The following is a 56841-nucleotide window of genomic DNA, read 5'->3' as shown; positions in this document are numbered from 1 at the left end:
CTGCGGGTTGTCCGCGTTGACGGCGACCCCCAGCGCCAGCGCCTCGCGCAGCTCGCCCGGAGTCTTGGCGGGGGAGTCGAGCACGGTCCGGGTGGCGGGCACCCCGGCGACGCGGGCGAGGGCCAGTTCGCCGGGGCTCGCCGCCTCGGCGCCCAGTCCGGCCGCGTGCAGCAGGCTCAGCACGGGCACCAGCGGGGCCGCCTTCACCGCGAACGCGTGCAGCACCGGCGTGCCCGGCGCCACCACCGCGTCGAACGCGGCGCGCAGGGCCGCCGCCGACTCCCGGATACCGGCGACGTCCAGCAGCGCGACCAGCGGCGCGTCCGGGCCGAGCAGCCCCTGCGTCACCGCGCCCCGCACGGCGGCGTCCCGCAGGGTGACGCGCGCGGCGGCCTCCCGCTCCCGCTCGGCGGTGTCGTCGTGCTCCACGGTCTCCTGTGCCACGGTGTGCCCTCGTCCCTGTCGCTCGCCCCCGTTCACTGGTTCCAGCCAAACATTCCCGCCGCGCGGGCGATGGCACCCGGAACCTATTGACTAGCTCTATTCACGACTGGACTATGTGAATAGCCATAGCAACAGGAGGAGCACACGATGTCGGGACCCCGCCCCGTACGAGCACCGCGCGGCACGGAACTGAGCACCCTGGGCTGGCAGCAGGAAGCCGCCCTCCGGATGCTCCAGAACAACCTGGACCCCGAGGTCGCCGAGCACCCCGACAAGCTCGTCGTCTACGGCGGCACCGGCAAGGCCGCCCGCGACTGGCGCTCCTTCGACGCCATGGTGCGCACGCTCAGGACGCTGAAGCAGGACGAGACCATGCTCGTCCAGTCCGGCCGCCCGGTCGGCGTCATGCAGACCCACGAGTGGGCCCCGCGCGTCCTCATCGCCAACTCCAACCTGGTCGGCGACTGGGCCAACTGGGAGGAGTTCCGCCGCCTGGAGGCCCTCGGCCTCACCATGTACGGCCAGATGACCGCCGGTTCCTGGATCTACATCGGCACCCAGGGCATCCTCCAGGGCACCTACGAGACCTTCGCCGCCGTCGCCGCGAAGAAGTTCGGCGGCACCCTGGCCGGCACGATCACCCTGACCGCCGGACTCGGCGGCATGGGCGGCGCCCAGCCGCTCGCCGTCACGATGAACGACGGCGTGGCGATCTGTATCGACGTCGACCCGCGTGCCATCGAGCGCCGCATCGAGCACAAGTACCTCGATGTGAAGGCCGACAGCCTCGAACACGCCCTCCAGCTCGCCACCGAGGCCCGCGACGCCCGCCGCCCGCTCTCCATCGGCGTCCTCGGCAACGCGGCGGAGCTGGTCCCGCAGCTGCTCGCCATGAGCGCCCCCATCGACATCGTCACCGACCAGACCTCCGCGCACGACCCGCTGGCCTACCTCCCGGTCGGCGTCGACCTCGAGGACATGGCCGACGCCGCCGAGAAGGACCCGGCCGGGTTCACCACCCGCGCCCGCGAGTCCATGGCCCGGCACGTCGAGGCGATGGTCGGCTTCATGGACGCGGGCGCCGAGGTCTTCGACTACGGCAACTCCATCCGCGGCGAGGCCCAGCTCGCGGGCTACGAGCGGGCGTTCGCCTTCCCCGGCTTCGTCCCCGCCTACATCCGGCCCCTGTTCTGCGAGGGCAAGGGGCCCTTCCGCTGGGCCGCGCTCTCCGGCGACCCGGCCGACATCGCCAAGACCGACAAGGCGCTGCTGGAACTGTTCCCGGAGAACGAGTCCCTCGCCCGCTGGATCAAGATGGCCGGCGAGCGGGTGCACTTCCAGGGGCTGCCGGCCCGGATCTGCTGGCTCGGATACGGCGAGCGGGACAAGGCGGGGGAGCGGTTCAACGACATGGTGGCGAGCGGTGAGCTTGCCGCTCCGCTCGCCATCGGGCGGGACCACCTCGACTGCGGGTCCGTCGCCTCGCCCTACCGGGAGACCGAGGCGATGCTGGACGGGTCCGACGCGATCGCCGACTGGCCGCTGCTGAACGCCATGGTCAACGTGGCTTCCGGGGCGTCCTGGGTCTCCATCCACCATGGGGGCGGCGTGGGGATGGGACGGTCCATCCACGCGGGGCAGGTGAGTGTCGCCGACGGTACGAAGCTGGCGGGGGAGAAGATCCGGCGGGTGCTGACCAACGACCCCGGCATGGGTGTCATCCGGCACGTGGACGCGGGGTACGACATCGCGGAGTCGGTCGCCGAGGAGCGGGACGTGCGGGTGCCCATGCGTGAGGGTGAGGGGGAGTGACCTCCTCCTTCCAGGAGATGTGGGCCGAACTGCTGCCCATCGGGCGCAGCTCCGCCTCCGGCGGTTACCGGCGATACGCCTGGACCGCCGCCGACGCCGAGTGCCGGGCCTGGTTCCGGGGACAGGCCGAGGCTCGCGGGCTGAGCTACGAGGTGGACCGGAACGGGAACCAGTGGGCCTGGCTCGGGGACCCCGCCGACGGGGACGCCGTCGTCACCGGGTCGCACCTCGACTCCGTGCCGGACGGTGGGGCTTTCGACGGGCCCCTCGGGGTGGTGTCCGCTTTTGCGGCGCTGGACGAACTTAAAGCTCGAGAAGTTCGGCCGAACCGCCCCCTCGGCATCGTCAACTTCGGGGACGAGGAAGGTGCCCGCTTCGGGCTCGCCTGCGTCGGCTCCCGGCTCGCCGCCGGGCAGCTCACCGTCGAGCAGGCCCACCTCCTCACCGACGGCGACGGGATCACCCTGCCCAAGGCCATGGCGGCCGCCGGCCACGACCCCGACACCATCGGAGCCGACCCCGAACGCCTCGCCCGCATCGGCGCGTTCGTGGAACTGCATGTCGAACAGGGCCGCGCGCTGGACCTCTCCGGGGACCAGGTCGGCATCGCCAGCTCCATCTGGCCGCACGGCCGCTGGCGGTTCGACTTCCGGGGCGAGGCCAACCACGCCGGCACCACCCGGCTCGCGGACCGGCGGGACCCGATGCCGACGTACGCCGAGACCGTGCTTGCCGCCCGCCGGGAGGCCGAACTCGCCGGAGCCGTCGCCACGTTCGGCAAGATCTCCGTGGAACCCAACGGGGTCAACGCCATCCCCTCCCTGGTGCGCGGCTGGCTGGACTCCCGCGCCCCCGGCCAGGAGGCGCTGGACACGGTCCTCGACGGCATCACGCGTGCCGCGCGGGAGTACGCCGACGCCCACGGCATCGACCTGGACGTGGTCCGCGAGTCCTTCACCCCGGTCGTGGAGTTCGACCACGCCCTGCGCGACGAACTCGGCCGCCTCCTGGGCCGGGACGCCGGGCTGAAGGTGCCCGTGCTGGGCACCGGGGCCGGGCACGACGCCGGGATTCTGTCCGGGAGCGTCCCGACCGCCATGCTGTTCGTGCGCAACCCCACCGGTGTCTCGCACTCCCCGGCCGAGTCCGCGACCGAGGACGACTGCGTGGCCGGGGTGCGCGCCCTCGCCGACGTACTGGAAGGACTGACCCGCAGGTGACCCAGGGAACCTACTGGTTGGAGCACGCCTGGCTCGGCGCGAACGTCGAGCCGGGGGTGCTCGTCGAGGTCGCGGACGGCCGCATCACCGCCGTCCGCACCGGCACGCCCACCCCGCCGCCCGGCGCCGAGATCCTGCGCGGTCTCACCCTGCCCGGCCTCGCCAACGCGCACAGCCACGCCTTCCACCGGGCCCTGCGCGGCACGGTCCAGGTCGGCTCCGGGACCTTCTGGACCTGGCGTGAGGTGATGTACTCCGTCGCCGACCGGCTGACCCCGGAGACCTACCATGCCCTCGCCCGCGCGGTGTACGCCGAGATGGCCCTCGCCGGGATCACCTGCGTGGGGGAGTTCCACTACCTCCACCACGCCCCCGGCGGCACGCCCTACGCCGACCCCAATGCCATGGGCGAGGCTCTGATCGCGGCCGCCGCCGAGGCCGGCATCCGCATCACCCTCCTGGACACCGCGTACCTCTCGGCCGGCTTCGGCGAGCCCCCCAACCACCATCAGCTCCGCTTCTCCGACGGCACCGCGGACGCCTGGGCCGAACGCTGTTCAGTTCTCAAGGAACAGGATCACGCGCGGATCGGCGCGGCCGTCCACTCCGTACGGGCCGTCCCCGCCGCCCAGTTGGCGACCGTCGCGGGCTGGGCCGGGGAGCGGCGGGCCCCGCTGCACGTCCACCTCTCCGAGCAGACCGCCGAGAACGACGCCTGCCTGGCCGCGCACGGCGTCACCCCGGCCCGGCTGCTCGCCGACCACGGCGTGCTCGGACCGCGCACCACCGGTGTGCACAACACCCATCTCACCGGCGAGGACATCGCCCTGCTCGGCGGCTCGGGCACCGGCACCTGCATGTGCCCCACCACCGAACGCGACCTGGCCGACGGCATCGGGCCCGCCGTCAACCTCCAGAGCGCGGGCTCCCCGCTCTCCCTCGGCTCCGACAGCCACGCCGTCATCGACCTGCTCGAAGAGGCGCGCGCGATGGAGCTGGACGAGCGGCTGCGCACCCGCACACGGGGTCACTGGACCGCCGCCGCGCTGTTGCGCGCCGCCACCGAGGACGGCCACGCCGCGCTCGGCTGGCAGGAGGCGGGCGCCATCGAGCCCGGACGGCTGGCCGACCTCACGACCATCGCCCTCGACTCGGTCAGGACGGCCGGACCGCCGCCCCGGCTCGGCGCCGAGACGGCCGTATTCGCGGCGAGCGCGGCGGACGTCCGGCACACGGTCGTGGGCGGCCGCCAGGTCGTACGGGACGGGGCGCACACGCTCGTGCCCGACGTGCCCTCCGCCCTCGCCGACGCGATCGGCGCCCTGCGCGACTGACCCCCACCGGCACCCCTACCGGCACCCCCGAGGACACCGAGAACACCATGAGCAGCAGCACCGCCATCACCAACATCGCCACGCTGGTCACCAACGACCCCTCCCTCGGTGACAGTTCCCCTCTCGGACTCATCCAGGACGCGGCCCTGGTCATCGACGGCGAACGCGTCGTGTGGGCCGGTGAGTCAAGGAAAGCACCCGCCACTGACAACCGCCTCGACGCCGGTGGGAAGGCCGTCCTGCCGGGCTTCGTGGACTCCCACTCCCATCTGGTCTTCGCCGGGGACCGCACGGCCGAGTTCAACGCCCGCATGTCCGGCCGCGCCTACAGCGCCGGCGGCATCCGCACCACGGTCGCCGCCACCCGCGCCGCCTCCGACGCCGAGCTGGAGGCCAACCTCGCGCGCCACCTGGCCGAGGCGCTGCGCCAGGGCACCACCACGATGGAGACCAAGTCGGGCTACGGGCTCACCGTCGAGGACGAGTCCCGCGCCCTGCGCATCGCGGCCGCCCACACCGACGAGGTGACCTACCTCGGCGCTCACATCGTCGCCCCCGAACTGGCCGGGGACCCGGCCGCGTACGTCGCCCTGGTGACCGGGGAGATGCTGGACGCCTGCGCCCCGCACGCCCGTTGGATCGACGTGTTCTGCGAGAAGGGCGCCTTCGACGGCGACCAGGCCCGCGCGATCCTCACCGCCGGCCGCGCCAGGGGACTGCACCCCCGCGTCCACGCCAACCAGCTCTCGTACGGCCCCGGCGTCCAGCTGGCCGTGGAGCTGGACGCGGCCAGCGCCGACCACTGCACCCACCTCACGGACGCCGACGTGGACGCCCTGGCGAACAGCGGTACGGTCGCCACGCTGTTGCCCGGCGCCGAGTTCTCCACCCGCGCCGAGTGGCCCGACGCGCGCCGCCTGCTGGACGCGGGGGCCACGGTGGCCCTGTCCACGGACTGCAACCCCGGCTCGTCGTACACCTCGTCCGTGCCGTTCTGTATCGCGCTGGCGGTGCGGGACATGGGGATGACCCCGGACGAGGCCGTGTGGGCCGCCACGGCGGGCGGGGCGGCCGCGCTGCGCCGTACCGACATCGGCCGCCTCAGCCCAGGTGCCCGCGCCGACCTGACCCTCCTGGACGCCCCCAGCCACGTCCACCTGGCCTACCGCCCCGGCGTCCCGCTGGTCGGCGAGGTGTGGCGGAGCGGCGTCCGGGTGGCCTGACCGGCCCCGGTGCCCTCCGCGCGGACCCCGTCCTCGTCAGCGGGCCCCCGCCCGCCACCGCTGCTCCCGGCCGCCGTTCAGTGGCCGCAGCTCCACCCCGCCACCGCCGTCGGGCACCACGGCCGTCTCGATGGCGATCTCCGGCCGGATGGTGCCGTCGGGGTCGACCGTGAAGCGGAGGTTCTGGCCGTTGCCGCCGTGGACCGAGTCGCACGGCCAGATGCCCACGCCCCGGTCGGCGTCGCCCCGGCTGTCCAGACAGAAGTCGGAGTCGGCGGCCGAGCGGACGACCCCCAGGTCGCTGTCGACGCTCCAGCGCTGGGCGGGCGAGGAGGTGCAGGGGACGGTGACGACGTCGGTTCCCTTGTCGAAGTCGCCGTCGCGTACGTCCAGGCACGTGCCGGTGGCCAGATTCACCACCTGGGTGCGGGCGGCGCCCGGCGGTGTGGGCGGGGGCGTCGGGGAGGGGCTGGGCTCACGGCGGGTCGGCAGGGGCGTCGGGTGCTGCGAAGTCCTGCTCGGCGCAGGGGACTTGGCCGTGCGGGACGGGGTGGGGGAGACGACGGGCGAGGGGGAGAACGTCGCCGTGACCGTCACCTGAGGGGGTGCGGGGGCCGCCACCGGCTGTCCGGGAGAGTCGTCCGGACGTACGAGCAGGAACACCACGAGCGAGACGAGGGCCACACCCAGGGCCAGTAAGGCCAACGGATAGCGACGTCGCGGCGGCCGGTTCCGGCGCGGGGCAGGCCCGTCGGGCGCCGGTGCCGGGGCAGGACCGTCTCGGTGGGCGTATGCCGTGCCGCGCCAGGGGAGCAGCCCCTCCGCGAGGGCCTGCCGCGGGGTGTCCCGCAGTGCGCTCAGGTCCTCGAACGCGGCCGCGCAGCAGGGGCATCGGGCCTTGTGCGCGTCCAGGTCGACGCTGCGGCGGGGCCCCTCCGGCCGTACCGCCTCCTCGATCAGCCGGCGGAAGTCGGCGCAGCGCGGATCGTCGGACGCGGCCAGCCGCTGTCGCAGGCACGCCTGGGCCAGCGCCGTCACGGCTCGCGGGGTGCCGTAGGTGACATCCGCGGGCCCGAGGCCGAGGTAGGCGGCGGTCCGCTCCTGGGGCTCCTCCTCCAGGACGCCGTACCAGACCAGGCCCTGGTCGCGGGACGGGAGCGACTGGAACGCCGGGAGCAGGGGCGGGGTCGGACCGCCGGGCACGGCACCGGAGTTGAGCACCAGCAGCAGGCCGGGGTCCAGGCCCGCCGCCCGCTCGTCACGGGCCCAGGACGCCGCGGCGCGACCCGTCAGGAGCAGCAGGTGGTGGCGCAGGGGCACGTTCGGCTCGATGCCGCGCGCCGTGTCACGGGCAGCCGCGGTGAGCGCCTCCGCCGCCAGCCGTCGGGCGGCGGACTCGCCGGTGGTGCACAGGCGGGCGTAGGCGAGGACCGCCGGCTGGTGGCGGCGGCGCAACTCCTGCAGCGCCGGGTACGCCGTCGGGGTCGGGGTGCGCAGCAGTTCGATGAGCCGCGCGTCCGGCGCCTTCTGAACGTCCTCGTCCGGCTCGGCCCGGTCGCCCTGAGCCATGCGCGCCCTCCGTCCCCCTGGGGTTCTGACATACCAGCCAGTTCGGGTGGCCCATGGTGCTGGAGGGGCGCGGTCCGGGAAAGGGGTTACTTTGGGTAACCCATAACGGTTCGCGCATCGGTGACACGGCGAGGCGGCCCGGCACCGCCTGCCGAGCCGCCTCATGCGTGCGGGGGAGGACCGCCCTCGGGCGGCGCCCACCGTCACTCGTCCAGCGTCAGTCCCTTGCGCAGCCGCGTCAACGTCCGCGACAGCAGCCGCGAGACATGCATCTGGGAGATGCCCAGCTCCTCGCCGATCTCCGACTGGGTCAGGCCCGCCACGAAGCGCAGGGAGAGGATCTTCCGGTCGCGGGGCGCCAGTTCGGCGATCAGCGGCTTCAACGACTCGATGTACTCGATGCCTTCGAGCCCGTGGTCCTCGTAGCCGATGCGGTCCGAGAGCGCGCCCTCGGTGTCGTCCTCGGCGGGCTGGGCGTCCAGCGAGGAGGCGGTGTAGGCGTTCGAGGCCGCCATGCCCTCGACGACCTCCTCGTGGGAGAGTCCGAGCCGCTCGGCCAGCTCCGCGACGGTGGGGGTGCGGTCCAGCCGCTGGGCCAGCTCGTCCCCGGCCTTCGCCAGGTCGAGCCGCAGCTCCTGGAGGCGGCGCGGGACGCGTACGGACCACGAGGTGTCACGGAAGAAGCGCTTGATCTCGCCGATGATGGTCGGCATGGCGAAGGTCGGGAACTCGACGCCGCGCGACATCTCGAAGCGGTCGATCGCCTTGATCAGGCCGACCGTGCCGACCTGGACGATGTCCTCCATCGGCTCGCTGCGGGAGCGGAAGCGCGAGGCGGCGAACTTGACGAGCGCCAGATTCAGTTCGACGAGGGTGTTACGGACGTACGAGTATTCGTGCGTGCCCTCCTCCAGCGACTCCAGGCGCTCGAAGAGCGTCTTGGACAGGGCTCGCGCGTCCACCGGGCCGACCTCGTCGAACGGCGGGATCTCGGGGAGCCCCGCCAGGGGGTCGAGGGGGTCGAGAGGGTCGATGGTGTGGTCCAGCTGGTCCGGTGGGGGTGTCGACGTCGCTTTGTGGGTAGGCGATGCGTCGAGCCGGGGTGACATGGGTGTCCTCCATCGTTCTCGGCATATGGCTGCCGAAGCCGATACGTGCACTGCGGTGTGCGGCGCCTCCGAAGCCGGCGTGTAGGGATGTGTGTCGTACTAGCCCTACCTGCTTCGGTGAGCTGGTCGCAAGTGTCGTTTGCGGCGATATGCCCGTTTCTGTGGGGTTGTTCGGGTGTCGAAGTGTGGCTGGAAGGCGTAATGTTCGAGGGCATCAGCAGCCAAGACCTCGGGAGAGAGACGGCATGGACCACGGGACGGTCGGCAGCGCACAGTCGGGCCGGCTTCTGGTGGAGGTGCGGGAAGAGGGCTCCAGCGCCGTAGTGACACCGGCTGGTGAACTCGATCACCACACCGCCGATCTACTGCGCGAGCCGCTCGACGACCTCCTCGAGAAGGGCTTCGCACGACTTGTCGTGGACTGCTCACGACTGGAGTTCTGCGACTCGACAGGACTGAACGTCCTGCTCGGGGCGCGGCTCAAGGCAGACGCCGCCGGCGGCGGAGTGCACCTCGCGGGCATGCTGCCCGTAGTCGCACGCGTATTCGAGATCACGGGAGCCGAGGCGGTCTTCACCGTCCACGACTCCGTGGCGGCAGCCCTGTCGGGCGAGACCGGCTGACCCCTCCCGTACGCCCCCTCCACCGGTGCTCCTTCGAGCGCCGGGTGAACGCGGGGGTGTTCCGGGGGATCAGTCGGGCAGGAGACACTCTGAAACCCTTCGGCAGCCCCGCCGCCGGACCGTTCCGGGAACCGGGGATGGGGTCCGGCGCGACGTATGAGGCGAGGGCGGACCGCCGAAGGGTGACGGAGGCAGCACGCGGACACCGGACGGACGGTGAACCGGCCGTCCGGGACCGAACGGAGTCGGACTTTTGAATCGTGTACTGGTGGATCGGTGAGGTGAAGCGCTGATGAGCACCACCCGGCCCTACTCGCCGGGCGACGGTGGCCCGGAGCCGAGCGGCGCTTCCGGCATGCCCGAAGGAGACGAGGCGTCGGACGACGCGACGGCCGTGAGTGCCGTCGCGCCTGCCACGCCCTCCGACGGCGAGGCGGAGGCGTGGGGGCGGCAGGTCCGCAGACTGAGCCTGGACGGCGAGAGCGGGGTGGTCCCGCTCGCCCGGGACTTCACCCGGCAGGCGCTGTACGCGTGGGGCTGGCTCCCCGCCGCCGGCGCCGAGCAGCGGGCCGCCGCCGAGGACGTGCTCCTCGTCGTCTCGGAGCTGGTCACCAACGCCTGCCTGCACGCCGGTGGACCGGACCAGCTGTTCCTGTCCTGCGACAAGAAGGCGATCCGGCTGGAGGTCACCGACCGGGGCACCGGCCAGCCCGCACCCCGTACCCCGCACCAGGCGGGCCGCCCCGGCGGCCACGGCATGTTCATCGTCCAGCGCCTCTGCCTGGACTGGGGCGTCGTACGCACCCCCGACCAGCCAGGCAAGACGGTCTGGGCGGAACTGGGCGCCCCGGCCTGAGACCGGCGCCCCGGACAACGGCGAAGGGCCCCCGCATCATCGATGCGGGGGCCCTTCGTGCGTCCAGCGGAGCGAGTCAGGTCAGTTGACGCTGCCCATCAGGGCCTTGACCTTCTTGCGGTACATCCAGACCGCGACGCCCGCCACCACGGCCAGGGCCGCCTCCAGGCCGACGAAGCCCATCCTGTCGAGGTTGACCCCGCCGACGGCCGGGTTCGACAGCAGGGCGGTGATCGAGTCGCCCGCGGTGACCGCGAGGAACCAGACGCCCATCATCTGCGAGGCGTACTTCTTCGGCGCCATCTTCGTGGTCACCGACAGGCCCACCGGCGACAGCGCCAGCTCACCGACGGTCTGCACGAAGTAGATCGCCACCAGCCACATCGCCGCGGCCTTGTGACCGCCCTCGGCGATCGACAGCGGAGCGAGGAAGAGGAAGAAGGACGCGCCGACCAGCACCAGACCGGAGCCGAACTTCACGATCGTGCTCGGCTCCTGGCCGCGCCGGTTCAGCCACAGCCACAGCCAGGCGAAGACCGGGGCCAGCGCCATGATCATGATCGGGTTGACCGACTGGTACCAGGAGACCGGGAAGCCCCAGCCGGCGATCGTGTTCTTGGCCGAGCTGTCGGCGAACAGCGACAGGGTGGAACCACCCTGGTCGTAGATCATCCAGAAGACGGCGGCGGCGACGAAGAACCAGATGTACGCGGAGACCTTCGAGCGCTCGGACGGCTCCAGGTCCTTGTCGCGGTAGATCCGGGCGATCACCAGGATCGGCACGATCAGGCCGATGATCGTCAGCGGGATCAGGGCCCAGTTCAGCGTGAAGTGGCCCGTGCCGCCCACGAGGGCGTAGAAGACCACGGCGATGGCGAGCCAGATCAGGCCCTTGCGCAGCGTGGACTTCTTCTCCTCGGCGGACATCGGGGTCGGGACCTCGTTGCTCTGCGCGGCGAGGTGACGGCCGCCCAGCATGTACTGGATGAGGCCCAGCGCCATACCGAGCGCGGCCAGCGCGAAGCCGAGGTGCCAGTTGACGTTCTCGCCGACGGTGCCGATGGCCAGCGGTGCGACGAAGGCGCCCAGGTTGATGCCGATGTAGAAGAGGGTGAAGCCACCGTCGCGGCGCGGGTCGTCCACGCCCTTGTACAGGTGGCCGACCATCGTCGAGATGTTGGCCTTCAGCAGACCCGAACCGATGGCGACCAGGACCAGACCGACGAAGAAGCTCGCGGACATGGGCAGCGCCAGGCACAGGTGGCCGAGCATGATGATGAGACCGGAGACGGCCACCGTCTTGCGGGGACCGAGCAGGCGGTCGGCGACCCAGCCACCGGGCAGGGCGAGCAGGTACACGAGCGACAGGTACACCGAGTAGATCGCGGTCGCGGTGCCCGCGCTCATGTGCAGGCCGCCCGGAGCGACCAGGTACAGCGGGAGCAGGGCCCTCATGCCGTAGTAGGAGAACCGCTCCCACATCTCGGTCATGAAGAGAGTGGCCAAGCCTCGGGGGTGGCCGAAGAAGGTCTTCTCGGTACCCGGGGTCTCCGGGCGGACCGAGTCCTTCGTCAGGCTGGACGCCATGGTCGTTCCTTGCTGGTCGGGACGCGCGATGGAGCGCTGCGCGCCCGGTGGGGGTGCGGCCGGCACCGGCGAGGTCGTCCATCCACCCCCACGCCCTGGGGGCCCCGCATCCTGGCGGAGCGGCGGACGGCGACCACCGGGATCCACGCCCCGAACGCGTCACTGCGTGCGGAGCCCGGCCAGAGGTCATTCCTTTCAAGGCTGATCTTCGTCAGCCCGCACAGAAAAAGGACCCAAGGCGTCATGTGCCCGCCAAAAGGCCCCCGGTGTGCTACAGGCGTTCAGGTCACCATACGGCAGGACACTGCCGGAAATGGAAGGACTTGAGACACGGATCACAGGGATCAGGGGAACCGCGCGACCTGTTTCGAAGGTCTCTTCCACGATCGCATCCCACGGGCACTGGTTTGTACCAGCAGGGTACAAAGGTAAGAGCCCTGCTGCCGACCACGCCCCGCCCCCACGCGCGGGCGGTCTACCATCAGCTCATGACCCGTGTACTGCTCGCCGAGGACGACGCGTCCATCTCGGAGCCGCTGGCCCGCGCTCTGCGCCGGGAAGGTTACGAGGTCGAGGTGCGCGAGGACGGCCCCAGCGCGCTCGACGCCGGACTCCAGGGCGGTGTCGATCTCGTCGTGCTGGACCTGGGCCTGCCCGGCATGGACGGCCTGGAGGTCGCCCGCCGGCTGCGTGCCGACGGCCACACCGTGCCGATCCTCATCCTGACCGCGCGGGCCGACGAGGTGGACACCGTCGTGGGCCTCGACGCGGGCGCCGACGACTACGTCACCAAGCCCTTCCGCCTCGCCGAGCTGCTGGCCCGGGTCCGGGCCCTGCTGCGGCGCGGCTCGGCGGAGCCGCAGCAGCCGACGGCCACGCACGGTGTGCGCATCGACGTCGAGTCGCACCGCGCCTGGATGGGCGAGGAGGAGCTCCAGCTCACGGCCAAGGAGTTCGACCTGCTCCGGGTGCTGGTGCGGGACGCGGGGCGGGTCGTCACCCGGGACCAGCTCATGCGCGAGGTCTGGGACACGACGTGGTGGTCCTCCACCAAGACCCTGGACATGCACATCTCCTGGCTCCGCAAGAAGCTCGGCGACGACGCGGCCAACCCCCGGTACATCGCCACGGTGCGCGGCGTGGGCTTCCGCTTCGAGAAGAGCTGACGCCCACCTCGTCGAAGGCGGGGGAGACTGGTGGTTCTCAGTCTTCCCGGAGGGACCCGTGCGTCGTCGTCTTATTCAGTCCACGCTTGCCGTCGTGCTGGTGGTGATCGCCGTGTTCGGGGTCTCGCTGGTGATCGTGGAGACACGGACGATCAGCAACAGCGCCCAGGAGCGGGTCGAGTCCGAGGCGGTCCGGCTGGCCAGCATCGTGGACAGCCGCATCCTCGCCGCCGAGAACGTCAACGCCGACGTGCTGCGCAACCCGGTCAGCAAGACCCAGTACGCGGTGATCCGGATGCCCGGCCGGGCCCCGATCGAGATCGGCAGCAAGCCCGAGGGCGACGTCATCCACTCCACGCAGCACGGCGAGGAGGGCGAGACGGTCACCGTGCAGGAGCCCCGCTCCGCCGTGACCCGCGAGGTCGGCCGCACCCTGCTGATCATCGGCCTGGTCGCCCTGCTCGCCGTGATCGCCGCCGTCCTGCTCGCCGTACGCCAGGCCAACCGGCTCGCCTCCCCGCTCACCGACCTCGCCGAGACCGCCGAACGCCTCGGCTCCGGCGACCCCCGCCCCCGCCACAAGCGCTACGGCGTCCCCGAGCTGGACCGGGTCGCCGACGTACTGGATTCCTCCGCCGAGCGCATCGGGCGCATGCTGACCGCCGAACGGCGCCTCGCGGCCGACGCCTCCCACCAGCTGCGTACGCCCCTCACGGCGCTCTCCATGCGGCTGGAGGAGATCACCCTCACCGATGAGCCGGAGACGGTGAAGGAGGAGGCCACCATCGCGCTGGCGCAGGTGGAGCGGCTGACCGACGTGGTGGAGCGGCTGCTGACCAACTCACGCGACCCGCGTACCGGCTCCGCCGTCACCTTCCACCTGGACGACGTCATCCAGCAGCAGCTCGCCGAGTGGCGCCCCGCCTACCGCAGCGCGGGCCGGGCCATCGTCAGCTCCGGCAAGCGGCACCTGACGGCGGTCGGCACGCCCGGCGCCGTCGCGCAGGTACTGGCCGCGCTGATCGAGAACTCGCTGATGCACGGCGGCGGCACCGTCGCCCTGCGCACCCGTGTCACCGGCAACCAGTCCGTGATCGAGGTCACCGACGAGGGCCCCGGCGTCCCCGCCGACCTCGGCGCGCGGATCTTCGAGCGGACCATCAGCGGCCGCAACTCCACCGGCATCGGCCTCGCCGTCGCCCGCGACCTCGCCGAGGCGGACGGCGGCCGTCTGGAGCTGCTCCAGACGCACCCGCCGGTCTTCGGCCTGTTCCTCTCCCGCACCGCCCCCGCCCAGAACAAGGGAGACGGCCAGGAGCCCACGGTCCGCTGAGCTAGCGCACCCGCTCCGGGTTCTCCGGCTCGTGCCGGGCCACCGGCTCCGTGCCCGTGTCCTTGTCGGGCAGCGCGCGGAACACCCAGGTGCGGTACGACCAGAAGCGGAACAGCGTGGCGACGCCGATGCCGACGAACTTGAAGATGTTGCTCTGGAGCGGGGTGTCCCAGCCGAACCCGTAGGTGGCGAGGTACAGCACCCCGTTCTCGATCACCAGGCCGATCGCGCTGAACACCAGGAACAGCATCAGCTCGCGCGGGCGCCCGCCCTTTTCGCGGTCCCGGTACGTCCAGTAGCGGAAGCCCAGGTAGTTGAAGACGATGGCCACGATCGTGGCGATGATGCTGGCCCGCACCACGGGCAGGTCGGAGACGTGCCGGACCAGGTTGAACACACCGAGGTTGACCAGGACCCCGGCCCCTCCGACCGCGCCGAACTTGGCCACCTCACGGGCGAGCCGTTGCAGCCCCGAGGAACGACGTTCCATGGCTGTGCAGCTCCCGTCCATAGGTTCTTCTCGGCCCGGCCATGCTATCCACGCGATCCCTCCCATGCCCGCGCACCTGGCCACAGCCGGGGAAACGGGTCGGCAAGAGGCCGGCAAGGGGCGGGTAAGAGATCCGCGCCGGGGGGCCAGGACATCGGTCGTCCGGGCCGGTCCCGGCGGCCGATACGCTAGGGGGGTGACGTTCCCGGTAGTCGGCATGGTCGGCGGGGGGCAGCTCGCGCGTATGACGCACGAGGCGGGCATCCCGTTGGGCATCAGGTTCAAGCTCCTCAGTGACACTCCCCAGGATTCCGCGGCGCAGGTCGTGAGCGAAGTCGTCATCGGCGACTATCGCGACCTCGACACGCTGCGTGAGTTCGCGCGCGGCTGTGACGTGATCACCTTCGATCACGAGCACGTGCCGACCGAGCACCTCAAGGCCCTGGAGGCGGACGGCATCCCCGTCCGGCCGGGGCCCGACGCGCTCGTGCACGCCCAGGACAAGGGCGTGATGCGCGCGAAGCTCACGGAGATCGGCGTGCCCTGCCCGCGCCACCGCATCGTGCGCGACCCGGCCGACGTGGCCGCGTTCGCCGCCGAGGGCGAGGGCTTCCCCGTCGTCCTGAAGACGGTGCGCGGCGGCTACGACGGCAAGGGCGTGTGGGTCGTCGACTCCGAGGCGGAGGCCGCCGAGCCCTTCCGGGCGGGCGTGCCGGTGCTGGCCGAGGAGAAGGTCGACTACGTCCGCGAGCTGGCCGCCAACGTCGTACGCTCCCCGCACGGCCAGGCCGTCGCCTACCCGGTGGTGGAGTCCCGGCAGGTCGCAGGCGTGTGCGACACCGTGATCGCGCCCGCGCCCGGCCTGGACGAGACCCTCGCGCTCCGGGCCGAGGAGATGGCCCTGAACATCGCCAAGGAACTCGGTGTCGTCGGGCACCTCGCGGTCGAGCTGTTCGAGACCCGCGACGGCCGTGTCCTCGTCAACGAGCTGGCCATGCGCCCGCACAACTCCGGCCACTGGTCGATGGACGGCGCGATCACCTCGCAGTTCGCCAACCACGTCCGCGCGGTCCTCGACCTCCCCCTCGGCGACCCGCGCCCCCGCGCGCCCTGGACGGTCATGGTCAACGTGCTCGGCGGTGACTACCCGGACATGTACTCCGCGTACCTCCACTGCATGGCCCGCGACCCCCAGCTCAAGATCCACATGTATGGCAAGGACGTAAAACCCGGCCGCAAGGTGGGTCACGTCAACACCTACGGCGACGACCTGGACGATGTACTGGAACGCGCCCGTCACGCAGCCGGCTACCTGAGAGGCACGATCACCGAATGAGTCCCGTTGTTGGCATCGTCATGGGGTCGGACTCCGACTGGCCCGTCATGGAGGCCGCCGCCAAGGCCCTCGACGAGTTCGAGATTCCCTACGAGGTGGATGTCGTCTCCGCGCACCGGATGCCGCGCGAGATGGTCGCGTACGGGGAGCGGGCCGCCGAGCGCGGGCTGAAGGCGATCATCGCGGGCGCGGGCGGCGCCGCCCACCTGCCCGGCATGCTCGCCTCGGTGACGCCGCTGCCGGTCATCGGTGTGCCGGTGCCGCTGAAGTACCTGGACGGCATGGACTCGCTGCTGTCGATCGTCCAGATGCCGGCCGGTGTCCCGGTCGCCACCGTCTCCGTCGGCGGCGCCCGCAACGCCGGTCTGCTGGCCGCCCGGATGCTCGCCGCGCACGACGAGGACCTCCTCCAGCGCATGCGCGACTTCCAGCAGGAGCTGAACGACCAGGCCACGGAGAAGGGCAAGCGCCTCCGCTCCAAGGTCGAGGGCTCGGCCGGCTTCGGATTCGGGAAATGACGCCGATGACCTCCTCCCTGGACGAAGCCCGCTCGCTGCTGCGGGAGTTCCCCGTCGTCGACGGGCACAACGACCTGCCGTGGGCGCTGCGGGAGCAGGTCGCCTACGACCTGGCCGCGCGGGACATCGCCGGTCACCAGAACGCCCATCTGCACACCGACCTGCCCCGCCTGCGCGAGGGCGGGGTCGGGGCGCAGTACTGGTCGGTGTACGTGCGGTCGGACCTGCCCGACGCGGTGCCGGCCACGCTGGAGCAGATCGACTGTGTGACGCGGCTGATCGAGCGGTACCCGGACGAGCTGGCGCCCGCGCTGACGGCCGCCGACATGGAGGCGGCTCGTGCCTCCGGCCGGATCGCCTCGCTGATGGGTGCCGAGGGCGGGCACTCCATCGCCAACTCCCTCGGCACGCTGCGGGGGTTGTACGCGCTGGGCGTGCGGTACATGACGCTCACCCACAACGACAACGTGGACTGGGCGGACTCGGCGACCGACGAGCCCAAGGCCGGCGGTCTGACCGCCTTCGGCCGCGAGGTCGTCCGCGAGATGAACCGGCTCGGCATGCTGGTCGACCTCTCCCACGTCGCGGCGACGACGATGCGGGACGCGCTGGACGCCACCTCGGCGCCGGTCATCTTCTCGCACTCCTCCTCGCGTGCCGTGTGCGACCACCCGCGCAACGTCCCGGACGACGTGCTGGAGCGGCTGCCCGCCAACGGCGGCATGGCGATGGTGACGTTCGTACCGAAGTTCGTCCTCCAGGCCGCCGTGGACTGGACGGCCGCCGCCGACGACAACATGCGCGCCCACGGCCTGCACCACCTCGACACCACCGAGGAGGGCATGAAGGTCCACCGGGACTTCGAGGAGCGCAACCCGCGCCCCATCGCCACCGTCTCCACGGTCGCGGACCACCTCGACCACATGCGCGAGGTGGCCGGCATCGACCACCTCGGCATCGGCGGCGACTACGACGGCACCGCGTTCACCCCGGACGGCCTGAACGACGTCTCCGGCTACCCGAACCTGATCGCGGAACTCCTCGACCGCGGCTGGTCCAAGCCGGACCTCGCCAAGCTGACCTGGCAGAACGCGGTCCGGGTCCTGGGCGCGGCGGAGGACGTCTCCCGCGACCTCCGCACCACCCGCCCGGCCTCCCACGCGACGATCGAGTCGCTGGACGGCTAGTCGACGAGGGCGGGGTAGTCGGTGTAACCGTCGGCCCCGCCCACGTACATCAGGTACCGCTCCCTGAGCGGGTTGAGCGGGGCTCCCCGGCGCAGCCGGGCGACCAGGTCCGGGTTGGAGATGAAGGGGCGGCCGAGGGCGACCAGGTCCGCGCCGGAAGCCAGCATCGCGCGCGACGCCCGCGCCACCGCCTCGGTGGTGAGGTCGGTCAGCAGCGGGTTGCCGATCAGCGTGCCGGGCCAGTCGGCGCGCAGCCGCTTGTACAGCTCGTCGCCGGGTTCGGCGCGCACCAGGTGCAGATAGGCGAGGCCCAGGCCGCGCAGGCGGTGCAGCAGCGCGGGGTACAGGGCGTGGGTGTCGTCCTCCTGGATGCCGTTGACCGTGCCGCCCGGCGAGATCCGTACGCCGACCCGCTCGGCGCCGATCGCGTCGGCCACCGCCTCGGTCACCTCCACGGTGAAGCGCACCCGGTGCTCGGGCGGGCCGCCGTACGCGTCGGTGCGCCGGTTGGTGTTCCCGGCGAGGAACTGGTGCAGCAGATGTCCGTTGGCGGAGTGCACCTCCACGCCCTCGAACCCGGCGTCGATCGCCCGCCGGGCGGCGGAGGCGAAGTCGGCGACGGCGGTGCGGATGTCGTCGAGTGTCATCGCGCGGGGCACGGGGGCGGGCAGGTGACCCTGCCGCGTGAAGATCGTCTCCGGGAGCGGTACGGCGGAGGGAGCCACGGGGGTCAGCCCTGTCGTCGCCGGGTGGCTGACCCGGCCGCCGTGCTGGAGCTGGAGGAACATGTGCCCGCCGGCGGCCCGTACCGCCTCGGTGATCTTGCGCCAGCCGTCGGTGTGCCGGTCGGTGTGCATCGCGGCGATGTCCGGGTAGGTCTGGCCGACCGCGTTCGGGGTCGCGGCCTCGCCGATGATGAGCCCGGCGGAGGCGCGCTGGGCGTAGTAGTCGGCCATGAGCGGGGTCGGGGTGCCGTCCGCCTCCGCGCGGTTGCGGGTGAGCGGGGCCATCACCAGGTGGTGGGGGAGCGCGAGTTGGCCGAGCCGGGCCGGGGCCAGGAAGTCCGTCATGGCCGTACCGTAGAAGCTGACACCGGTGTCAGGTTCAAGCCCTGGGGAGGCGGATGTGCGGATCGGTGAACTGGCCCGGCGTACCGGAGTGAGCGAGCGGTCGCTGCGCTACTACGAGAGCCGGGGCCTGCTCGCGGCCGAGCGCACGGCCGGCGGCCACCGGGAGTTCCCGGAGGCCGCCGTCGACCGTGTGGTGCGCATCCAGGAGCTGTACGCGGCGGGCCTGCACAGCGAACGCATCCGCCACCTGCTCCCCTGCATGCGCGACCAGGACGGCGGCCCCTCGGAGCGGGCCACCCCGAAACTCCTGGCCGACCTCACCGAGGAACGCACTCGCATCGACCGCCTGCTCACCGACCTCCACCGCACCCGCGACACCCTGGACGGGGTCATCGAGGCGGCGGGGGGCGAGTGATGCCGGAGAAGGGCGACGAGACGATGAACGTAAGTGTCAGTGAGGCACGCCGCGATCTGCATTCCCTGATCAAGCGGGTCAACGACGACCACACGCCGGTCCGGATCAGCTCCAGGGCAGGGGGCGCCATCCTCATGTCCGCGGAGGACTACGAGTCCTGGCAGGAAACGGTGTATCTGCTGCGTTCGCCCGCGAACACCCGGCGCTTGATGGAGGCGGTCGCCCGCGACAAGGGGGCGGCCACTGCCGCCACCAAGTCGCTGGACGGCCCGGACCACTTCGGCTGACCCGCCGGAGGGTTCAGCAGGCGCACAGGCAGAACGGGTGCCCCGCCGGGTCGGCGTAGACGCGCCAGGTGCGGTCGGGGGCGTCGGTGTCCAGGGGCTTGGCGCCCAGGGAGAGGACCTGCTTCTCGGCCTCGTCCAGGTCGGGAACCGTGAGGTCCAGGTGGAACTGCTGGGAGGCGTCCGGGGCGGGCCAGGACGGCGGGACGTACCCCTGGGCGCGCTGGAAGGCGAGGGTCCGGCCGGTGGGGGTGCGCAGGTCCACCCAGTCGGCGTCCCCTTCCACCGTGCCGCCCAGGATCTCGGCGTAGAAACCGGCCAGTGCCTGGGGGTCGGGACAGTCCAGGACGACCGCGCCCAGCTCGGCGAGAGCCATGACTTCCTCCTTGGAGTCGTTACTCGTAAAGCTCGGTTACCGGTAACGGTTACCTCATGGTCCCGCATGAGGGGTAACGTCGCAAGCATGAGTGAGAGATCGGCCGCGCCGGGCAGCCTCGCCCTGGTGGAGTCCCTGGTGAACACCCTGGACATCGAGAGCGGCCGGGACGCGCTCGACACGGCGGAGGGCCGCGCGGGCCTCGGGATCGGCGACGGCGAGCTGGACACCGCCCGCGCGCTGCGCGAGTCGCTGCGCGCCGCCCTCCTCGCGCACGCCGGACACCCACCGCATGCCACGGTCGCCCCGCTCGGCGAACTGCTGTCCCGGGCCCCGCTGTTCGTCGCCGTCGACGACAGCGACGGCTCCGCCGCCCTCGCCCCCGCCGACACCGGCCCGCTGCTCTCCCGCGTCGCCGCCGCCGTCGCCGGGGCGCTGGTCGAGGGCACCTGGCAGCGGCTCAAGGCGTGTGAGGCGCCCACCTGCCACTGGGCGTACTACGACCGCAGCCCCGCCGGGCGGGGCCGCTGGTGCTCGATGCAGGTGTGCGGGGCGCGCGCGAAGATGCGCCGCTACCGGGCCAAGGACGGGTAGGCCAAGGACAGGTAAGGCGAGGGGGGTTCCCCGGCCGCCTCGCGGCCAAGTGGTGCACAATGCGCACAGACGCCGGTTCGGCCGACTGAGCCTCGGCCGAACCGGCGTCGTGGAGAAGCAGAGGAAGAGGGTTACGCGGTCGGGCGGCCCATCGCCCGGTACGTCCAGCCGGCCTTGCGCCACGGCTCCGGGTCCAGCGCGTTACGCCCGTCCAGCACGATTCGCGCCGCAGCGACCTCGCCCAGCTCCGCCGGGTCCAGCTCGCGGAACTCCCGCCACTCGGTCAGGTGCAGCACCACGTCCGCGCCCCGAACCGCCTCCCGCGCCGACTCGGCGTAGCCCAGCGTCGGGAACAGCCTGCGGGCGTTCTCGATGCCCTTGGGGTCGTACACCGTGACCTGGCCGCCCTGGAGGTGTATCTGACCGGCCACGTTCAGCGCGGGCGAGTCCCGGACGTCGTCGGAGTCGGGCTTGAAGGTGGCGCCGAGCACCGCGACCCGCTTGCCGAGGAACGAGCCGCCGCCGAGCGCCTCCCGCGCCATCTCCACCATCTGCCCGCGCCGGCGCATGTTGATGGAGTCGATCTCGCGCAGGAAGGTGAGCGCCTGGTCGGCGCCCAGCTCACCGGCGCGCGCCATGAACGCCCGGATGTCCTTGGGCAGGCAGCCGCCGCCGAAGCCGATCCCGGCGCGCAGGAACTTCTTCCCGATCCGCTCGTCGTGCCCGATGGCCTCCGCCAGCTTCACCACGTCGCCGTCGGCGGCCTCGCACACCTCCGCCATCGCGTTGATGAAGGAGATCTTGGTGGCGAGGAAGGAGTTCGCGGCCGTCTTCACCAGCTCGGCGGTCGGGAAGTCGCTCACCACGAACGGGGTGCCCTCGCCGAGCGGAGTCGCGTACACCTCGCGCAGCAGCTTCTCCGCCCGCTCGCCGCGCACGCCGACCACGATCCGGTCCGGGTGCAGGGTGTCCTTCACGGCGAAGCCCTCGCGCAGGAACTCCGGGTTCCACGCCAGCTCGGCGTCGGCCCCGGCGGGCGCGTGCTCGGCGAGGTAGGCGGCGAGCCGGTCGGCCGACCCGACCGGCACCGTCGACTTGCCGACGACCAGCGCCGGGCGCCGCAGATGCGGGGCGAGGGAGGCGATGGCGGAGTCGACGTAGCTCATGTCGCAGGCGTACTCGCCGTGCTTCTGCGGGGTGTTCACGCAGACGAAGTGGACGTCGCCGAACTCCGCGACCTCGGCGAAGTCGGTGGTGAAGCGCAGCCGGCCGGTCGAGCCCTCGATGCCCGCGACATGCTTGCGCAGCAGCTCGTCGAGGCCCGGCTCGTACATCGGGGTCTCGCCCCGCTCCAGCATCGCGATCTTCTCCGGGACCACGTCCAGCCCCAGCACCTCGAAGCCGAGTTCGGCCATGGCCGCGGCGTGTGTGGCGCCGAGATAGCCGGTGCCGATCACGGTGATCTTGAGGCTCATGGGTGCTCCAGACGGGGTACGTCGATGATGCGGCCCCCGAGCATAGTCGTGCCCCACGGGGTGTCTCGGCCGGGGGAAATCTCCCGCTGTCGCCAAGCTCACCTATGCGGGCCGGTGGCGGCGCTCTAAACTTCAGTTACTTAACGGTAATTAGCGTCAGTTTCACTGTGTCTTTGGAGCGTGAGAGACCGTGGCCGGATCGGCTGACTTCGACCTGTACCGCCCGTCCGAGGAGCACGACATGCTCCGCGACAGCGTCCGCTCGCTGGTCGAGGCGAAGATCGCGCCGTTCGCCGCCGCCGTGGACGAGGAGGCCCGCTTCCCGCAGGAGGCGCTGGACGCCCTGGTCGCGGGCGACCTGCACGCGGTCCACGTCCCGGAGGCGTTCGGCGGCGCCGGTGCCGACGCGCTCGCCACGGTCATCGTGATCGAGGAGGTGGCCCGCGCCTGCGTGTCCTCCTCGCTGATCCCGGCCGTGAACAAGCTCGGCTCCCTCCCGGTGATCCTCTCCGGCTCCGAGGAGCTGAAGAAGAACTACCTGGGCCCGCTCGCCAAGGGCGACGCGATGTTCTCGTACTGCCTCTCCGAGCCGGACGCCGGTTCGGACGCGGCGGGCATGAAGACCAAGGCGGTCCGCGACGGCGACTTCTGGGTGCTCAACGGCGTGAAGCGCTGGATCACCAACGCGGGCGTCTCCGAGTACTACACGGTGATGGCGGTCACCGACCCGACGAAGCGCTCGAAGGGCATCTCCGCCTTCGTGGTCGAGAAGTCGGACGAGGGTGTGTCCTTCGGCGCCCCGGAGAAGAAGCTCGGCATCAAGGGCTCCCCGACCCGCGAGGTCTACCTCGACAACGTCCGCATCCCCGCCGACCGCATGATCGGCGAGGAGGGCACCGGCTTCGCCACCGCGATGAAGACGCTGGACCACACCCGCATCACCATCGCCGCCCAGGCCCTCGGTGTCGCCCAGGGTGCCCTGGACTACGCCAAGGGCTATGTCCAGGAGCGCAAGCAGTTCGGCAAGCCGATCGCCGACTTCCAGGGCATCCAGTTCATGCTGGCCGACATGGCGATGAAGATCGCCGCCGCCCGCGCCCTGACCTACCAGGCCGCGGCCGCCTCAGAGCGCGGCGACGCCGACCTCACCTTCCAGGGCGCGGCCGCCAAGTGCTTCGCCTCGGACGTGGCGATGGAGGTCACCACCGACGCCGTCCAGCTGCTCGGCGGCTACGGCTACACCCGTGACTACCCGGTGGAGCGCATGATGCGCGACGCCAAGATCACCCAGATCTACGAGGGCACCAACCAGGTCCAGCGCGTCGTGATGGCCAGGAACCTGCCGAAGTAGGCGGACACGGCGAAGGCGCCTCCCTGTCGTGCCGGGAGGCGCCTTCGTCACGTCCGGGGTCGGCTCAGTTGCCCGAGACCGTGACCTTCTCGTCGTTCTTCAGCTGGTCGACCAGCGTCTTCACCTTCGCCTTGTCCCAGACGAGGTTGCCGCCGACGGAGCCGGAGACGGGCATGTTCATCGACTTGCCCTCGCCGCCGCTGACGCCCTTCATCGCCCAGAACATGGAGGCCAGGTCGAACAGGCCCATGTCCTTGTCGACCGAGAGGGAGTCCAGGCCCGCGCCCATCGTCGGATAGAACTTGAAGGGGTTCAGCACGGTCGACGGGGTCGCCACCTGGTGGGCCAGCGCGGCGAGGAACTTCTGCTGGTTCTTGGTCCGCTCCAGGTCGGAGGCGGCGAAGGCGTGCCGGGTGCGGACGAAGGCGAGGGCCTGCTCGCCGTTGAGGGTCTGCTCGCCCGCCTGGAAGTCGGCGCCGGAGTACTTGTCCTTGAAGCCCTTGTCGATCTTGATGTCGACGCCGCCGACCGCGTCCACGATGTTGGCGAAGCCGGCGAAGCCGATCTCCACGTAGTGGTCGATGCGCAGCCCGGTGTTGTACTCCACGGTCCGCGTCAGCAGGGTCGGGCCGTCCTCGGCGTACGTCGCGTTCAGCTTCGCGTGCCGTCCGCTCGCGGGGTAGACCTTGCCGGAGGTGGAGCCCTTGTAGGAGGGGACGACCACGTCGGAGTCGCGGGGCAGCGATATCAGGGTGTCGCCGTTGGAACCGACGTGCAGGATCATCACCGAGTCGGTGCGCTGGCCCTCGGCCGACCCCGTGTGGAGTCTCTTCTTGTCCTCGCTGGTCATGCCCTTGCGGCTGTCGGAGCCGACGATGAGGTAGTTGGTGCCCTCGCCCTCCGACGGGCGGTCGATCACCTGGGACAGGTCGACGTCCCGGTTCAGCCTGGAGTCGGCCCAGAAGTAGGTGGCCACCGAGGTGACGAGCAGCACAGCGGCCAGGGTGATCGTGCCCACCTTGATCCGGCGGCCCCAGTTCGGCGCCGGGCGGGGTGCGCGGGTGCCGGCCGGGGCGCCGGGGCCGCCCGCGCCGCCGCCGTAGACCTGGCCGGTGTTGTAACCGCTGTCGTAGCCGTCATGGCCCTGGCCGTCGACGTACGACGGCTGCCTCGGCACCCCGGCGCCGTACTGCGGCGCACCGGGGCCGGGGGGCGCGGCCGGGCGGCGTACCTGCCGCATCACGCGTGGGGCTTCCGGCTGCGCACCGGCGCTGCCGCGTCCGTAGCGGGGGCCGCGCTCGTCGTCGGACCATCCCTCGGGCCAGTCATTCATGCGACCCAGTGTGCAGGGTGCCGCCGGATGCCCCACAAGGGTTGTCGGAAAATCGGAGCGCCTCTGTTGCGAACCCGACATAAATTCCGCGAAAGCGGCTTCGGCATAAGGTGGGGGACATGACAGACCAGGCGCCGGCCGCTTCTCCGGAGATTCCGGGCAAGCCCACTTCCGCTTCCCGCACCACCCTCAGCCACATCATGACCCACAACGACACCAACCTTCTGGGGTCGGTGCACGGCGGTGTGATCATGAAGCTCGTCGACGACGCCGCGGGCGCCGTGGCGGGCCGCCACTCCGGGGGCCCCGCCGTCACCGCGTCCATGGACGAGATGGTCTTCCTGGAGCCGGTGCGCGTGGGCGACCTGGTCCATGTCAAGGCCCAGGTGAACTGGACCGGCCGTACCTCCATGGAGATCGGCGTACGGGTCCTGGCCGAGCGCTGGAACGAGTCCGCGCCGCCCACCCAGGTCGGCTCCGCCTACCTCGTCTTCACCGGTGTCGACGCCGACGGCAAGCCGCGCCAGGTACCCCCGGTGATCCCGGAGACCGAGCGCGACCGCCGCCGCCACCAGGAGGCCCAGATCCGCCGCACCCACCGCCTGGCCCGCAGGCGCGCCATCCGCGAGCTCCGCGAACGCCGCGCGGCGGAGGGCATCACGGACTGAACCCGCGGGCCTTCGTCACGCCCGGCCCGAGCACACCACCTCGTCGCCCCGGACCACCGGCGCGTCCGGCTCGGCGATCTGGGGGGCCCTGACCGGGTGTACGGACTTGTAGTCGGCGCCCGCCGTGACCCGGAGGATGGGGCCGAGGCCCGGTACCGCGCGCAATTCGCTGCCGGGGAGGGCCGTGGCCAGGGAGCGGGCGGAGCGGTCCCAGCGGGGGTCGTAGGAGATCACTGTGCGGGCGACCGGGTGCCCGGTCACCGGCTGCCGGGTGGTGGCGAAGCCGGTCGCGGCGAGCGCCGCGTCCACCTTCCGGCCGAGCCCCGCCGTGCCGGTGCCGTTCTCCACCCGGACCCGGACCGAGTGCGGGTCGACCTCGACGGTCGTCGCCGCCGGGCCCTTCTTCGGGGGGTGCGCGGCGAGCGGCCTGTCGTCGCGCAGGTTGGTGAAGAGCTGCTCCGACTTGACCGGGTCCCACTTCAGGGTCGAGCCCAGGCCCTTGACGGCGTACCCCATCTGTCCGATGGGCACGGTGGTGAACTCCGAGGACGAGGGCGAGAAGTTCCGCATGGCCCGCCCGAGGTCGAGCAGCTCGTCGGCGCCGAAGCCGTTGTCCGCCCGCACCGAGCCCAGCACCGCCCGCGTCACGTCCCGGAACCGCATCGGGTTGAACAGCACCCCCGAGGACGTGGCCCGCTCGATCAGCGCGGCCATGAACCGCTGCTGGCGCTGCATCCGGCCCAGGTCGCTCGCCCCGTCCACATGCCGGGCGCGGACGTACTGGAGTGCCTGGCCGCCGCCCAGGGTGTGCGGGCCGGGCGCGAGGTCGAGCCCGGTGTAGGAGTCCTTGAGCGGGCTCGGGGTGCAGATCTTCACCCCGCCGAGGACGTCCACCGTCTTCATGAAGCTGGTGAAGTCGACCTCCAGATAGTGGTCGACCTTCACATGGGTCATCGCCTCCACCGTGCGCACGGTGAGCTGCGGCCCGCCCTCGGCGTACGCCGCGTTCAGCTTCATCGGGTGCGAGTGGTGCCGCTCACCGGTGGTCTGGTCGATGTGCTCGGGCACCTCGGTGTACGAGTCGCGCGGCAGGCTCACCACGCTGGCCCGCTCCCGGTCCTCCGAGATGTGCACGATCATCACCGTGTCCGTGCAGTGGCAGGGCGCGCCGCCCAGCCTGTACGCGCGCCGCTCCGCCTCGGTGATCTTGTCCCGGCCGTCGGTACCGACCAGCAGGACGTTCATGCCGTGGCCCGCGCGGGGCCGGTTCTTCATGTCCTTGAAGGCGTCGACCCGGGCGATGCCCGAGTCCAGGCCGGTGACGACCGCGTGGCCGATCCCGGCGGAGGCGAGCACCACCACCGACAGCGCGGTCACCGCCCGCACCGCCCAGCGCGGCCGCCGCTTCCTGGCGAGCGGACCCCGCCGCACCCGGCCGGCCGGCCGCGGCCGGCGCGGCGGCCTGGGGGCACCACCCGCACCTCCCGCACCTCGGGCGGAGGGGGAGGGGGGCCGAGGCGGTCTGGGCAAGGGACACCTCCGGGCTGCGGCCGTACGTGGGAATGTGAGAACCGTAGGTCGATACGATCTCCAGCCCGCGTCGCGGCCGCGGCGGCGCGCAACGGTGTCCCCCATTCGCGGTAACGTGAGCCCCCTATGAACGCCAAGCCCGATGTGCGGCACCCCGCCGTGTCCGTGATCATGCCCGTGCTCAACGAGGAGCGGCATCTGCGCGGAGCCGTCCAGGCGATCCTCGCGCAGGAGTACGCCGGCGACATGGAGGTCGTGATCGCCCTCGGTCCCTCCGCGGACCGCACGGACGAGATCGCGGCCGAGCTGGTGGCCGAGGACCCGCGCGTGGTCACGGTCCCCAACCCCACCGGCCGCACCCCCGCCGCGCTGAACGCCGCGATCAAGGCGTCCCGGCACCCGGTCGTGGTCCGCGTGGACGGCCACGGCATCCTCTCGCCGAACTACATCGCCACCGCCGTACGGCTCCTGGAGGAGACCGGCGCGCAGAACGTCGGCGGCATCATGCACGCCGAGGGCGAGAACGACTGGGAGCACGCGGTCGCCGCCGCGATGACCTCGAAGATCGGCGTCGGCAACGCGGCCTTCCACACCGGCGGCGCGGCCGCCCCCGCCGACACGGTCTACCTCGGTGTCTTCCGCCGCGAGGCGCTGGAGCAACAGGGCGGCTACAACGAGGAGTTCATCCGCGCCCAGGACTGGGAGCTGAACTTCCGCATCCGCGAGGCGGGCGGCCTGATCTGGTTCTCGCCCGAGCTGCGGGTCTCCTACCGGCCCCGGCCGAGCATCAAGGCGCTGGCCAAGCAGTACAAGGACTACGGCCGCTGGCGGCACGTCGTCGCCCGCTACCACGAGGGCTCCATCAACCTGCGCTACCTCGCCCCGCCGGCCGCCGTGTGCGCGATCGCGGCCGGTGTCGTGGTCGGCGTGGCGCTGACCCCGTGGGGCTTCGTGGTCCCCGCCGGCTATCTGGCGGCCATCGCGGCGGGCTCCGTACCGGCAGGCAAGGGCCTGCCGCTCAAGGCGCGGCTCCAGATCCCGGTGGCGCTGGCCACCATGCACATGTCGTGGGGCTTCGGCTTCCTGACGAGCCCGAAGGCACTGGCGAAGCGCGTCATCGCGTCCCGCCGCCCGGCGGTGCTCGAACCCCGCTGACCGCACCCGGCAGCGACGACACGTAAAGGGCCCCTCCCGCAGCCGGGAGGGGCCCTTTCCCTTACTGCCTAACGGCCTACCACCGGTACGGCTTGTACACGTCCATGCACGAGGTCTTGTCCGAGCCGTTGATGGCGTCGGTGCCGCCCGGCAGATCACCGGCCTTCGGCGCGGCCTTCTTCGGGTAGGTGTCCCCGGTGCGCCAGTCCGTGCCGACCACGACCGTCACCCCGGAGACGTCGGTGGACCGCTCCACCTGCTTCGCCGGGATGCCCAGCGCCTTGGCCACGGCCTGCGCGTCGCCCTCCAGGTCGGCGCTCGGGTAGCGCACCACCGTCTCGTCGGCTGACGGCGCCGCCGAGGTGTCCGCCTCGGCCAGGCCGTACCCCTTGGCCCCCAGAGCGCTCGCCACCGCGCGGGCGCGCCCGCTGACCGGGGACAGCGTGCTGCTCCGGGTGCCGTTCTGCACCTGCACCCCGAGCCGGTCGGGAGCGGCCGACGGCGCCTTGGCGGGCTCGGCGTCCGCGACGGCCTTCTTCGCCGGCTTGCCGTTCTTGTCGAGCGGCACGTCCTCGCGGAGCATCTGCCACAGTTTGTCGGCGCTGCCCTGCACGGGCAGCACATGCGAATCGTTCTGCGGGTCCTCGAAGTTGGGCATGGTCAGCGAGGTGATGCGGTTGGCCGGCACCGCCTTCAGCTCCATGCCGAGGTCGTAGAGCTTCTTGACGCTGCTGATCTCGTCGGACACCGTCAGGGACTTGGTGGCCGCCTCCGCCAGATCCATCAGCCGGCCGCTGTCGGTGAAGACGTTCTGGCCCTTGAGCGTGCGGATCATCGAGTTCAGGTACATGTGCTGGGCGCGGGCACGCATCACGTCGCTGCCCCAGGCGTGCCGGGTGCGCAGCCACTGGAGGGCCTGCTCGTGCCGGACCTTGGTCCGGCCCGCCTTCAGCTTCAGTCCGGAGCCGCCGCGCTGGGCGGCCGTCGAGCGGTCCCAGACGTTCTGGTTGACGCAGACCTCGACACCGCCGATGGCGTCGGCCATCCGCACCACACCGGCGAAGTCGATCGTCATCCAGTGGTCGATGTAGACCCCGGTGAGGTTCTCCCAGGTCGCCAGGGTGCAGCCGGCGCCGCCCCGGGCCAGCGTGGTGTTGATGATGTCGTTGGTCGCCGGGTAGACCCGCCCGGTCTTGGCGTCCTTGCACTCGGGGATGTCCACGCGGGTGTCGCGGGGGATGCTCACCATGGCGGCGCTCCGCCGGTCCGCGGAGACGTGGATCAGCATCTGCACGTCACCGAGGGGCGGGTTGCTGCGGTTGTCCTTGCTGCCGCCCAGCTTGACGTTGGCCGCGGAGGCGCGGCTGTCGGAGCCGATCAGCAGGATGTTCAGCGGGGTCTGGCCGTCCGCGTTGGGCCGGGCACGGTGCGCCCTGGAGTCGTCGCTGCCGCTGCGCGCGCCCTTCTGGATGTTGCCGTTGAGATGCTGGTAGTACAGGTAACCGGCGCCGGCCGTGCCAAGTATCAGCAGCGCCAGCACACTCGCCGACCAGCGCAGCGCGCGCCGCCCGCCCGGCCGCCCGTCCCGTTTCCCGTTACGCCGCCGGCTGCCCCGCCCCGGGCCTCCGTCGCGCGGGCCCCCGGCCCTCGGCGCGCGTTCTCCGGTGTTCTGCGCCACCGAACCCCTCCCCCGTACCCGACTTTGCGACAACTCCCCGTCCTTCCACCACACACGCAGCAAACGGGCCCGTCCCGCGCCGGGTTAGACGCACGACGGGCCCGATGGGTTACCTAGGAGGCGCACTCGACCTTGTCGGCCGTGGACTTGTCGGTCACTTCCGGCGCCTTGGCCGGAGCGGTGAGCGAGACACCCGCGCCCTTGAAGTCCTTGCCCAGCGTCAGCGACATCGTGGGCAGACCCTGGGCGTTGGTGACACTCTTGCCCGGCTTCAGCGCCGCGCCAGGCAGGCCCATCAGAGCGGCCAGCTCCCGCGCCTGCGGCGCCTGGTCGGGCGCGTACTCCAGCGTCGTCCTGCTCACCTCGGCCGGGGCGTTGCCCGCGTTCTCCGACTTGAGGATGGCCTTCTCGGTCTGCATCCAGTTCAGGGTCTCCTGCGCGCTGCCGCCCACCGCGCCGCCGTTCATGATGCGCACCCGCACGTCGGACGGCGCCGACCTGCTGCCCTTCAGCCGGGCGGCCAGAGCGTCCTTGGCCGCCTTCTCCTTCTTCTTGACGTCGGTGAAGGAGACATCGCTGTTGATGGCGTCGAAGATCTCCGGGCCCTTGTTCTGGTCGACGACGACCGTCGCGTGCACCTTCTCCGTCGGGTTGTCTATCACCGGCACGGTGAGGAAGGTGATGTTCTTCGGCGGGACCTTCTTCATCTCAAGGGCTATGTCCTTGAGCGTGCTCACGGTCTTGATGCCCTGGTCGACGGTGAGCGCGTTGGTCGCGGCCTCGGCCAGGTCCAGCAGCTTGGCGGGGTTGGTGAGGGTGTCGCTGGAGGACATGTCCCGCATCAGCGAGCCCATGAACTGCTGCTGCACCTTGATCCGGTCCAGGTCGCCCTGGTTGCCCCAGGCGTGCCGGGTACGGACGAACGCGAGCGCCTGCTCGCCCTCGATCTTGGACTCGCCCGCGGGCAGGTCCAGATGGGAGTCCTTGTCGTTCACCGCGTGCTTCAGGCACACCTTGACGCCGCCGACCGCCGAGGTCAGCGTCTTGACCGCGTTGAAGTCGACCATCATGAAGTGGTCCGGCGTGATGCCCGTGACCGCCTTCACCGTGCGCATCGTGCAGCCCGCGTCCCGGCCCTCCTGGCCGAGGCTGGTGTTGAAGCGGACCTGGCTGGAGCCGGGGATGACCTTCTTGCTGCCGTCGGGCTGGTTGGTCTCGCAGTCCGGCACGTCCACGATCATGTCGCGGGGGATGCTCAGCGCCGTCGCGTTGGTCCGGTCCTTGGCGACGTGCAGCAGGATGTTGGTGTCCGCGTGGCCGACGCTGTTCCTGTCGCCGTAGTGGTCGTTGCCCTTGCCGGTGCGCTTGTCGGTGCCGATGATCAGGATGTTGAAGGCGTCGTCCTTGCTGAAGCCCTGCTTCGCCGCGCTGCCGACATCGGTCGCGGAGACGTTGCCTTCCAGGTGCTTGAGATAGAGGTAGCCCGCCGAGCCCGCGGCGACCAGCACCAGCGCCAGACCGCCGCCGGTCCACGCCACGGCCTTCTTGGCCTTCGACTTCTTCTTCACCGGGCGCCGGTTGCGCCGCCCCGGCGGCGGCTCCGGCTCCACGCCCCTGCGGCGGCGCGGCTGCGGCACCTCGGTGCCGCGCTCCGGCGCCTCGCGGGGCTCCCGCACCGGCGCGCCGCCCCGGCCGCGCTCGGCTTCGGGATCGGCGGGACGACCCCGCCGGGAAGCCCGCGGCGAGGGTACCGGTGACTGCGGTGCGGAATTACTCAGTCGCAGTTCGTATTCGCCGGTGTTCGGATTGAGTACCCACTGGTCTGCGGGGTCGATGTTCTCCGCCCGCCCACGGCTTTGCGCGTCCACGGTTGTCCGAATCCTCCGTCGGGGCCACGCGGCGCCTTCCCCCTCGTAGGCGCTCGGGTCTCGGTGAAACGGTGCGCGGCCGCAGGGCAAACCTGGCGGGCCGGGTGCACCGGATCGCTCACACTATCCGCCCTGTTCAGCGTCGAGCGACGCCGGTGACGAATTCCACGTTCCTAGAACTGGGCAATCCCGCTCATTCCTCTGAACAAAAGTTCGCCGATTTGGTGTGGGGATTACTCACACGTGTGCGCGGCGGCGGTGCTGCCCCGGTACGTGGGGGTGGCCGAGGGGGACTTTCCCGAGTTGTCGTCGGGGGTTTTGTCGCCGGTTTCCGGTGAAGTGTCCGCCACTTCGACGGGCCGGTCCGCGCGCAGCCGGGCGAACAGCTCCCCGGCCTCCGGCTGCACCAGTTGGTCACGGTCGGAGTCGTAGACGTATGCCTCGCGCGGTGCCGTGAGGAACTGCACATGTTCGGTGGGGATGTCGCGCAGTCCCCGGACCAACCGGTACAAGCCGCGCAGGCTGGCCAGTTCGGGGTCGGTGGTGAGGGCGGAGGTCGCCGCGTCCAGCACCGGATACAGCTTCACCGGGTTCAGCAGCACGTCGTCGCTCCGCACCTTCTCGACCAGCGCGCCGAGGAACCGCTGCTGGCGGTCCATCCGGTCGGTGTCGCTGCCGTCCCCGAGCGACTTGCGGGCCCGTACGTAGCCGAGTGCCTGCTCCCCGTCCAGCGTGACCCGGCCCGCGGGCAGCTTCAGCCGGGCCGCCTTGTCGTCGATGGGCTCCCGCAGGCACACCCGCACCCCGTCGACGGCGTCCACCATCTGCTTGAACCCGCTGAAGTCGACGACCATGTGGTGGTCGACCCGGATACCGGTCAGCTCCTCGACGGTACGGATCGTGCACGCCGAACCGCCCAGCTGGAAGGCGCGGTTGAACATGGCGAACGCCGGCTCGCTCCGGCCGCCTTCCGGGCGCGGGCAGGCCGGGACGCGCACCATCAGGTCGCGGGGGAGCGAGACGGCGGTGGCACTGCGCCGGTCGGCCGCCAGATGCAGCAGGATCGTGGTGTCCGAGCGCTCGGTGCCCGAATCCCGCCCGTACTTCCCGTTGCCGCTCCCGGCCCGCGAGTCGGAGCCGATCAGCAGGATGTTCTGGGCGCCCCGCACCAGCGCGGTGGGCCGCTCCTTGTCGTAGCGGGCCAGCTCGCGCGCGGCCGCCTCGTCGGGGGTGATGTTGGCGCTGAGCCTGGCGTACACCGCCCAGCCCACCCCGCCGGCCGCCAGGAGCAGTACGGCCGCGCCGAGCGCGCCGCCCCGGAGCCACCGCCGCCGGCGCCGCCGCGCGAGCCCGTCCCCGGTGGCCGAGGCGCCGGGCACGGCGGAGTCGTCCGCGCTCTCGGGCACGGCGGCACCACCCCTCGCGGTCGTCCGGGCGTCACGGTCCTGCTCCTACGACCATGGCGGCGCGGACGGCCCCGAGCCGCCCTTTGCTGGGCCTAACGGGTGGCCTGGGGGTACCCCCTAGTGCCGGGAGGCCGTCACCCGCTCGGTGTCGATGCGCTGCGCCAGCGCGTCGGCGGGCAGCTTGTCGAGGTTGCGGCACAGCACCACGGAGCCCCCGGCCGCCAGCGGCGCGTACAGCCCCGCGCTCAGCCCGGCCCAGATGTCGTACGGCAGCCCCGACAGCAGCCGGGAGCCCGGCCCGGTCAGGTCCAGCGCGGGCGCGTCGGCGAGCGCCCGCTCCACCACCTCGGCCGCGCTGAACTCGGCCCCGGCCACGATCAGCGCGGGCTCCTCCGGGTCGACGGGCTCGAAGGGGGCGAACTGGTCGCCCTGGCCCGGCACCTCGGCGGCGTAGTCCATGAACCCCTCCGGCGTCTGCGGGAACCGCCCGCCCAGCGGGCGCAGCGCCAGCGCGACCCGCTCGCCACGGCAGGCCCGCGCCTCCTCCAAGGTGTCCGGCCCGCTCACCACCACGTCCGCCGCGGCCGGGTTCCCGGACACGTCGGCCACCGCGCCCACCGACGAGCACGCCAGCAGCCACACGGCCGTCTGCCAGTGCGCGGGCAGCAGCAGCGCGACCCGGTCGCCGGGGGCCACGGACAGCTCGCCCTGGAGCAGATTGGCGGTCTTGGCCACCCAGTTGGCGAAGGTGGCGACGGACAACTCCACGCGTTCGCCCGTGGCGTCGTCGTAGAAGGTCACCAGGGGGCGTCCGGCGTCCGCGGCGAGCGCGGAACGCAGCAGGTCGGCTGGGGTGCGATCGGTGGCGTTCACCCGCGCAAGGGTACGCGGGCGAAGCCGCGCCCGACGGCCGCTCACAACGGGTGCCCCGGCCCGCACATGAGCGGCGTCCGGCGGTGGCAGCCTCCTGTCGGGCGGCACCGCCCGGGCGGACGCGTACGGCCGGGGGACGGCGCACGCCGATCTCCGGGACACCGCGCGGCCATCGGGGGCGCCGTCGCACCGCACGCATACACTGGCCGGCCGAAACGAGACGTTCCGCCGGTCCCGGCAGGAAGCGGAGACGACAGGTGACAGAAGCGATCCTCCTGGTCGGCGGCAAGGGCACACGGCTGCGGCCGCTCACGGTGCACACGCCCAAGCCCATGGTCCCGGCGGCCGGGGTGCCGTTCCTCACGCACCAGCTGGCGAGAGCGAGAGCGGCGGGCGTCGACCACATCGTCCTCGCCACCAGCTATCTCGCCGAGGTCTTCGAACCCCACTTCGGCGACGGCTCCGCCCTCGGCCTGCACCTGGAGTACGTCACCGAGAGGGAGCCCCTCGGCACCGGCGGCGCCATCCGCAACGTGGCCGGACGGCTGCGCTCCGGTCCCGACGAGCCCGTCCTGATCTTCAACGGCGACATCCTCACCGGCCTCGACATCCGGGCCCTGGTCGACACCCACGAGTCCACCGGCGCCGATGTCTCCCTGCACCTGACCAAGGTGGCCGACCCCCGCGCGTACGGGCTGGTCCCCACCGACGACACCGGGCGCGTACTGGCCTTCCTGGAGAAGCCGCAGACGCCCGAGGAGATCGTCACCGACCAGATCAACGCGGGCGCCTATGTGTTCCGCCGCTCCGTCATCGACACCATCCCCGCCGGCCGCCCGGTCTCCGTGGAGCGCGAGACCTTCCCCGGCCTGCTGGCCGCCGGGGCCCACCTCCAGGGCATGGTCGACTCCACCTACTGGCTCGACCTCGGCACCCCGGCCGCCTTCGTGCGGGGCTCGGCCGACCTAGTGATGGGCCGCGCGCCCTCCCCGGCGGTGCCCGGCCGGCGCGGAGACCGGCTGATCCTGCCCACGGCCAGGGTGGCGCCGGACGCCAAGCTGACCGGGGGCACGGTGGTGGGCGAGGGCGCGTTCGTCGCCGAGGGGGCGCGGGTGTCCGGGTCCACGATCCTGCCCGGCGCGGTCATCGAGCCCGGCGCGGTCGTCACCGACTCGCTCATCGGCAGCCGGGCCCGCGTCGGCGAACGGTCCGTCCTCACCGGCGCGGTCGTCGGGGACGGCGCGGTGGTCGGAGCCGACAACGAGCTGCGGGACGGGGTCCGGGTGTGGTGCGACGCGCGGATTCCGGCCGGGGCGGTCAGGTTCTCCTCCGACCAGTAGCCCCGCTCACCACCTGCCGATGTCCGTCTTCCGCATCTTGGGGTGCCTGCGGGCCGGGGTGTTGCCACTGAGCAGGACGTAGCGGGCGGCCCGGTGCCGCTGGCCCCCGGGGGCGTACGGCTCCAGCAGGCGCAGCATCTCCGCGTCGTCCGCGTCACGGTTCCCGGCCAGCGCCCAGCCGATGATGCGGGGCAGGTGCAGATCGCCCGTGGTCACCGCGTCCGGCGCGCCATGGCTGCGCTGCACCACCTCGGCCGAGGTCCACGGGCCGACACCGGGGACGACCTCCAGCCGGGCCCGGGCCTCGGCCGGGGGCATCGCCGCCGTCTGCTCCAGCCGCGCGGCCAGCCGGACGGCGCGCAGGATCGTCGCGGCACGCTTGTCGTCCACGCCCGCCCGGTGCCACTCCCAGGACGGGATCAGCGCCCAGGTCCGGGGCGCCGGCATCACCCACATCGGGCGCTCGCCCGTACCGGCCGGGCCCGGCGCGGGCTCCCCGAACCAGCTCACCAGCCGCCGCCACGCCCGGTACGCCTCGTCGGCGGTGACCTTCTGCTCCAGCACCGAGGGGATCAGCGACTCCAGCACCAGCCCGGTCCGGGTCAGCCGCAGCCCGGGACGCCGGTGCCGGGCCAGGGCGACCAGGCGGTGCCGGGGCTCGAACGCCTCAGGATCGTCGGCGGCGCCCAGCAGTTCCGGCAGCCCCTCCAGCAGCCAGTCGGCGCCGGGCCCCCACGCCTCACCGCGCACCTCGCCGCCGCACGCGTACACGCGCAGCGTGCCCGGCCCGGCGGGCGTGCGGGTGGCCCGCCACACCGAGCCGTCCCGTGTCGCGCGGAACGTCGGGTCACCGCCCCCGCGCCGCAGCGGCCCCAGCACCAGGCCGAGGTCCAGCGGGCCCTCCGGCACCCACGCCCGCACCCGGGGCCCGGTCGCCTGCCGGGGCACCGCCGAGGACACCACGGGCGCCGGGACCTCCCCGCCGCGTACGGTCGTACGCGACGTGGGCCTGGGGGCGAAACGTCCTGCCACGGGGTGAGGTCCTAGGGGTGCGGATGGGTCGGGGGTGCCCTACGAGACTAGGGCCTTCGTCCCCGCCCTTCAGCACCCTTCAGCGCACCTCGATGAACGCCCCGGCCTCCCGCGCCGGCCGGGCAGGAGGTTCCTGGGCCGGGTGACCGATCGCCACCGCGCCCATCGGGTCCCAGTGGGCGGGCAGGTCCAGCACCTCGCGGACCACGTCACGGCAGAACATCGTCGAGGACACCCAGGCCGAGCCCAGCCGCTCCCCGGCCAGCGCGACCAGGAAGTTCTGCACGCCCGCGCCCGTGGCGACCACGAACATCTCCCGCTCGGCCGCGTCCCGCCGCGCGTCGCCGTAGGTGTGCGAGCCGTCCATGACGAGGCAGGGCACGGCCAGGTACGGGGCGCCCCGCAGCACCTCGCCACGCCGGACCCGCTTGGCGATGGACTCCTCGCTCTTGCCGTCCCGGCGCAGGTCGGCGATCCAGGCGTCCCGCATCGCGTCCAGCAGCCCGAGCCGCGACTCGGCCGACTCCAGCAGCACGAACCGCCACGGCGTGGTGTGGTGCGGGGCGGGCGCGGTCACGGCGGCGGCCACCGCGCGGCGCACCGAGCCGGGATCGACCGGCTCGTCGGTGAAGGCCCGCACGGTACGGCGCAGGCTCAGCGCCTCCCGTACCGCCTCGGAGGTGCCGAGCCGGAACATGTCGTCCCGCGCGGAGCGCACCAGCGCCCGCGCCCCCTCGCCCCGCTCCGCCGCCTCGGTGACCACGTGGGGCAGGCCGCGGACGACCGCCACCGGCAGCCCCGCCGCCTTGCCCTTGATCAGGTCGCCCGCCGAGGCGAGTTCGTCGGCGGTGGCGACGACGGTGGCGGAGAGCGGGTTGCCGTGCGCGTCCGTGCCGCCGCGCAGGTCGTCCAGGACCCGCACCCCGGCCGCGCCGATCGCCACGTCGGTGAGCCCGGCGCGCCAGGGGCGGCCGAAGGTGTCGGTGACGATCACGCCCACGGTGACGCCGAGCGCCTCCCGCAGGCCCTCGCGGATCGCCCGCGCGGAGGCGTCCGGGTCCTCGGGCAGCAGCAGCACGGTGCCCTCGGCGGTGTTGGACGCGTCGACCCCGGCGGCGGCCATGACCAGGCCCTGCCGGTTCTCCACGATGCGCAGGGGACCGCGCCGGGCCACCACGCGCACGGTCTCGGCGTCGATCGCGGCCTCCCGGTCGGCGGCCCGGACGATCCGCCCCTCGGCCTTGGACACGATCTTGGAGGTGACGAGCAGCACGTCCCCGTCGGCCAGGCCGGGCTCGGCCGCGGCGATCAGCTTGGCCAGGTCGTCGCCCGGCGCGACCTCGGGCAGACCGGAGGGCGCCCAGACCCGGTAACCGCTCACGCGGTCCGCACCTCCCCGGCCAGCTCCAGCGCCTCCCGCGCCATCGCGGCGGTCGCGTCCAGGTCGCTCATCATCAGCGGGACGGCACGGCAGCGGATGCCGGCCGCCTCCACCGTCTCGACCGCGCCGGCGTCCACGGTGTCGACGAGCCAGCCGTCCAGCAGCCCCGAGCCGTAGTGCGCGGCGACGGCGGCGGCGGTGGACTCCACACCCACGGCGGCGAGCACCTTGTCGGCCATCCCGCGCACCGGCGCGTCACCGACGATGGGGGAGAGCCCCACAACGGGGACGCCGGCCTCGGCGATGGCCTCCCGGATGCCGGGCACCGCGAGGATCGTGCCCACGGACACCACCGGGTTGGACGGCGGGAAGAGGATGACGTCGGCCTGAGCGATGGCCTCCAGCACACCGGGCGCGGGCTTGGCCTGCTCGGCGCCGACCGGCACGACCGCCTCGGCGGGCACGGAGGCGCGCAGCCGCACCCAGTACTCCTGGAAGTGGACCGCCTTGCGCTCGCCGTCGAGGTCGACGGCCACGTGGGTCTCCACCCGGTCGTCGGTCATCGGGATGAGCTTCACGCCCGGCTTCCAGCGGTCGCACAGTGCCTCGGTGACCGCGCTCAGCGGATACCCGGCGCCCAGCATCTGGGTCCGCACGATGTGGGTGGCGAAGTCCCGGTCGCCGAGCCCGAACCAGCCCGGTCCGGCGCCGTAGGCCGCGAGTTCCTCCTTGAGGTGGAAGGTCTCCCCGTCCCGCCCCCAGCCCTGCTCCTCGTTGATGCCGCCGCCGAGCGTGTACATCACGGTGTCGAGGTCCGGACAGACCTTCAGCCCGAAGAGATGGATGTCGTCGCCGGTGTTGCCGATGACCGTGATGTCCGCGTCCGGGGCGGCCTGCTTCAGACCGCGCAGGAACCGGGCACCGCCGATGCCGCCTGCCAGAACCACAATGCGCATGGGATCAGTGTGTCAGCAGCCGCTGACAGCCGGTGCGGCCGGTGATCACACCGTGGCCGGGCTCGGCTCCGTACGCGCCTCGCAGTGCGGGGAGATGGGGGTCCCCACGGTCGAACGCAGTTGAGACTGGGGGAGCATCGGCATCGAGGTGAGGCCCGGGTAGTAGACGTGCAGGCTGACCGCGGGCTCCAGCGCGTCGTTGACCACGTCGTGGACATAGCCGGGCGCGAAGACCCGCTGGGCGCCGGCCGCGAGGGTGCGGGTGCCCCGCTCGGTGCGCTCGGTCAGGGTGCCCTCCAGCACGGTGAGGATGCCGGAGGAGGGGCCGTGGTCGTGCGGTCCGCTGCCCTGGCCGGGCACCCAGGACAGCAGCCACACCTCGTAGCCGGGGCCCTGGCGCAGCCGGTGGTACCAGCGGGTGGTGGCGTCGTAGCGGACCAGATGTGCCCACCGGTCGCGGTCGGCGGCGACCGCACGGGCCAGCCCGGCGAACTCGGCGACGGTCACCGGGTGCTCGCGGGGCGGCTGCAGCAGGTGGGGGACTTCGAGGATGTCACCGGCGATCTGAAGGTCGTTGTCGCTGTTCATGGGGGTGTGGGGTTCCTCGGCTCAGAGGCGGTGGCTTTGAGTGTCGCTGGGCCCGGCCCGGATCACGGGCGTACGGGGAGGTGTCCCGGAACGGGGTACGGGAACGGCGGGACGCGCCGGGCCGGGATGGGCCCGAGGTCAACTGGAGCGCGGTCGGCTCAACAGCTGGGACAGCAACAACAGCTACGGCGCACGCCGAGGGCACCGGTGGACCCGGCGATGCGGGTCGTCATGGGTGCGAAGTCGGCGAGCATGCCCCCTAGGACAGCGGTTCACACCTGCGGTGTCAACTCGGGGCCCGGTTCGAGGGACGTGCTTCACCTCATCCGGTGCATCTGTCAGGCGAAAGGTTTGTGCACCCGGTACCCGGGACACATGGCGCACATCCGGGCGGCGCCCCTCGGTGCCCTCAGCCCTGCGTCAAGGTTTATCCCGATTTGAACACTAAACGCAGGTCCTTGGTTCCGCAGAGTGAATAACGGGCTCAATAGCAGATCTCGGCTTGACTCGCTCGGAGCAGCACACTTGTAATTTCACTCGTGTCGTTCGGCCGGGTCGGCCAGGCACGGGGACGCGAAAGACGGACGAGGGGCGCACATGACCGAGCTGGTGGAGCAACTGCTGGTCGACGACGCGGACGAGGAACTCGGCTGGCAGGAGCGGGCGCTGTGCGCCCAGACCGACCCCGAGTCCTTCTTCCCCGAGAAGGGCGGCTCCACGAGAGAGGCGAAGAAGGTCTGCCTCGCGTGCGAGGTCCGCTCGGAGTGCCTCGAGTACGCCCTCGCCAACGACGAGCGCTTCGGCATCTGGGGCGGCCTGTCCGAGCGGGAGCGCCGCCGGCTGAAGAAGGCCGCCGTCTGACCGGCGTCCCCGCCGTCTGCCGGCCACCGGGCCGGCGAACGGCCACCGGGTACACGCACATACGGTGCGAACGGCCCGTCGCACGTGGGTTGTCCACAGGCGGCGGGCCGTCGTCATGACCGACCGATAGTGTGGGCGCTCGTCCGAGACGCCCCGCTGTCCTTGACGGGCACAGGCGTCCACCGCAGTCCATCGAACCGGGGCCCGTACCTCGATGTCCGTGCACAGCCATACGGCAGCCCAACACGACGCTGCCACGCCTGAGTTCCCGCGCCATGTGGTGACGGCCGTCCTCGTCACCCATGACGGCGCCCGCTGGCTGCCCGACGCGCTCGCCGGGCTGCTGAGTCAGGAGCGCCCCGTGCAGTACGCGGTGGCGGCCGACACCGGCAGCGCGGACGACTCCGCCCAACTGGTCACCGAGACCCTGGGGGACGAGGCCGTCGTCCACCTGGCCCGGCGCACCGGCTTCGGCCAGGCCGTCGACGAGGCCACCCGCCTCGCACCCGTCCTCACCCCGGACGACCTGCCCTACCTCAGGCGTCCGAACAGCTGGGACCCCGCCACGCGCACCTGGCGCGACGACGCCTACGACCTGCCCGAACTGCCGTACGGCGAGCCCGTCCAGTGGCTCTGGCTGCTGCACGACGACTGCGCCCCCGAACCCGACGCCCTCGCCCAGCTGCTGAGGGTCGTCGAGACCGAGATCGAACTCGGCCGGGACGACGTGGCCGTGGTCGGCCCCAAGCTCCGCGGCTGGTACGACCGCAGGCAACTGCTGGAGGTCGGCGTCTCCATCGCCAACTCCGGCCGCCGCTGGACCGGTCTGGACCGCCGCGAGCAGGACCAGGGCCAGCACGACCACGTCCGCACCGTGCTCTCCGTCTCCACCGCGGGCATGCTGGTCCGCCGCGACGTCTTCGAGCGGCTCGGCGGATTCGACCGCCGACTGCCCCTGATGCGCGACGACGTCGACCTGTGCTGGCGCGCCCACAGCGAGGGCTACCGCGTCCTCATCGCCCCCGACGCGGTCGTCCGGCACGCGGAGGCCGCCTCCCGCGAGCGCCGCACCGTCGACTGCGCGGGCCGCACCACCGCCTCCCCGCACAAGGTCGACAAGGCGGGCGCCGTCCACACCCTGCTCGCCAACACCCGCACGGCCGCGCTGCCCTGGGTGCTGCTCCGGCTGGTCCTCGGCACCCTCCTGCGCACCCTCGCCTACCTCGTCGGCAAGGTGCCCGGCCAGGCCCTCGACGAGATCCGCGGCCTGCTCGGCGTCCTGCTGCGCCCCGAGCGCATCCTCGCCGCCCGCCGCAGCCGGGGCCCCTCCCAGCTCGACAAGGACGAACTGCGGCAACTGTTCCCGCCGCCCGGCGCCACCATCCGCGCCACGGCCGAGCAGATCGCCGCCAACTACTCCACCAGCTCCGACATCGACACCTCCGCCGGCCGCCACGGCAGCGCCGTCGAGTCCGGACCCGGCGGCGACGACGCCGACTTCCTGGAGATCGAGCAGTTCGCCCGGCTCAAGCGCATCGCCCGCAAACCCGGCCCGGTGCTCTTCCTCGCCCTGCTGCTGATCTCCCTGGCCGCCTGCCGCGCCCTGCTGGGCGGCGGCGCCCTCGCGGGCGGCGCGCTGTTGCCCGTCCCGCCCGGCGCCACCGACCTGTGGGCCCGCTTCGCCGACGCCTGGCAGCCCGTCGGCGCCGGAAGCACCACCTCCGCGCCGCCCTACCTCGCCCTGGTGGCGACACTCGCCTCGCTCTTCCTCGGCTCCACCGGACTCGCCGTCACCGTGCTGCTGGTCTGCTCGGTGCCGCTCGCGGGCTTCACCGCCTACTTCGCCTCCCGGCCCCTCGTCAGCTCCCGGCTGCTGCGCGCCTGGGTGGCCATCGCCTACGCCTTCCTGCCCGCCACCACCGGCGCACTGGCCCAGGGCCGCATCGGCACCGCCGTACTCGCCGTGCTGCTCCCGCTCATTGCCCGCGCGGGCGTCGCCGCCGCCGGCCTCGCAGGCCGCTCCGGCACGCGCGGCAGTTGGCGCGCCACCTGGGCGTACGCGCTGCTGCTGACCATCACCACCGCGTTCACGCCCGTCGTCTGGCCAGCCGCGCTGGTCCTCGGCATCGGCGTGCTCGTCCTGCGCCGCTCCGACCCGGTCGCCCATCTCCTGCGCTTCCTCGCCCAGCTCGGCACCCCGCTGCTGGTCCTCGCGCCCTGGTCGCTGACCCTGCTCCCGACCGGCTTCTTCACCGAGGCCGGACTGGACTACGGCGCCTCGGCCGCCTCCGCCTCCGACCTGCTCGGCACCAGCCCCGGCGGCCCCGGCACCCTGTCCGGCCCGCTGCTCATCGGCATCGTCCTGGCCGCGCTCGCCGCACTGCTGCGCTCCGAGCGCCAGTTGGGCATCCGCACCGCCTGGGCCGTCGCGCTGACCGGGCTGCTCCTCGCGGTGCTGGCCAACCGTTCCGCCTGGGCCGGACCGGCCACCCTGGTCTACGGCATCGCCCTGCTCGCCGCCGCCGCGCTCGGCGCGGACGGGGCACGCGCGCGGGTGGCCGAGCAGAGCTTCGGCTGGCGCCAGCCGGTCGCCGCCCTGATCGCGCTGGCCTGCGCCGCCGGCCCGCTGGTCGCCGCCGCGGGCTGGATGATCCGGGGCGCCGACGGCCCCCTGGAGCGCCGCGACCCCGCCCAGGTGCCCGCGTTCGTCGCCGAGGACGCCGGCACCCGCGACCAGGCCCGCACCCTCGTCCTCGACAGCGACTCCGCCGCCCGGGTGCGCTACACCCTGGTCCGGGGCGCAGGCGCCCGCATGGGCGACGGCGAGATCGCCGCGGCCGACGGGTCGAACACCGGCCTGGACAAGGTCGTCGCCAACCTGGTCGCCGGCTCCGGCGCCGACCAGACCGGCCAGCTCGGCGGCTTCGCCGTCCGCTACGTCCTCGTCCACCAGGGCACCCCCCGCCAGATCACCCGCGTCCTGGACGCCACGCCCGGCCTGAGCCGCCTCAGCCAGCAGAACGGCAACGCCCTGTGGCGCGTCGACCGGCAGGTCGCCCGCGCCACCCTGATCGGCGCGGGCGGCTCCGGCACCCCGCAGGCCGTCGCCGCGGGCCCGGTGGAGATCCACACCACCGTCCCCGCCGGCTCGGGCGGCCGCGTGCTGCGCCTGGCCGACGCCGTCTCCGACGGCTGGACCGCCACCCTGGACGGCAAGCCCCTCACCCCCAAGACCGTCGACGGCTGGGCCCAGGGCTTCGAACTCCCCTCCGGCGGCGGCAAGCTGGACGTCACCTATGACGCCCCGTTCGCCCACACCGTCTGGCTGTGGGCCCAGGGCGCGCTCGCCGTCCTCCTCGTCGTCCTCGCCCTGCCCGGCCGCCGCCGCGACATCGACGACGACCTCCCCGAGGAGCAGCCGATCCCCGCCCAGGACATGGAGGGCGACGGCCGCCGCGCCCGCCGTCTGCGCGCCCAGGCCGAGGAACAGGCCGAGGCCGAGGAGACCGAAGAGGCCGCCGGGGAACGGGCGGAGGAGTACGCCGACCCCGAAGTCCCGCCGTACGGACAGCAGGAGCAGCCGGTCATCCCGCATCAGCAGCCCTACGCCGACTGGGACACCGGCACCAACACCTACGCCGACCCCGAGTACGCGGCCTACCCCGCCGACCCCTACCAGGCCCCGTACCAGAACACCGGGTACGACCAGGGCGCGTACCACCCCGACCCTTACGGCCAGCCCCCTTACGACCCCTACGGGTACGGGGTCCAGCAGGAGCAGCCGTACGACCCGGCGGCCCACCCGCAGGGCTACGACCCCGCCCAGCAGCCGCCCTACGGCGACGGCAGTGAGCGCCACGACGGGAGCCAGCAGTGAACCGCACCACCCTGTCCCTGATCGCCTGCACCGTCGCCCTGGCCGCCGTCACCGGGTTCGCCGCGTTCGACCCGCCCGCCGCCACCGGCGCCGGCGCGGCCGGCAACGCCACCGAACGGCCCGTGGAGCGCACCGGACTGCTGTGCCCGGCGCCGAGCTTCTCCGACATCGCCGACACCGCGTACACCTCGTTCACGCCCGTCACCCAGGGCGCCGGCAGCGGTGGTCAGGCCGCGCTGGAAGCGGCCGCCGAGCAGTCGCCGGACGGCAAGGGGGCCAAGGGCGGCGGCAAGAAGGACAAGCCGGTACTCACCCCCAAGCCGCCGGGCAGCCCGGCCGTGGGCGACACCTCCGGCAGTGACGCGCCCGCGCTGATCGGCACCGCCGACGGCAAGTACGCGCCCGGCTGGACCGTCCAGGAGACCACCCGGATCGCCGCGGGCACCGGACGCGGCCTCCAGGGCGTCACCTGCACCCCCGCCGACACCGACTTCTGGTTCCCCGGAGCCAGCACCGCCGAGGGCCGCACCGACTACGTCCACCTCACCAATCCCGACGACGCGGCCGCCGTCGTCGACATCAAGCTGTACGGCAAGGGCGGCCCCCTGAAGTCCGCGGTGGCCGACGGCATCACCGTGCCCCCGCACTCCAGCGAGCCGGTGCTGCTCTCCACGCTCACCGACGACCCCCAGACCGACCTGACCGTGCACGTCGGCGTGCGCAGCGGCCGGGTCGCAGCCACTGTGCAGGCCCAGGACGACGCGGGCGGCGGCGACTGGCTGCCCGCGTCGGCCGACCCGGCGGGCAGCCTGGTCCTGCCCGGCATCCCCAAGGACGCCACCGACGTCCGCCTGGTCGCCTTCACCCCCGGCGACGACGACGCCGACCTCAAGGTCCGCCTGGCCTCCCCGGACGGCTCGATCACCCCGGCCGGCAACGAGACCGTGCACGTCAAGGCGGGCATGACCACCGCCGTCGACCTCGGCCCCGTCACCCGGGGCGAGCCGGGCTCGCTGCTCCTCACCCCCACCGACGACGCGGTCCCCGTGGTCGCGGCCCTGCGCGTGGTGCGCGGCAAGGGAGCCCGGCAGGAGACGGCGTACATCCCCGCCACCGCCCCCGTCGGCCGCCGCGCCACTGCCGCCGACAACAGCGCCAAGGGCTCGATCCTGTCCCTGACCGCGCCCACCGGGAACGCCACCGTCAAGGTCACCGCCTCGGCGGGCAGCGAGGGCGGCAGCCCCGCGACGAAGACGTACACGATCAAGTCCGGCACCAGCCAGGACATCAGCGCCCCCGCGGCCGGCAAGGGCACGTACGCGCTGACCGTGGAACCCGTCTCCGGCGGCCCGGTCTACGCCGCCCGCACCCTCACGGGCGCCACCGACGGTGTCTCCGGCTTCACGATCCAGACCCTCCCGAGCGACCGCGGCCTGGTCGCGGTGCCACGGGCGGAACAGGACCTGTCGGTGCTCCAGCGGTAACGCGCGCGACGGGCGGCCGCCCCGTGGGACGGCCGCCCGCTACTCCTCGCCGTACCGGGGGTCCACCGTCTCCGGGGTCAGCCCCAGCAGCTCGGCGACCTGCTCCACGACCACCTCGTGCACCAGCTCAGCGCGTTCGTCGCGGCCCTTGGTGCGGATCTCGATCGGCCGCCGGTACACCACGACCCGCGCCCGCTGCCCGTCCCGCGCGGGGATGATCCCGCCCAGCGGCACGCCCTCGTCGCTCCACGGCTCCTCGCCGGTGCCCTCCAGCCGGGGCACCTCCAGCACCACGAACTCCACCTCGGCCAGCTGCTCCCAGCGCCGCTCCAGCCGTTCCACGGAGTCGCGCACGAGATCCGCGAACACCTCGGCGCGGCTCGCCGCCAGCGGCACCTGGGGTGGTGCGATGGGGCCTCGCATACCCCGCCCGTGACGATCACGGCGTCGGGGTCGGGGACCTGCGGCACGGGGCGGTACAGGGTTGTCCATCACCGCAGAAGCGTAGTCCCCGCCCGCCCCGCACGCCCGGTTCCACGCGGCAGCCGCCCGGGCCCCGCCCGTGTGCCCGTCCCTCCGCACCGCCTCCCCGGACTCTTCGCGCACTTTTCTCCCGGTGTTCGCGTAGTCGTCTTCTCGCCATCGCACGACCGTTCCGGCCACCGCCCGGTCCGCGCGGGGACGTCGAACCTGGCCCGAGGGAAGAGCTTTGTACCGGATCATCACCTGATGCACCCCGGTACGGCCCGCTCGGCGGGACTCCCGTGAAGGGGCGGCCGGGCCGCCGAAGGGCGCGACACGGGAAAGTGACCTGGTGGAGAGTCGTCGCGGCCCGCTCAAGAGTGCGGTACCGTCCAACATCGTGAGCCTTGTACGTCGCTGTTCGCGCACCGCCTGCGGCCGACCCGCCGTCGCGACGCTGACGTACGTCTACGCCGACTCGACCGCGGTTCTCGGCCCCCTCGCCACCTACGCCGAACCCCACTGCTACGACCTGTGCGCCGAGCACTCCGAGCGCCTCACCGCCCCGCGCGGCTGGGAAGTCGTCCGGCTGCTCGACAGCTCCGCCCCGGCCCGCCCCAGCGGCGACGACCTGGAGGCACTGGCCAACGCGGTCCGCGAGGCGGCCCGTCCGCAGGAGCGCGCGGCCGGAACCGGCGGCGGCGCACGCACCGCCGATCCCATGGAAGTCGCCCGCCGGGGCCACCTGCGCGTCCTGCGCTCGCCCGACAACTGAGCCACCCTCCCCGCACCTGATGGCCCCAACGGGTAGTTTTGGGGCCCCAATGGACTTTCAGGAGGGCTGGCCGTGGCTGATCTGTCGCAGATCGTGAAGGCGTACGACGTGCGCGGAGTGGTCCCGGACCAGTGGGACGAGGCACTGGCCGAACTCTTCGGCGCCGCCTTCGCCGAGGTGACGGACGCGACCGCGATCGTCGTCGGCCACGACATGCGCCCCTCCTCGCCCGGCCTGTCCCGCGCCTTCGCCCGCGGCGCGCTGAACCGGGGCGTGGACGTCACCGAGATCGGCCTGTGCTCCACCGACCAGCTGTACTACGCCTCGGGCGCGCTGGACCTGCCCGGCGCGATGTTCACCGCCTCGCACAACCCGGCCCAGTACAACGGCATCAAGATGTGCCGCGCGGGCGCCGCCCCGGTCGGCCAGGACACCGGGCTCGCCGAGATCCGTGAACTGACCGAGCGCTGGCTGGAGTCGGGCGCCCCGGCCCCGGCCGCCGAACCGGGCACCCTCACCGCGCGCGACACCCTTCAGGACTACGCCGCGTATCTGCGCTCCCTGGTCGACCTGACCGCCGTCCGCCCGCTGAAGGTCGTCGTCGACGCGGGCAACGGCATGGGCGGCCACACCGTCCCGACCGTCCTCGCCGGGCTGCCGCTGACCGTCGTCCCGATGTACTTCGAGCTGGACGGCACCTTCCCCAACCACGAGGCCAACCCGCTGGACCCGGCCAACATCGTGGACCTGCGCAAGCGGGTCGTGCAGGAGGGCGCCGACCTCGGCCTCGCCTTCGACGGCGACGCCGACCGCTGCTTCGTCGTGGACGAGAACGGCGACCCGGTCTCCCCGTCCGCCGTCACCGCCCTGGTCGCCGCCCGCGAACTCGCGCGCAACGGCGGTACCGGCATGGTCATCCACAATCTGATCACCTCCCGCACGGTCGCCGAGGTGGTCCGCGAGCACGGCGGCACCCCGGTCCGCACCCGCGTCGGCCACTCCTTCATCAAGGCCGAGATGGCCCGCTCCGGCGCGATCTTCGGCGGCGAACACTCCGCCCACTACTACTTCAAGGACTTCTGGAACGCGGACACCGGCATGCTGGCCGCCCTCCACGTCCTGGCCGCCCTGGGCACCCAGGCCGCCCCCCTCTCCACCCTTTTCGCCGAGTACGACCGCTACGCGGGCTCCGGCGAGATCAACTCCACGGTCACCGACCAGAAGTCCCGCCTGGCGGCCCTCCGCACGGCGTACGAAGCTCTGCCCGAGGCAGTCCTGGACGACCTCGACGGCCTCACCGTCTCCACCCCCACCTGGTGGTTCAACGTCCGCCCCTCCAACACGGAGCCGCTGCTCCGTCTGAACGCCGAGGCCAAGGACGAGGCGACGATGAGGAAGATCAGGGACGAGGCCCTGGCGTTCATCCGCGCGTAGCGGGTGCAAGACGCCGTCATCCAGCCAACCGAGACAGGCGGGCGGGTGGGAAACACCCGCCGAACCCGCGGAGCGACTCGCGGTACGCTGACCAGCACATCCGTAGACCCCGTTTCCGCCCGAAGGGACACCCCATGCCGCTCGAAGCCGGTCTCCTGGAGATCCTGGCCTGCCCGGCCTGCCACTCCCCCCTCAAGGAGCAGGACGCGGAGCTGATCTGCACCGGTCAGGACTGCGGCCTGGCGTACCCCGTCCGTGACGGCATCCCGGTCCTCCTGGTCGACGAGGCCCGCCGCCCCGCGTAAGGCACCGCCCGCCGAAAGACATCGCGCGCCCGCGCAGCAGGACCCCGGCGATCGGAGGCCCCCGCACATGCTCGACGAATCGCTCCTGGACACCCCGGAGGGCCTCGCCGAGGCCGACCGCCGAGGTCTGCTGCGCGGCGCGGCCGAGGCGGGCGCGAGGGTCCGTACCGCGGCCCGGCACGCCACCGAGGCCGGAGTCGGCGCGCTCCAGCCCGACGGCCGCCCCCGCGCCGTACTGATCGCGGGCCCCGGCGCCGCCGCCACCCACACCGCCGACCTCCTCGGCACCCTGGCCGGCCCCGGCAGCCCGGTGATCCGCCTCGAAGCGGCCGGAGTCGCCCCCGCCCCCGGCGCCCTGCGCTGGGAACTGCCCGGCTGGGCGGGCTCCATGGACCTGCTGCTGATCGCCACCCCCGACGGCACCGAACCGAGCCTCGGCCTCCTCGCCGAACAGGCGTACCGACGGGGCTGCTCCGTGGTGGCCGTCGCCCCCGCCGGCACCCCCCTCGCCGAGGCGGTCGCGGGCGCGCACGGCCTGTTCGTCCCGATGGCGACCGCCCCGTACGACCAGGACGAGCCGCTCGCCGCGTCCTCCTCCGGCGTCTTCTGGGCCCTGCTCACCCCGCTGCTGGCCCTCCTGGACCGCGTCGGCCTGCTCAGCGCCGGCCCCGACGCGCTGGAGAAGGTCGCCGACCGCCTCGACCATGTCGCCGAGCGCTGCGGCCCCGCCATCGCCACGTACGGCAACGCGGCCAAGACCCTCGCCGCGGAACTCGCCGACGCCCTCCCCGTCATCTGGACGGAGGGCACCTCCGCGGGCCCGGCGGGCCGCCGCTTCGCCGCCGCCCTGGCCGAACTCGCGGGCCGCCCCGCCCTGGTGGCCGAACTCCCCGAGGCGCTCGCCGCGCACCAGGCCCTCCTCTCCGGCCCCCTGGCCGCCCGCGCCGACCCGGACGATTTCTTCCGCGACCGCGTCGATGAGGCACCCGCGATGCACGCGCGCGTGGTGCTGCTCCGGGACCGCCCCCTCGGCGGCCTCAGCGCCGCCCCCGCCGCCCGTGACCTGGCCCTCGGCCACGACACACCGATCAGCGAACTCGAACCGGAGGAGGGCAGCGAACTGGAGACCCTCGCCGACCTGATCGCCGTCACCGATTTCGCCGCCGTTTACCTGGCGCTCGCCGCCGGCGCCTGAGCTGACCCCAGGCACCCGCCCGGTAGCGCACGTACTTAAGACAGAGAAGACACATGGACCGCCTCGACAACACCGTCCGCCCCTACGCCTGGGGCTCGACCACCGCCATCCCGGGGCTCCTCGGCACCGAGCCCACCGGCGAACCGCAGGCCGAGATGTGGATGGGCGCGCACCCCGGAGCCCCCTCGCACACCCGGCGCGGCACGCTCGTCGAGGTCATCGACGCCGACCCGGAGCGCGAACTCGGCGCCGCCGCGGTGGCGAAGTTCGGCCCCCGCCTGCCCTTCCTGCTCAAGATCCTCGCCGCGGGCGCCCCCCTCTCCCTCCAGGTCCACCCCGACCTGGCCCAGGCCCAGGAGGGCTACGCCGAGGAGGAGCGCCGTGGCATCCCCGTGGACGCCCCGGACCGCAACTACAAGGACGCCAACCACAAGCCCGAACTCATCTGCGCCCTCACCGAGTTCGACGGCCTGTGCGGCTTCCGCGCCCCCGCCGAGGCGGCAGACCTGCTCGACGGCCTCGGCGTGGACTCCCTCAAGCCCTACGTCGACCTGCTGCGCGCCCACCCCGAGGACGCCGCCCTGCGCGAGGTCCTCACCGCGATCCTCACCGCGGACCCCGAGGACATGGCCGACACGGTCACCGGCGCCACCGCCGCCTGCGCCCGCCTCGGCGGCCCGTACACCCCCTACGCCGACATGGCCCACCACTATCCGGGCGACCCCGGCGTGATCGCGGCCATGCTGCTCAACCACGTCCGGCTGCAGCCCGGCGAGGCCCTGTTCCTCGGCGCCGGCATCCCGCACGCCTACCTCAGCGGCCTCGGCGTCGAGATCATGGCCAACTCCGACAACGTCCTGCGCTGCGGTCTGACCCCCAAGCACGTCGACGTCCCCGAACTCCTGCGCGTGGTGCGCTTCGAGGCGAGCGACCCCGGCGTACTGCGCCCCGAGGCGTCCCCGGACGGCGAGGAGGTCTACGAGACCCCCATCGACGAGTTCCGGCTCTCCCGGTACGTCCTGCCCGGCGGGACGGCCCGCGACCTGACCCTGCCGACCCCGCAGATCCTGCTGTGCACGGCCGGTTCCGTCCGCGTCGGCGAGCACGGACTGCTGTCCGGCCGGTCCGTCTTCGTCCCGGCGGGCGAGAAGACCGAGGCGTCCGGCGAGGGCACACTTTTCCGCGCCACTGTGATCGTATGACCGCCCCTGTGGATACCTGACGCGCCGCATGCCGGTGGGACTGCAACAATGGCCCACCGGCAAAGCACGGGCAAAGACGGAACCCTCCCGAAGAGTTCGGCCGTACGAGGGTGCAGAGGGCGAAGGGACACGCGGACACATGAGCGCGTCAGGCGGTACCAAAGCGATCATGGCGGCACTCGGCGCCAATCTGGCGATCGCCGCAGCGAAGTTCGTGGCGTTCGCGTTCAGCGGCTCCTCGTCGATGCTCGCCGAGGGCGTCCACTCGGTCGCCGACTCCGGCAACCAGTTCCTGCTGCTCATCGGCGGCAAGAAGGCCCAGCGCGAGGCCACCCCCCAGCACCCCTTCGGCTACGGCCGCGAGCGGTACATCTACGCCTTCCTCGTCTCCATCGTCCTCTTCTCCGTCGGCGGCATGTTCGCCATCTACGAGGGCTACGAGAAGATCAGCCACCCCCACCCGGTGGAGCACTGGTACTGGCCGGTGGGCGTCCTCGTCTTCGCCATCATCGCGGAGGGCTTCTCCTTCCGTACGGCCATCAAGGAGTCCAACGAGCTGCGCGGCAAGCTCTCCTGGGCCCAGTTCATCCGCCGCGCCAAGGCGCCCGAGCTGCCGGTCGTCCTGCTCGAGGACTTCGGCGCGCTCATCGGTCTGGTCCTCGCGCTCGGCGGCGTCGGCATCGCCCTGCTCACCGGCAACGGCGTCTGGGACGGCATCGGCACCGTCTGCATCGGTGTCCTGCTCGTCCTGATCGCCCTCGTCCTGGCCGCCGAGACCAAGTCCCTCCTGCTCGGCGAGGCCGCGGGCCTGGAGGACGTCAAGAAGATCGAGGCCGCCATCGTCGACGGCGACACCGTCACCGGCGTCATCCACATGCGCACCCTCCACCTCGGCCCCGAGGAACTCCTCGTCGCCGCCAAGATCGCCGTCCAGCACGACGACACCGCCGCCGAGGTCGCCCACGCGATCAACGCCGCCGAGGCCCGCATCCGCGAGGCCGTCCCGATCGCCCGCGTCATCTACCTGGAGCCGGACATCTACAGCGCCGCCGAGGCCGCCAAGGGCCCCGACCCGCTGGCCACCCCGGGCGGCCCGAACCCGCAGCCGACCGACCACTGAGCCCCCGGCCCCAGCGCCGAGGCCCCCGCCGCACCCCGGTTCCCACCGGCCGCGCCGGGGGCCTCGGCACATCCGGGCACCGGCCGCCACCCACCCGTTCGCGCCACATCCGTCACCCCGACGGCACGCGGTGTCCGAACGCGGACTGGGGCACGCCCCGCCCTCCGGTGTAGCTTGGGACGGAGCCAGACGTCGCTGCTGATGGCGGTCGGGCGGTCCCGTAGCGGACCGGCCGAGGGAGAGAGGGCCTCCGACGGACTGCGCTGCGCGCACGCGGGCATGCCTGTGTCCTCTTCTCGGGACACCCCGGTGTCCGTCGCCGCGCAGACCAGCCGTACCCACCTCGCCCCGATCCCGAGGAGCAGCCCGCCATGACCACTGTCGACAACCGACAGGACTTCAAGGTCGCCGACCTCTCCCTGGCCGAGTTCGGCCGCAAGGAGATCACCCTCGCCGAGCACGAGATGCCCGGCCTGATGTCGATCCGCAAGGAGTACGCCGAGGCGCAGCCCCTGGCCGGCGCCCGCGTCACCGGCTCCCTGCACATGACCGTGCAGACCGCCGTGCTCATCGAGACCCTCGTCGCCCTCGGCGCCGACGTCCGCTGGGCCTCCTGCAACATCTTCTCCACCCAGGACCACGCGGCCGCCGCCATCGCCGTCGGCCCGAACGGCACGCCGGACAACCCGCAGGGCGTCCCCGTCTTCGCCTGGAAGGGCGAGACCCTGGACGAGTACTGGTGGTGCACCGAGCAGGCCCTGACCTGGCCGAACAGCCCCACCGGCGGCCCGAACATGATCCTGGACGACGGCGGCGACGCCACCCTCCTCGTCCACAAGGGCGTCGAGTACGAGAAGGACGGCAAGGTCCCCTCGCCCGACACCGCCGAGTCCGACGAGCACCGCGTCATCCTCGAACTGCTCAACCGCACCATCAGCGACGGCTCCCAGAAGTGGACCCAGCTGGCCTCCGAGATCCGCGGTGTCACCGAGGAGACCACCACCGGCGTCCACCGCCTGTACGAGATGCAGCGCGACGGCGTCCTGCTCTTCCCGGCGATCAACGTGAACGACGCCGTCACCAAGTCGAAGTTCGACAACAAGTACGGCTGCCGCCACTCCCTGATCGACGGCATCAACCGCGCCACCGACGTCCTCATCGGCGGCAAGACCGCCGTCGTCTGCGGCTACGGCGACGTCGGCAAGGGCTGCGCCGAGTCCCTGCGCGGCCAGGGCGCCCGCGTGATCGTCACCGAGGTCGACCCGATCTGCGCGCTCCAGGCGGCCATGGACGGCTACCAGGTCACGACGCTGGACGAGGTCGTCGACAAGGCCGACATCTTCGTCACCACGACCGGCAACAAGGACATCATCATGGCCACCGACATGGCCAAGATGAAGCACCAGGCCATCGTCGGGAACATCGGCCACTTCGACAACGAGATCGACATGGCCGGTCTCGCCAAGATCCCCGGCATCGTCAAGGACGAGGTCAAGCCCCAGGTCCACACCTGGAAGTTCCCCGACGGCAAGGTGATCATCGTCCTGTCCGAGGGCCGCCTGCTGAACCTGGGCAACGCCACCGGCCACCCGTCGTTCGTGATGTCCAACTCCTTCGCGGACCAGACCCTGGCCCAGATCGAGCTGTTCACCAAGCCCGACGAGTACCCGACCGGTGTCTACGTGCTCCCCAAGCACCTGGACGAGAAGGTCGCGCGCCTCCACCTGGACTCGCTCGGCGTCAAGCTCACCCAGCTGCGCCCGGAGCAGGCCGCGTACATCGGCGTCGAGGTCGAGGGTCCCTTCAAGTCGGACCACTACCGCTACTGAGCCGCTGATCCCCGCTTCGCCCAGGCAGGCCCCCGCACCCCCGTGCCGGGGGCCTGCCTCTTTGCGCCGGACCAGCGGCCCCGGACCGGACCGTCAGCCCGTCAGAACCCAGGACCTCCCATGCCGCGCGGCCGATATTCGCTCCACGATCCGCACGATCACACCCCTCTCGCCGAAGAACACTTCCAGTGCGCCCCCGGCCCTTCCGGCTGGCGCTACGTCTCCCAGCTGACCACTCCCGAGGGAGCGCACCTGGGCTCCGTCGACCTCGCCCTGGACGACCTCGGCCGCCCCCTCCGCCTCGAACTCCACGCAGGCGGCTGGCAGGTGCGCGGCGCCGCCCTCGACGGCGTCACCTGGGTCCGTACCGACCCCACCGGGACCGAGGCCACGGAAGGCAATGTGCCCGCCCACGCCTTCACCGGCACCTCCCCGGCGTTCCTTGTCGCCACCGCACGTCTCCTGCGCCTCACCCCCTCCTCCGCCGCGACCCGCGTACGCCTCGTCGCCCTCACCGACCCGGTCCTCGCCCCCCGCACCGTGGACCAGTCCTGGGCACTGATCGACAGAGAAACACACGCCACTGACAACGGCCCCCTGCTCGTGGACGAATACCAGGTCACAGCCCTGGACACCGGGGAAAGGCACGCCGTGCACATCGCCGGGGACGTGGTCCTCTCGGCCCCCGGAATCGAGCTGGAGGACCTCCAGACCCCGCCGTCGACGTTCGACCGGCCGGCCGGCTAGGCGGGCGGCGCGAAGCCCGTCGGCCGGGAGCCGGACCCACCCTCCGCACGACCCGGCGCCTGCTCGCCCACCGACTCGACGGCCGGGGCCGGCACGGGAGGCACCGCGACCGAGCCCGACCCCGCACCGCCGGCCCCGTACTGGGGCCGCTGCGCCTGCCGGGCCTGCCGCTCATGCACCACGGCCGCCAGAAAGGCGGCGGGCTGCGCCTGGAGGTCGGGCGGCACGGCGGCCCCCGTCCGAGCGGCGACATCGGCCGCCAGCCGCGAGGCCATGGACCAGGAGATCTGCGGCTGGAGCTGGTGCATCCGCGACAGGTACTGCCGCACGGCGAGCCAGAGCCCGTCCGGCACCGCCGACAGATCCAGCTCCCCGAACCGCCCCGCCAGCCCTGGCGGCAAAGGCGGCGCCCCACCGGCCCGCCCCACCGGAATCCGCTCCCGCACCACCAGCGTCCCCGCGAACACGTCCCCGAGCCGCCGCCCCCGCGCCGAGATCAGCGAGGCGATGCACGCCACCACCCCGAACGTCATCAGGATCTCGACCATCCCGACACCGCCGCGCACCAGCGCGTGCCGGAACCGGACCGGACCGCCGTCGTCGCGCACCACCCGCAGCCCGAACGCCAGCTTCCCCAGCGACCGGCCATGGCTCAGAGTCTCCACCGCGATCGGCCCTCCGACCAGCACCAGCAGGAAGACCGCCACCGACAGCGCGGCCTGCGCGGCATCGTCCAGCGACGAGGTGGCCGCCGCGAGCCCCAACACCACCGCGACATAGACCAGCACGGCCACGATCAGATCGATCAGCACGGCCAACGCCCTGCTCGGCAGCTTGGCGGGCCGCAGCTCCAGCGCCACCGCCTCACCGGTCACCAGCTCACTCACGCCTGTCGTCCTTCCCCTCGCCCACCCCTTGTGACGCAAGTCTGCCAAGCTGAGGGCGCATCGCGTCGCGGTACGACAAGCTGACAGCGTCCCGTTGCCCCGCGTCCCGTTGTCCCGCGGCGGCAGGCCACGACGAGCCGAGGAGCAGGCAGACCCGATGGACCTGGACGTCTTCGTCGCCGCACACCGGGCCGAGTGGGACCGCCTCGACGCCCTGATCCGCCGCCGGCGCCGCCTCACGGGCGCGGAGGCCGACGAACTCGTCACCCTCTACCAGCGCACCGCCACCCACCTCTCCCTCATCCGCTCCAGCGCCCCGGACCCCCAGCTCACCGGTCGGCTCAGTCGGCTCGTGGCCCGCGCCCGCAGCGCCGTCACCGGAACCCGCCGCGCTTCCTGGCGCGACGTGACCCGCTTCCTGGGCTGGAGCTTCCCCGCCGCGGTCTACCGCGCCCGCCACTGGTGGGTGCCCACCGCGCTCGTCTCCACGGCCGTGGCGATCCTCCTGGGCTGGTGGATCGGTACCCATCCCGAAGTGCGGGCGTCGATCGCCGCCCCCGACCACCTCCGCGAGCTGACCCGTCCCGGTGGCGAGTACGAGACCTACTACTCCAGCCACCCCGCCGCGTCCTTCGCGGCACAGGTATGGACGAACAACGCCCGCGCGGCCGCGCTCTGCCTGGTCCTGGGCGTCTTTCTGGGGGTCCTGGTCCTCTGGATCCTCTTCGAGAACATGCTGAACCTGGGCATCGGCCTCGGCCTGATGTCCTCTGCAGGGCGCCTCGACACCTTCCTCGGCCTGGTCCTCCCGCACGGCCTGCTCGAACTCACCGCGGTCTTCGTGGCCGCCGGCACGGGGCTGCGCCTCGGCTGGACCGTGATCGACCCCGGCCCGCGTACCCGCCGCACCGCGCTCGCGGAAGAAGGCCGGGCCGCGCTGGGCATGGCCATCGGCCTGGCTCTGGTGCTGTTCGTCTCCGGCGCCATCGAAGGCTTCGTGACCCCGTCCGGCCTGCCCACCTGGGCCCGCATCACCATCGGAGTCCTGGCCGAGCTGGCATTCCTCGCCTACGTCTATGTCCTCGGCGGTCGCGCGGTGCGCGAGGGGGAGACCGGCGACCTTCAGGAGGCCGAACGCAGCTCGTCCGTCCCCACCGCCGCCTGATGTGCGTAGAGGCCCTCTGAGCTGCTAGTCTCCTCATCGCCCCAAAAAACCCGTTGACACGGGTGGAACGGGGAGGTAGAGTTGAACAGTTGCCTGGAGCTGGACAAGTTCAAGGTTAACCGTTAAGCTTTATCTCGCTTCACAAAGGAATCGCTGAATGCGAGTCCCGAGAAGCACTCTCCGATTACTCAGAAATAAGCGCCGGCAAGACCGGCCAAAAACTTCTGATAGAGTCGGAACCGCCGGAAAGGGAAACACGGAAGCGGAAACGCCGAAGTGAGAACCTGGAAAGCACCGAGGAAATCGGATCGGAAAACG

At 72.2% G+C, this 56841-nt stretch carries 50 protein-coding genes (1 of these 50 only partly in view); 30 read left to right on the top strand and 20 right to left on the bottom strand.

Features of this window, described 5'->3' with window-relative positions:
• A protein-coding gene (locus tag ACIGA3_RS29630; protein ID WP_399721522.1) for a diaminopimelate decarboxylase crosses the window boundary here: on the bottom strand, window positions 1-429 show its start. The gene continues 957 nt to the left of window position 1, outside the view; 429 of the gene's 1386 nt are visible here — the first part of the coding sequence; the start codon lies at window positions 427-429; its stop codon lies off the left edge, out of view.
• A gap of 162 nt (window positions 430-591) precedes the next feature.
• On the opposite strand from ACIGA3_RS29630, the gene hutU reads away from it, so the two are divergent.
• The 4 genes from hutU to hutI are packed head-to-tail and all read left to right on the top strand — an operon-like array spanning window position 592 to window position 6033.
• Window positions 592-2256, top strand: coding sequence for a urocanate hydratase (gene hutU / locus ACIGA3_RS29625; RefSeq protein WP_399721445.1), 1665 nt, complete (start codon window positions 592-594; stop codon window positions 2254-2256).
• A 17-nt stretch (window positions 2257-2273) separates the two neighbouring features.
• Window positions 2274-3476, top strand: a complete 1203-nt coding sequence (locus ACIGA3_RS29620) for an allantoate amidohydrolase (RefSeq protein WP_399721520.1) — start codon at window positions 2274-2276, stop codon at window positions 3474-3476.
• Complete coding sequence (locus ACIGA3_RS29615; protein WP_399721443.1) at window positions 3473-4810, top strand: formimidoylglutamate deiminase; 1338 nt, start codon at window positions 3473-3475, stop codon at window positions 4808-4810. The genes ACIGA3_RS29620 and ACIGA3_RS29615 overlap by 4 nt, the downstream gene beginning before the upstream one ends.
• A gap of 47 nt (window positions 4811-4857) precedes the next feature.
• Window positions 4858-6033, top strand: a complete 1176-nt coding sequence (hutI, locus tag ACIGA3_RS29610; protein ID WP_399721442.1) for an imidazolonepropionase — start codon at window positions 4858-4860, stop codon at window positions 6031-6033.
• Window positions 6034-6069: 36 nt separating this feature from the next.
• On the opposite strand, the gene ACIGA3_RS29605 is transcribed toward hutI, so the two are convergent.
• Together ACIGA3_RS29605 and ACIGA3_RS29600 are read right to left on the bottom strand one after the other, a co-directional pair.
• Window positions 6070-7602: a ricin-type beta-trefoil lectin domain protein gene (locus ACIGA3_RS29605; protein WP_399721440.1), complete on the bottom strand. Its 1533-nt coding sequence runs from the start codon at window positions 7600-7602 to the stop codon at window positions 6070-6072.
• Window positions 7603-7805: 203 nt separating this feature from the next.
• Window positions 7806-8711, bottom strand: a complete 906-nt coding sequence (locus ACIGA3_RS29600) for an RNA polymerase sigma factor SigF (protein WP_399721438.1) — start codon at window positions 8709-8711, stop codon at window positions 7806-7808.
• Window positions 8712-8956: 245 nt separating this feature from the next.
• On the opposite strand from ACIGA3_RS29600, the gene ACIGA3_RS29595 reads away from it, so the two are divergent.
• Both ACIGA3_RS29595 and ACIGA3_RS29590 read left to right on the top strand, forming a co-directional pair.
• Window positions 8957-9334 carry an STAS domain-containing protein gene (locus tag ACIGA3_RS29595; protein ID WP_399721436.1) on the top strand — a complete coding sequence of 126 codons (378 nt, stop codon included), beginning with the start codon at window positions 8957-8959 and terminating at the stop codon, window positions 9332-9334.
• 292 nt (window positions 9335-9626) lie between these two features.
• Window positions 9627-10190: an ATP-binding protein gene (locus tag ACIGA3_RS29590; protein WP_399721434.1), complete on the top strand. Its 564-nt coding sequence runs from the start codon at window positions 9627-9629 to the stop codon at window positions 10188-10190.
• Between the two features lie 81 nt (window positions 10191-10271).
• On the opposite strand, the gene ACIGA3_RS29585 is transcribed toward ACIGA3_RS29590, so the two are convergent.
• Window positions 10272-11777 (bottom strand): peptide MFS transporter, encoded by a 1506-nt coding sequence (locus ACIGA3_RS29585; RefSeq protein ID WP_399721433.1) that lies wholly within the window; start codon window positions 11775-11777, stop codon window positions 10272-10274.
• A gap of 488 nt (window positions 11778-12265) precedes the next feature.
• On the opposite strand from ACIGA3_RS29585, the gene ACIGA3_RS29580 reads away from it, so the two are divergent.
• Window positions 12266-12943, top strand: a complete 678-nt coding sequence (locus ACIGA3_RS29580) for a response regulator transcription factor (protein ID WP_389006804.1) — start codon at window positions 12266-12268, stop codon at window positions 12941-12943.
• A 58-nt stretch (window positions 12944-13001) separates the two neighbouring features.
• Window positions 13002-14276, top strand: coding sequence for an ATP-binding protein (locus ACIGA3_RS29575; RefSeq protein ID WP_399721431.1), 1275 nt, complete (start codon window positions 13002-13004; stop codon window positions 14274-14276).
• A 1-nt stretch (window position 14277) separates the two neighbouring features.
• Here the strand turns inward: ACIGA3_RS29575 and ACIGA3_RS29570 are convergent, their stop codons facing one another.
• Window positions 14278-14766 (bottom strand): GtrA family protein, encoded by a 489-nt coding sequence (locus ACIGA3_RS29570; RefSeq protein WP_399721429.1) that lies wholly within the window; start codon window positions 14764-14766, stop codon window positions 14278-14280.
• Between the two features lie 196 nt (window positions 14767-14962).
• Here ACIGA3_RS29570 and ACIGA3_RS29565 point away from each other — a divergent pair, with 196 nt between their 5' ends.
• Genes ACIGA3_RS29565 through ACIGA3_RS29555 form a run of 3 tightly spaced genes read left to right on the top strand, consistent with a single transcriptional unit; the run spans window position 14963 to window position 17807 of the window.
• The gene (locus tag ACIGA3_RS29565; RefSeq protein ID WP_399721427.1) at window positions 14963-16102 is read left to right on the top strand and encodes a 5-(carboxyamino)imidazole ribonucleotide synthase; all 1140 of its coding nucleotides are present in this window, start codon (window positions 14963-14965) and stop codon (window positions 16100-16102) included.
• Window positions 16099-16620, top strand: coding sequence for a 5-(carboxyamino)imidazole ribonucleotide mutase (gene purE / locus ACIGA3_RS29560; RefSeq protein ID WP_399721426.1), 522 nt, complete (start codon window positions 16099-16101; stop codon window positions 16618-16620). The genes ACIGA3_RS29565 and purE overlap by 4 nt, the downstream gene beginning before the upstream one ends.
• A complete protein-coding gene (locus ACIGA3_RS29555) occupies window positions 16617-17807 on the top strand; it encodes a dipeptidase (protein ID WP_399721424.1) in 1191 nt (396 codons plus the stop codon). The genes purE and ACIGA3_RS29555 overlap by 4 nt, the downstream gene beginning before the upstream one ends.
• Here the strand turns inward: ACIGA3_RS29555 and ACIGA3_RS29550 are convergent.
• On the bottom strand, window positions 17804-18877 hold the full coding sequence (locus ACIGA3_RS29550; RefSeq protein ID WP_399721422.1) for an alkene reductase: 1074 nt from the start codon (window positions 18875-18877) through the stop codon (window positions 17804-17806). The two genes, ACIGA3_RS29555 and ACIGA3_RS29550, sit on opposite strands and share 4 nt — an antisense overlap.
• Window positions 18878-18932: 55 nt before the next feature.
• Here ACIGA3_RS29550 and ACIGA3_RS29545 point away from each other — a divergent pair, with 55 nt between their 5' ends.
• Both ACIGA3_RS29545 and ACIGA3_RS29540 read left to right on the top strand, forming a co-directional pair.
• Window positions 18933-19292 (top strand): MerR family transcriptional regulator, encoded by a 360-nt coding sequence (locus ACIGA3_RS29545; protein ID WP_399721420.1) that lies wholly within the window; start codon window positions 18933-18935, stop codon window positions 19290-19292.
• Between the two features lie 23 nt (window positions 19293-19315).
• Window positions 19316-19579 carry a type II toxin-antitoxin system Phd/YefM family antitoxin gene (locus ACIGA3_RS29540; RefSeq protein WP_399721519.1) on the top strand — a complete coding sequence of 88 codons (264 nt, stop codon included), beginning with the start codon at window positions 19316-19318 and terminating at the stop codon, window positions 19577-19579.
• Window positions 19580-19592: 13 nt separating this feature from the next.
• Here the strand turns inward: ACIGA3_RS29540 and ACIGA3_RS29535 are convergent, their stop codons facing one another.
• Complete coding sequence (locus ACIGA3_RS29535) at window positions 19593-19952, bottom strand: VOC family protein (RefSeq protein WP_399721418.1); 360 nt, start codon at window positions 19950-19952, stop codon at window positions 19593-19595.
• Window positions 19953-20039: 87 nt separating this feature from the next.
• On the opposite strand from ACIGA3_RS29535, the gene ACIGA3_RS29530 reads away from it, so the two are divergent.
• A complete protein-coding gene (locus tag ACIGA3_RS29530; RefSeq protein WP_399721417.1) occupies window positions 20040-20546 on the top strand; it encodes a CGNR zinc finger domain-containing protein in 507 nt (168 codons plus the stop codon).
• Between the two features lie 131 nt (window positions 20547-20677).
• Here the strand turns inward: ACIGA3_RS29530 and ACIGA3_RS29525 are convergent, their stop codons facing one another.
• Window positions 20678-22021: a UDP-glucose dehydrogenase family protein gene (locus ACIGA3_RS29525; RefSeq protein WP_399721415.1), complete on the bottom strand. Its 1344-nt coding sequence runs from the start codon at window positions 22019-22021 to the stop codon at window positions 20678-20680.
• A 190-nt stretch (window positions 22022-22211) separates the two neighbouring features.
• On the opposite strand from ACIGA3_RS29525, the gene ACIGA3_RS29520 reads away from it, so the two are divergent.
• A complete protein-coding gene (locus ACIGA3_RS29520) occupies window positions 22212-23372 on the top strand; it encodes an acyl-CoA dehydrogenase family protein (protein WP_399721413.1) in 1161 nt (386 codons plus the stop codon).
• A gap of 64 nt (window positions 23373-23436) precedes the next feature.
• Here the strand turns inward: ACIGA3_RS29520 and ACIGA3_RS29515 are convergent, their stop codons facing one another.
• Window positions 23437-24705 carry an LCP family protein gene (locus ACIGA3_RS29515; RefSeq protein ID WP_399721411.1) on the bottom strand — a complete coding sequence of 423 codons (1269 nt, stop codon included), beginning with the start codon at window positions 24703-24705 and terminating at the stop codon, window positions 23437-23439.
• A gap of 119 nt (window positions 24706-24824) precedes the next feature.
• On the opposite strand from ACIGA3_RS29515, the gene ACIGA3_RS29510 reads away from it, so the two are divergent.
• On the top strand, window positions 24825-25373 hold the full coding sequence (locus ACIGA3_RS29510; protein WP_399721410.1) for an acyl-CoA thioesterase: 549 nt from the start codon (window positions 24825-24827) through the stop codon (window positions 25371-25373).
• A 15-nt stretch (window positions 25374-25388) separates the two neighbouring features.
• Here the strand turns inward: ACIGA3_RS29510 and ACIGA3_RS29505 are convergent, their stop codons facing one another.
• The gene (locus ACIGA3_RS29505) at window positions 25389-26759 is read right to left on the bottom strand and encodes an LCP family protein (RefSeq protein WP_399721517.1); all 1371 of its coding nucleotides are present in this window, start codon (window positions 26757-26759) and stop codon (window positions 25389-25391) included.
• A gap of 270 nt (window positions 26760-27029) precedes the next feature.
• Between ACIGA3_RS29505 and ACIGA3_RS29500 the strand changes: the two genes are divergently transcribed.
• Window positions 27030-28058: a glycosyltransferase family 2 protein gene (locus tag ACIGA3_RS29500; RefSeq protein WP_399721408.1), complete on the top strand. Its 1029-nt coding sequence runs from the start codon at window positions 27030-27032 to the stop codon at window positions 28056-28058.
• A gap of 76 nt (window positions 28059-28134) precedes the next feature.
• Here ACIGA3_RS29500 and ACIGA3_RS29495 read toward each other — a convergent pair whose 3' ends face one another.
• The 4 genes from ACIGA3_RS29495 to ACIGA3_RS29480 form a co-directional block, all read right to left on the bottom strand.
• The gene (locus ACIGA3_RS29495; RefSeq protein ID WP_399721406.1) at window positions 28135-29736 is read right to left on the bottom strand and encodes an LCP family protein; all 1602 of its coding nucleotides are present in this window, start codon (window positions 29734-29736) and stop codon (window positions 28135-28137) included.
• Between the two features lie 113 nt (window positions 29737-29849).
• On the bottom strand, window positions 29850-31604 hold the full coding sequence (locus tag ACIGA3_RS29490; protein ID WP_399721404.1) for an LCP family protein: 1755 nt from the start codon (window positions 31602-31604) through the stop codon (window positions 29850-29852).
• 233 nt (window positions 31605-31837) lie between these two features.
• Window positions 31838-33010, bottom strand: coding sequence for an LCP family protein (locus ACIGA3_RS29485; RefSeq protein WP_399721402.1), 1173 nt, complete (start codon window positions 33008-33010; stop codon window positions 31838-31840).
• A gap of 117 nt (window positions 33011-33127) precedes the next feature.
• A complete protein-coding gene (locus ACIGA3_RS29480) occupies window positions 33128-33883 on the bottom strand; it encodes a TIGR03089 family protein (RefSeq protein ID WP_399721400.1) in 756 nt (251 codons plus the stop codon).
• A gap of 257 nt (window positions 33884-34140) precedes the next feature.
• On the opposite strand from ACIGA3_RS29480, the gene ACIGA3_RS29475 reads away from it, so the two are divergent.
• Window positions 34141-35223 carry a sugar phosphate nucleotidyltransferase gene (locus tag ACIGA3_RS29475; RefSeq protein ID WP_399721399.1) on the top strand — a complete coding sequence of 361 codons (1083 nt, stop codon included), beginning with the start codon at window positions 34141-34143 and terminating at the stop codon, window positions 35221-35223.
• Between the two features lie 6 nt (window positions 35224-35229).
• Here the strand turns inward: ACIGA3_RS29475 and ACIGA3_RS29470 are convergent, their stop codons facing one another.
• From ACIGA3_RS29470 to ACIGA3_RS29455, 4 genes are all read right to left on the bottom strand, one after another.
• Window positions 35230-36255 carry a DNA-3-methyladenine glycosylase family protein gene (locus ACIGA3_RS29470; protein WP_399721397.1) on the bottom strand — a complete coding sequence of 342 codons (1026 nt, stop codon included), beginning with the start codon at window positions 36253-36255 and terminating at the stop codon, window positions 35230-35232.
• Between the two features lie 79 nt (window positions 36256-36334).
• Entirely contained in the window at window positions 36335-37636 is a 1302-nt protein-coding gene (locus tag ACIGA3_RS29465) for a coenzyme F420-0:L-glutamate ligase (protein WP_399721396.1), read from the bottom strand.
• Window positions 37633-38592 (bottom strand): 2-phospho-L-lactate transferase, encoded by a 960-nt coding sequence (gene cofD, locus ACIGA3_RS29460; protein WP_399721394.1) that lies wholly within the window; start codon window positions 38590-38592, stop codon window positions 37633-37635. The genes ACIGA3_RS29465 and cofD overlap by 4 nt, the downstream gene beginning before the upstream one ends.
• Window positions 38593-38637: 45 nt before the next feature.
• Window positions 38638-39180, bottom strand: coding sequence for a cysteine dioxygenase (locus tag ACIGA3_RS29455; RefSeq protein ID WP_399721392.1), 543 nt, complete (start codon window positions 39178-39180; stop codon window positions 38638-38640).
• 597 nt (window positions 39181-39777) lie between these two features.
• On the opposite strand from ACIGA3_RS29455, the gene ACIGA3_RS29450 reads away from it, so the two are divergent.
• From ACIGA3_RS29450 to ACIGA3_RS29440, 3 genes are all read left to right on the top strand, one after another.
• The gene (locus ACIGA3_RS29450) at window positions 39778-40041 is read left to right on the top strand and encodes a WhiB family transcriptional regulator (protein ID WP_030377564.1); all 264 of its coding nucleotides are present in this window, start codon (window positions 39778-39780) and stop codon (window positions 40039-40041) included.
• Window positions 40042-40255: 214 nt separating this feature from the next.
• Window positions 40256-43918: a glycosyltransferase gene (locus tag ACIGA3_RS29445; protein ID WP_399721390.1), complete on the top strand. Its 3663-nt coding sequence runs from the start codon at window positions 40256-40258 to the stop codon at window positions 43916-43918.
• On the top strand, window positions 43915-45402 hold the full coding sequence (locus tag ACIGA3_RS29440; protein ID WP_399721389.1) for a DUF5719 family protein: 1488 nt from the start codon (window positions 43915-43917) through the stop codon (window positions 45400-45402). The genes ACIGA3_RS29445 and ACIGA3_RS29440 overlap by 4 nt, the downstream gene beginning before the upstream one ends.
• 39 nt (window positions 45403-45441) lie before the next feature.
• Here ACIGA3_RS29440 and ACIGA3_RS29435 read toward each other — a convergent pair whose 3' ends face one another.
• Complete coding sequence (locus ACIGA3_RS29435; protein WP_399721516.1) at window positions 45442-45894, bottom strand: metallopeptidase family protein; 453 nt, start codon at window positions 45892-45894, stop codon at window positions 45442-45444.
• 322 nt (window positions 45895-46216) lie between these two features.
• Between ACIGA3_RS29435 and ACIGA3_RS29430 the strand changes: the two genes are divergently transcribed.
• From ACIGA3_RS29430 to ACIGA3_RS29395, 8 genes are all read left to right on the top strand, one after another.
• Window positions 46217-46639: a DUF3499 domain-containing protein gene (locus ACIGA3_RS29430; protein ID WP_399721387.1), complete on the top strand. Its 423-nt coding sequence runs from the start codon at window positions 46217-46219 to the stop codon at window positions 46637-46639.
• 66 nt (window positions 46640-46705) lie between these two features.
• Window positions 46706-48073, top strand: coding sequence for a phosphomannomutase/phosphoglucomutase (locus ACIGA3_RS29425; RefSeq protein WP_399721514.1), 1368 nt, complete (start codon window positions 46706-46708; stop codon window positions 48071-48073).
• A gap of 134 nt (window positions 48074-48207) precedes the next feature.
• Window positions 48208-48378 carry a Trm112 family protein gene (locus tag ACIGA3_RS29420; protein ID WP_149548927.1) on the top strand — a complete coding sequence of 57 codons (171 nt, stop codon included), beginning with the start codon at window positions 48208-48210 and terminating at the stop codon, window positions 48376-48378.
• 67 nt (window positions 48379-48445) lie between these two features.
• Entirely contained in the window at window positions 48446-49573 is a 1128-nt protein-coding gene (locus tag ACIGA3_RS29415) for an SIS domain-containing protein (RefSeq protein ID WP_399721385.1), read from the top strand.
• A gap of 53 nt (window positions 49574-49626) precedes the next feature.
• The gene (manA, locus tag ACIGA3_RS29410; protein WP_399721383.1) at window positions 49627-50775 is read left to right on the top strand and encodes a mannose-6-phosphate isomerase, class I; all 1149 of its coding nucleotides are present in this window, start codon (window positions 49627-49629) and stop codon (window positions 50773-50775) included.
• 139 nt (window positions 50776-50914) lie between these two features.
• Window positions 50915-51895: a cation diffusion facilitator family transporter gene (locus tag ACIGA3_RS29405; protein ID WP_399721381.1), complete on the top strand. Its 981-nt coding sequence runs from the start codon at window positions 50915-50917 to the stop codon at window positions 51893-51895.
• Window positions 51896-52266: 371 nt separating this feature from the next.
• Window positions 52267-53724: an adenosylhomocysteinase gene (gene ahcY, locus ACIGA3_RS29400; protein ID WP_399721379.1), complete on the top strand. Its 1458-nt coding sequence runs from the start codon at window positions 52267-52269 to the stop codon at window positions 53722-53724.
• 120 nt (window positions 53725-53844) lie between these two features.
• Entirely contained in the window at window positions 53845-54471 is a 627-nt protein-coding gene (locus ACIGA3_RS29395; RefSeq protein ID WP_399721378.1) for a hypothetical protein, read from the top strand.
• Here the strand turns inward: ACIGA3_RS29395 and ACIGA3_RS29390 are convergent.
• Window positions 54468-55358, bottom strand: a complete 891-nt coding sequence (locus ACIGA3_RS29390) for an RDD family protein (protein ID WP_399721376.1) — start codon at window positions 55356-55358, stop codon at window positions 54468-54470. The two genes, ACIGA3_RS29395 and ACIGA3_RS29390, sit on opposite strands and share 4 nt — an antisense overlap.
• 157 nt (window positions 55359-55515) lie before the next feature.
• Between ACIGA3_RS29390 and ACIGA3_RS29385 the strand changes: the two genes are divergently transcribed.
• Window positions 55516-56523, top strand: coding sequence for a stage II sporulation protein M (locus ACIGA3_RS29385; RefSeq protein WP_399721375.1), 1008 nt, complete (start codon window positions 55516-55518; stop codon window positions 56521-56523).
• Window positions 56524-56841 lie beyond the last annotated feature (318 nt).

It is taken from the genome of Streptomyces sp. NPDC085596, assembly GCF_044541565.1.
Taxonomy (GTDB): domain Bacteria; phylum Actinomycetota; class Actinomycetes; order Streptomycetales; family Streptomycetaceae; genus Streptomyces.
This window is presented reverse-complemented; position numbering and strand designations above follow the sequence as displayed.

What these genes read in the sequence shown, in the direction of transcription:
- hutU (WP_399721445.1), top strand. Translation starts at nt 592, where the DNA reads ATGTCGGGACCCCGCCCCGTACGAGCACCGCGCGGCACGGAACTGAGC.
- cofD (WP_399721394.1), bottom strand. Translation starts at nt 38,592, where the DNA reads ATGCGCATTGTGGTTCTGGCAGGCGGCATCGGCGGTGCCCGGTTCCTG.
- ACIGA3_RS29415 (WP_399721385.1), top strand. Translation starts at nt 48,446, where the DNA reads ATGCTCGACGAATCGCTCCTGGACACCCCGGAGGGCCTCGCCGAGGCC.
- ACIGA3_RS29535 (WP_399721418.1), bottom strand. Translation starts at nt 19,952, where the DNA reads ATGGCTCTCGCCGAGCTGGGCGCGGTCGTCCTGGACTGTCCCGACCCC.
- ACIGA3_RS29555 (WP_399721424.1), top strand. Translation starts at nt 16,617, where the DNA reads ATGACGCCGATGACCTCCTCCCTGGACGAAGCCCGCTCGCTGCTGCGG.
- ACIGA3_RS29405 (WP_399721381.1), top strand. Translation starts at nt 50,915, where the DNA reads ATGAGCGCGTCAGGCGGTACCAAAGCGATCATGGCGGCACTCGGCGCC.
- ACIGA3_RS29510 (WP_399721410.1), top strand. Translation starts at nt 24,825, where the DNA reads ATGACAGACCAGGCGCCGGCCGCTTCTCCGGAGATTCCGGGCAAGCCC.
- ACIGA3_RS29420 (WP_149548927.1), top strand. Translation starts at nt 48,208, where the DNA reads ATGCCGCTCGAAGCCGGTCTCCTGGAGATCCTGGCCTGCCCGGCCTGC.
- ACIGA3_RS29435 (WP_399721516.1), bottom strand. Translation starts at nt 45,894, where the DNA reads ATGGACAACCCTGTACCGCCCCGTGCCGCAGGTCCCCGACCCCGACGC.
- ACIGA3_RS29620 (WP_399721520.1), top strand. Translation starts at nt 2,274, where the DNA reads ATGTGGGCCGAACTGCTGCCCATCGGGCGCAGCTCCGCCTCCGGCGGT.
- hutI (WP_399721442.1), top strand. Translation starts at nt 4,858, where the DNA reads ATGAGCAGCAGCACCGCCATCACCAACATCGCCACGCTGGTCACCAAC.
- ACIGA3_RS29455 (WP_399721392.1), bottom strand. Translation starts at nt 39,180, where the DNA reads ATGAACAGCGACAACGACCTTCAGATCGCCGGTGACATCCTCGAAGTC.
- manA (WP_399721383.1), top strand. Translation starts at nt 49,627, where the DNA reads ATGGACCGCCTCGACAACACCGTCCGCCCCTACGCCTGGGGCTCGACC.
- ACIGA3_RS29595 (WP_399721436.1), top strand. Translation starts at nt 8,957, where the DNA reads ATGGACCACGGGACGGTCGGCAGCGCACAGTCGGGCCGGCTTCTGGTG.
- ACIGA3_RS29580 (WP_389006804.1), top strand. Translation starts at nt 12,266, where the DNA reads ATGACCCGTGTACTGCTCGCCGAGGACGACGCGTCCATCTCGGAGCCG.
- ACIGA3_RS29550 (WP_399721422.1), bottom strand. Translation starts at nt 18,877, where the DNA reads ATGACGGACTTCCTGGCCCCGGCCCGGCTCGGCCAACTCGCGCTCCCC.
- ACIGA3_RS29450 (WP_030377564.1), top strand. Translation starts at nt 39,778, where the DNA reads ATGACCGAGCTGGTGGAGCAACTGCTGGTCGACGACGCGGACGAGGAA.
- ahcY (WP_399721379.1), top strand. Translation starts at nt 52,267, where the DNA reads ATGACCACTGTCGACAACCGACAGGACTTCAAGGTCGCCGACCTCTCC.
- ACIGA3_RS29515 (WP_399721411.1), bottom strand. Translation starts at nt 24,705, where the DNA reads ATGAATGACTGGCCCGAGGGATGGTCCGACGACGAGCGCGGCCCCCGC.
- ACIGA3_RS29540 (WP_399721519.1), top strand. Translation starts at nt 19,316, where the DNA reads ATGAACGTAAGTGTCAGTGAGGCACGCCGCGATCTGCATTCCCTGATC.
- ACIGA3_RS29570 (WP_399721429.1), bottom strand. Translation starts at nt 14,766, where the DNA reads ATGGAACGTCGTTCCTCGGGGCTGCAACGGCTCGCCCGTGAGGTGGCC.
- ACIGA3_RS29530 (WP_399721417.1), top strand. Translation starts at nt 20,040, where the DNA reads ATGAGTGAGAGATCGGCCGCGCCGGGCAGCCTCGCCCTGGTGGAGTCC.
- ACIGA3_RS29605 (WP_399721440.1), bottom strand. Translation starts at nt 7,602, where the DNA reads ATGGCTCAGGGCGACCGGGCCGAGCCGGACGAGGACGTTCAGAAGGCG.
- ACIGA3_RS29395 (WP_399721378.1), top strand. Translation starts at nt 53,845, where the DNA reads ATGCCGCGCGGCCGATATTCGCTCCACGATCCGCACGATCACACCCCT.
- ACIGA3_RS29445 (WP_399721390.1), top strand. Translation starts at nt 40,256, where the DNA reads ATGTCCGTGCACAGCCATACGGCAGCCCAACACGACGCTGCCACGCCT.
- ACIGA3_RS29590 (WP_399721434.1), top strand. Translation starts at nt 9,627, where the DNA reads ATGAGCACCACCCGGCCCTACTCGCCGGGCGACGGTGGCCCGGAGCCG.
- ACIGA3_RS29500 (WP_399721408.1), top strand. Translation starts at nt 27,030, where the DNA reads ATGAACGCCAAGCCCGATGTGCGGCACCCCGCCGTGTCCGTGATCATG.
- purE (WP_399721426.1), top strand. Translation starts at nt 16,099, where the DNA reads ATGAGTCCCGTTGTTGGCATCGTCATGGGGTCGGACTCCGACTGGCCC.
- ACIGA3_RS29600 (WP_399721438.1), bottom strand. Translation starts at nt 8,711, where the DNA reads ATGTCACCCCGGCTCGACGCATCGCCTACCCACAAAGCGACGTCGACA.
- ACIGA3_RS29525 (WP_399721415.1), bottom strand. Translation starts at nt 22,021, where the DNA reads ATGAGCCTCAAGATCACCGTGATCGGCACCGGCTATCTCGGCGCCACA.
- ACIGA3_RS29585 (WP_399721433.1), bottom strand. Translation starts at nt 11,777, where the DNA reads ATGGCGTCCAGCCTGACGAAGGACTCGGTCCGCCCGGAGACCCCGGGT.
- ACIGA3_RS29385 (WP_399721375.1), top strand. Translation starts at nt 55,516, where the DNA reads ATGGACCTGGACGTCTTCGTCGCCGCACACCGGGCCGAGTGGGACCGC.